49 protein-coding genes, 8 pseudogenes and 1 riboswitch (1 of these 58 running past the window's edge) are annotated in these 56014 nt (G+C 69.2%); of the genes and pseudogenes, 27 read left to right on the top strand and 30 right to left on the bottom strand.

Annotated elements, in window-relative coordinates:
• Both ACWCP0_RS33950 and ACWCP0_RS33945 read right to left on the bottom strand, forming a co-directional pair.
• On the bottom strand, positions 1 to 479 hold the 5' portion of the coding sequence (locus tag ACWCP0_RS33950) for a GntR family transcriptional regulator (RefSeq protein ID WP_451082593.1). Its footprint begins 232 nt before the window's first position; the window shows 479 of its 711 coding nt (coding positions 1–479); the start codon lies at positions 477 to 479; the stop codon falls past the left edge of the window.
• An 18-nt stretch (positions 480 to 497) separates the two neighbouring features.
• Positions 498 to 1511, bottom strand: coding sequence for an asparaginase (locus ACWCP0_RS33945; RefSeq protein ID WP_451082592.1), 1014 nt, complete (start codon positions 1509 to 1511; stop codon positions 498 to 500).
• A 108-nt stretch (positions 1512 to 1619) separates the two neighbouring features.
• Here ACWCP0_RS33945 and ACWCP0_RS33940 point away from each other — a divergent pair, with 108 nt between their 5' ends.
• Both ACWCP0_RS33940 and ACWCP0_RS33935 read left to right on the top strand, forming a co-directional pair.
• Positions 1620 to 2891, top strand: a complete 1272-nt coding sequence (locus ACWCP0_RS33940; RefSeq protein WP_451082591.1) for an MFS transporter — start codon at positions 1620 to 1622, stop codon at positions 2889 to 2891.
• Between the two features lie 76 nt (positions 2892 to 2967).
• Positions 2968 to 4386 carry a dihydroorotase gene (locus tag ACWCP0_RS33935; RefSeq protein WP_451082590.1) on the top strand — a complete coding sequence of 473 codons (1419 nt, stop codon included), beginning with the start codon at positions 2968 to 2970 and terminating at the stop codon, positions 4384 to 4386.
• A 517-nt stretch (positions 4387 to 4903) separates the two neighbouring features.
• Here ACWCP0_RS33935 and ACWCP0_RS33930 read toward each other — a convergent pair.
• Complete coding sequence (locus ACWCP0_RS33930) at positions 4904 to 5824, bottom strand: MBL fold metallo-hydrolase (RefSeq protein ID WP_451082589.1); 921 nt, start codon at positions 5822 to 5824, stop codon at positions 4904 to 4906.
• A 309-nt stretch (positions 5825 to 6133) separates the two neighbouring features.
• On the opposite strand from ACWCP0_RS33930, the gene ACWCP0_RS33925 reads away from it, so the two are divergent.
• The 3 genes from ACWCP0_RS33925 (at position 6134) to ACWCP0_RS33915 (ending at position 8419) form a co-directional block, all read left to right on the top strand.
• Complete coding sequence (locus tag ACWCP0_RS33925; RefSeq protein ID WP_451082588.1) at positions 6134 to 6325, top strand: hypothetical protein; 192 nt, start codon at positions 6134 to 6136, stop codon at positions 6323 to 6325.
• Between the two features lie 5 nt (positions 6326 to 6330).
• Entirely contained in the window at positions 6331 to 7728 is a 1398-nt protein-coding gene (locus ACWCP0_RS33920; RefSeq protein WP_451082587.1) for an amidase, read from the top strand.
• Positions 7729 to 7834: 106 nt separating this feature from the next.
• Positions 7835 to 8419, top strand: a complete 585-nt coding sequence (locus ACWCP0_RS33915; RefSeq protein ID WP_451082586.1) for a TetR/AcrR family transcriptional regulator — start codon at positions 7835 to 7837, stop codon at positions 8417 to 8419.
• A gap of 711 nt (positions 8420 to 9130) precedes the next feature.
• Here the strand turns inward: ACWCP0_RS33915 and ACWCP0_RS33910 are convergent.
• Both ACWCP0_RS33910 and ACWCP0_RS33905 read right to left on the bottom strand, forming a co-directional pair.
• On the bottom strand, positions 9131 to 9904 hold the full coding sequence (locus ACWCP0_RS33910; protein WP_451082585.1) for a creatininase family protein: 774 nt from the start codon (positions 9902 to 9904) through the stop codon (positions 9131 to 9133).
• Positions 9905 to 10255: 351 nt separating this feature from the next.
• Entirely contained in the window at positions 10256 to 11617 is a 1362-nt protein-coding gene (locus tag ACWCP0_RS33905; protein WP_451082584.1) for an MFS transporter, read from the bottom strand.
• A gap of 227 nt (positions 11618 to 11844) precedes the next feature.
• On the opposite strand from ACWCP0_RS33905, the pseudogene ACWCP0_RS33900 reads away from it, so the two are divergent.
• A pseudogene (locus ACWCP0_RS33900) lies at positions 11845 to 12236 on the top strand (transposase); the annotation flags it as partial.
• A gap of 46 nt (positions 12237 to 12282) precedes the next feature.
• Here ACWCP0_RS33900 and ACWCP0_RS33895 read toward each other — a convergent pair.
• A pseudogene (locus ACWCP0_RS33895) lies at positions 12283 to 12612 on the bottom strand (sporulation protein); the annotation flags it as partial.
• Positions 12613 to 12973: 361 nt separating this feature from the next.
• On the opposite strand from ACWCP0_RS33895, the gene ACWCP0_RS33890 reads away from it, so the two are divergent.
• On the top strand, positions 12974 to 14308 hold the full coding sequence (locus ACWCP0_RS33890) for a hemolysin family protein (RefSeq protein WP_451082583.1): 1335 nt from the start codon (positions 12974 to 12976) through the stop codon (positions 14306 to 14308).
• Complete coding sequence (locus ACWCP0_RS33885; RefSeq protein WP_451082582.1) at positions 14305 to 15330, top strand: hemolysin family protein; 1026 nt, start codon at positions 14305 to 14307, stop codon at positions 15328 to 15330. The genes ACWCP0_RS33890 and ACWCP0_RS33885 overlap by 4 nt, the downstream gene beginning before the upstream one ends.
• A gap of 315 nt (positions 15331 to 15645) precedes the next feature.
• Here the strand turns inward: ACWCP0_RS33885 and ACWCP0_RS33880 are convergent, their stop codons facing one another.
• From ACWCP0_RS33880 to ACWCP0_RS33865, 4 genes are all read right to left on the bottom strand, one after another.
• A complete protein-coding gene (locus tag ACWCP0_RS33880; RefSeq protein ID WP_451082602.1) occupies positions 15646 to 16044 on the bottom strand; it encodes a DinB/UmuC family translesion DNA polymerase in 399 nt (132 codons plus the stop codon).
• A gap of 187 nt (positions 16045 to 16231) precedes the next feature.
• A complete protein-coding gene (locus ACWCP0_RS33875) occupies positions 16232 to 16804 on the bottom strand; it encodes a hypothetical protein (protein WP_451082581.1) in 573 nt (190 codons plus the stop codon).
• Between the two features lie 11 nt (positions 16805 to 16815).
• On the bottom strand, positions 16816 to 18243 hold the full coding sequence (locus tag ACWCP0_RS33870) for a sensor histidine kinase (protein WP_451082601.1): 1428 nt from the start codon (positions 18241 to 18243) through the stop codon (positions 16816 to 16818).
• A gap of 167 nt (positions 18244 to 18410) precedes the next feature.
• Positions 18411 to 19100 (bottom strand): response regulator, encoded by a 690-nt coding sequence (locus tag ACWCP0_RS33865; protein WP_451082580.1) that lies wholly within the window; start codon positions 19098 to 19100, stop codon positions 18411 to 18413.
• A 191-nt stretch (positions 19101 to 19291) separates the two neighbouring features.
• Here ACWCP0_RS33865 and ACWCP0_RS33860 point away from each other — a divergent pair, with 191 nt between their 5' ends.
• A complete protein-coding gene (locus ACWCP0_RS33860) occupies positions 19292 to 20152 on the top strand; it encodes a DUF3152 domain-containing protein (RefSeq protein WP_451082579.1) in 861 nt (286 codons plus the stop codon).
• A gap of 276 nt (positions 20153 to 20428) precedes the next feature.
• Here the strand turns inward: ACWCP0_RS33860 and ACWCP0_RS33855 are convergent, their stop codons facing one another.
• Together ACWCP0_RS33855 and ACWCP0_RS33850 are read right to left on the bottom strand one after the other, a co-directional pair.
• The gene (locus tag ACWCP0_RS33855; protein ID WP_451082578.1) at positions 20429 to 20806 is read right to left on the bottom strand and encodes a hypothetical protein; all 378 of its coding nucleotides are present in this window, start codon (positions 20804 to 20806) and stop codon (positions 20429 to 20431) included.
• A gap of 156 nt (positions 20807 to 20962) precedes the next feature.
• Positions 20963 to 21946, bottom strand: coding sequence for an alpha/beta fold hydrolase (locus tag ACWCP0_RS33850; protein ID WP_451082577.1), 984 nt, complete (start codon positions 21944 to 21946; stop codon positions 20963 to 20965).
• 348 nt (positions 21947 to 22294) lie between these two features.
• Between ACWCP0_RS33850 and ACWCP0_RS33845 the strand changes: the two are divergent.
• A pseudogene (locus ACWCP0_RS33845) lies at positions 22295 to 22579 on the top strand (hypothetical protein); the annotation flags it as partial.
• A 107-nt stretch (positions 22580 to 22686) separates the two neighbouring features.
• Here ACWCP0_RS33845 and ACWCP0_RS33840 read toward each other — a convergent pair.
• On the bottom strand, positions 22687 to 23442 hold the full coding sequence (locus ACWCP0_RS33840) for an LLM class flavin-dependent oxidoreductase (protein ID WP_451082576.1): 756 nt from the start codon (positions 23440 to 23442) through the stop codon (positions 22687 to 22689).
• A 7-nt stretch (positions 23443 to 23449) separates the two neighbouring features.
• Here ACWCP0_RS33840 and ACWCP0_RS33835 point away from each other — a divergent pair, with 7 nt between their 5' ends.
• Both ACWCP0_RS33835 and ACWCP0_RS33830 read left to right on the top strand, forming a co-directional pair.
• A complete protein-coding gene (locus ACWCP0_RS33835; protein WP_451082575.1) occupies positions 23450 to 24220 on the top strand; it encodes a multicopper oxidase domain-containing protein in 771 nt (256 codons plus the stop codon).
• Positions 24221 to 24264: 44 nt separating this feature from the next.
• A complete protein-coding gene (locus tag ACWCP0_RS33830) occupies positions 24265 to 24840 on the top strand; it encodes a TerD family protein (RefSeq protein ID WP_451082574.1) in 576 nt (191 codons plus the stop codon).
• Between the two features lie 323 nt (positions 24841 to 25163).
• On the opposite strand, the gene ACWCP0_RS33825 is transcribed toward ACWCP0_RS33830, so the two are convergent.
• From ACWCP0_RS33825 to ACWCP0_RS33800, 6 genes and pseudogenes are all read right to left on the bottom strand, one after another.
• Positions 25164 to 25745 (bottom strand): TerD family protein, encoded by a 582-nt coding sequence (locus ACWCP0_RS33825; protein WP_451082573.1) that lies wholly within the window; start codon positions 25743 to 25745, stop codon positions 25164 to 25166.
• A 952-nt stretch (positions 25746 to 26697) separates the two neighbouring features.
• Entirely contained in the window at positions 26698 to 27273 is a 576-nt protein-coding gene (locus ACWCP0_RS33820; RefSeq protein ID WP_451082572.1) for a TerD family protein, read from the bottom strand.
• A gap of 251 nt (positions 27274 to 27524) precedes the next feature.
• The gene (locus ACWCP0_RS33815; protein ID WP_451082571.1) at positions 27525 to 28196 is read right to left on the bottom strand and encodes a hypothetical protein; all 672 of its coding nucleotides are present in this window, start codon (positions 28194 to 28196) and stop codon (positions 27525 to 27527) included.
• Positions 28197 to 28324: 128 nt separating this feature from the next.
• Positions 28325 to 28779 (bottom strand): annotated as a pseudogene (locus tag ACWCP0_RS33810) (tellurite resistance TerB family protein).
• Between the two features lie 110 nt (positions 28780 to 28889).
• Positions 28890 to 29930 carry a sporulation protein gene (locus ACWCP0_RS33805; protein ID WP_451082570.1) on the bottom strand — a complete coding sequence of 347 codons (1041 nt, stop codon included), beginning with the start codon at positions 29928 to 29930 and terminating at the stop codon, positions 28890 to 28892.
• A gap of 92 nt (positions 29931 to 30022) precedes the next feature.
• Positions 30023 to 30244 (bottom strand): hypothetical protein, encoded by a 222-nt coding sequence (locus ACWCP0_RS33800; RefSeq protein WP_451082569.1) that lies wholly within the window; start codon positions 30242 to 30244, stop codon positions 30023 to 30025.
• A gap of 445 nt (positions 30245 to 30689) precedes the next feature.
• Between ACWCP0_RS33800 and ACWCP0_RS33795 the strand changes: the two genes are divergently transcribed.
• The 4 genes from ACWCP0_RS33795 (at position 30690) to ACWCP0_RS33780 (ending at position 35601) form a co-directional block, all read left to right on the top strand.
• Positions 30690 to 32027 carry a hemolysin family protein gene (locus ACWCP0_RS33795; RefSeq protein ID WP_451082568.1) on the top strand — a complete coding sequence of 446 codons (1338 nt, stop codon included), beginning with the start codon at positions 30690 to 30692 and terminating at the stop codon, positions 32025 to 32027.
• A complete protein-coding gene (locus ACWCP0_RS33790; protein ID WP_451082567.1) occupies positions 32024 to 33040 on the top strand; it encodes a hemolysin family protein in 1017 nt (338 codons plus the stop codon). Before ACWCP0_RS33795 ends, ACWCP0_RS33790 begins: the two co-directional genes overlap by 4 nt.
• Positions 33041 to 33238: 198 nt before the next feature.
• Entirely contained in the window at positions 33239 to 34585 is a 1347-nt protein-coding gene (locus ACWCP0_RS33785) for a hemolysin family protein (protein WP_451082566.1), read from the top strand.
• Positions 34582 to 35601 (top strand): hemolysin family protein, encoded by a 1020-nt coding sequence (locus ACWCP0_RS33780; RefSeq protein WP_451082565.1) that lies wholly within the window; start codon positions 34582 to 34584, stop codon positions 35599 to 35601. The genes ACWCP0_RS33785 and ACWCP0_RS33780 overlap by 4 nt, the downstream gene beginning before the upstream one ends.
• A 35-nt stretch (positions 35602 to 35636) precedes the next feature.
• On the opposite strand, the gene ACWCP0_RS33775 is transcribed toward ACWCP0_RS33780, so the two are convergent.
• A complete protein-coding gene (locus ACWCP0_RS33775; RefSeq protein WP_451082564.1) occupies positions 35637 to 35768 on the bottom strand; it encodes a hypothetical protein in 132 nt (43 codons plus the stop codon).
• A gap of 150 nt (positions 35769 to 35918) precedes the next feature.
• Here ACWCP0_RS33775 and ACWCP0_RS33770 point away from each other — a divergent pair, with 150 nt between their 5' ends.
• Together ACWCP0_RS33770 and ACWCP0_RS33765 are read left to right on the top strand one after the other, a co-directional pair.
• A complete protein-coding gene (locus ACWCP0_RS33770) occupies positions 35919 to 36374 on the top strand; it encodes a tellurite resistance TerB family protein (protein WP_451082563.1) in 456 nt (151 codons plus the stop codon).
• Positions 36375 to 36517: 143 nt separating this feature from the next.
• Entirely contained in the window at positions 36518 to 36781 is a 264-nt protein-coding gene (locus tag ACWCP0_RS33765) for a GlsB/YeaQ/YmgE family stress response membrane protein (RefSeq protein ID WP_451082562.1), read from the top strand.
• Positions 36782 to 36879: 98 nt separating this feature from the next.
• Here the strand turns inward: ACWCP0_RS33765 and ACWCP0_RS33760 are convergent, their stop codons facing one another.
• Together ACWCP0_RS33760 and ACWCP0_RS33755 are read right to left on the bottom strand one after the other, a co-directional pair.
• Positions 36880 to 37809: a M56 family metallopeptidase gene (locus ACWCP0_RS33760; protein WP_451082561.1), complete on the bottom strand. Its 930-nt coding sequence runs from the start codon at positions 37807 to 37809 to the stop codon at positions 36880 to 36882.
• Positions 37810 to 37814: 5 nt separating this feature from the next.
• Positions 37815 to 38219: a BlaI/MecI/CopY family transcriptional regulator gene (locus ACWCP0_RS33755; protein ID WP_451082560.1), complete on the bottom strand. Its 405-nt coding sequence runs from the start codon at positions 38217 to 38219 to the stop codon at positions 37815 to 37817.
• 740 nt (positions 38220 to 38959) lie between these two features.
• On the opposite strand from ACWCP0_RS33755, the gene ACWCP0_RS33750 reads away from it, so the two are divergent.
• From ACWCP0_RS33750 to ACWCP0_RS33725, 6 genes and pseudogenes are all read left to right on the top strand, one after another.
• Complete coding sequence (locus tag ACWCP0_RS33750) at positions 38960 to 40366, top strand: LCP family protein (RefSeq protein WP_451082559.1); 1407 nt, start codon at positions 38960 to 38962, stop codon at positions 40364 to 40366.
• A gap of 302 nt (positions 40367 to 40668) precedes the next feature.
• Entirely contained in the window at positions 40669 to 41244 is a 576-nt protein-coding gene (locus ACWCP0_RS33745; protein WP_451082558.1) for a TerD family protein, read from the top strand.
• A 139-nt stretch (positions 41245 to 41383) separates the two neighbouring features.
• Positions 41384 to 42091, top strand: coding sequence for a hypothetical protein (locus tag ACWCP0_RS33740; RefSeq protein WP_451082557.1), 708 nt, complete (start codon positions 41384 to 41386; stop codon positions 42089 to 42091).
• Positions 42092 to 42375: 284 nt separating this feature from the next.
• The gene (locus ACWCP0_RS33735) at positions 42376 to 42945 is read left to right on the top strand and encodes a TerD family protein (protein WP_451082600.1); all 570 of its coding nucleotides are present in this window, start codon (positions 42376 to 42378) and stop codon (positions 42943 to 42945) included.
• A gap of 98 nt (positions 42946 to 43043) precedes the next feature.
• Positions 43044 to 43319 carry a twin-arginine translocase TatA/TatE family subunit gene (locus ACWCP0_RS33730; RefSeq protein WP_451082556.1) on the top strand — a complete coding sequence of 92 codons (276 nt, stop codon included), beginning with the start codon at positions 43044 to 43046 and terminating at the stop codon, positions 43317 to 43319.
• Between the two features lie 47 nt (positions 43320 to 43366).
• Positions 43367 to 43634, top strand: a pseudogene (locus tag ACWCP0_RS33725) (GlsB/YeaQ/YmgE family stress response membrane protein); the annotation flags it as partial.
• A gap of 87 nt (positions 43635 to 43721) precedes the next feature.
• Here ACWCP0_RS33725 and ACWCP0_RS33720 read toward each other — a convergent pair.
• A pseudogene (locus ACWCP0_RS33720) lies at positions 43722 to 43928 on the bottom strand (IS110 family transposase); the annotation flags it as partial.
• 348 nt (positions 43929 to 44276) lie between these two features.
• Here ACWCP0_RS33720 and ACWCP0_RS33715 point away from each other — a divergent pair.
• Positions 44277 to 44563, top strand: a pseudogene (locus ACWCP0_RS33715) (transposase family protein); the annotation flags it as partial.
• A 407-nt stretch (positions 44564 to 44970) separates the two neighbouring features.
• Here ACWCP0_RS33715 and ACWCP0_RS33710 read toward each other — a convergent pair.
• Positions 44971 to 45786 (bottom strand): 2-oxoglutarate and iron-dependent oxygenase domain-containing protein, encoded by an 816-nt coding sequence (locus ACWCP0_RS33710; protein ID WP_451082555.1) that lies wholly within the window; start codon positions 45784 to 45786, stop codon positions 44971 to 44973.
• Between the two features lie 613 nt (positions 45787 to 46399).
• Positions 46400 to 46578: riboswitch (M-box (ykoK) riboswitch) on the bottom strand.
• A 1089-nt stretch (positions 46579 to 47667) separates the two neighbouring features.
• On the opposite strand from ACWCP0_RS33710, the gene ACWCP0_RS33705 reads away from it, so the two are divergent.
• Complete coding sequence (locus ACWCP0_RS33705) at positions 47668 to 48522, top strand: NmrA/HSCARG family protein (RefSeq protein ID WP_451082554.1); 855 nt, start codon at positions 47668 to 47670, stop codon at positions 48520 to 48522.
• Between the two features lie 20 nt (positions 48523 to 48542).
• Here ACWCP0_RS33705 and ACWCP0_RS33700 read toward each other — a convergent pair.
• The 3 genes and pseudogenes from ACWCP0_RS33700 to ACWCP0_RS33690 form a co-directional block, all read right to left on the bottom strand.
• Positions 48543 to 48940 (bottom strand): annotated as a pseudogene (locus ACWCP0_RS33700) (helix-turn-helix domain-containing protein); the annotation flags it as partial.
• A 153-nt stretch (positions 48941 to 49093) separates the two neighbouring features.
• Positions 49094 to 49585 (bottom strand): helix-turn-helix domain-containing protein, encoded by a 492-nt coding sequence (locus ACWCP0_RS33695; RefSeq protein ID WP_451082553.1) that lies wholly within the window; start codon positions 49583 to 49585, stop codon positions 49094 to 49096.
• Between the two features lie 235 nt (positions 49586 to 49820).
• Positions 49821 to 51164 carry an MFS transporter gene (locus tag ACWCP0_RS33690; RefSeq protein ID WP_451082552.1) on the bottom strand — a complete coding sequence of 448 codons (1344 nt, stop codon included), beginning with the start codon at positions 51162 to 51164 and terminating at the stop codon, positions 49821 to 49823.
• Positions 51165 to 51231: 67 nt separating this feature from the next.
• On the opposite strand from ACWCP0_RS33690, the gene ACWCP0_RS33685 reads away from it, so the two are divergent.
• Entirely contained in the window at positions 51232 to 52107 is an 876-nt protein-coding gene (locus tag ACWCP0_RS33685) for a LysR family transcriptional regulator (RefSeq protein WP_451082551.1), read from the top strand.
• Between the two features lie 249 nt (positions 52108 to 52356).
• Here ACWCP0_RS33685 and ACWCP0_RS33680 read toward each other — a convergent pair whose 3' ends face one another.
• The 3 genes from ACWCP0_RS33680 to ACWCP0_RS33670 all read right to left on the bottom strand — a co-directional run.
• Entirely contained in the window at positions 52357 to 53214 is an 858-nt protein-coding gene (locus ACWCP0_RS33680; RefSeq protein ID WP_451082599.1) for an aldo/keto reductase, read from the bottom strand.
• A gap of 567 nt (positions 53215 to 53781) precedes the next feature.
• The gene (locus ACWCP0_RS33675; RefSeq protein ID WP_451082550.1) at positions 53782 to 54750 is read right to left on the bottom strand and encodes an aldo/keto reductase; all 969 of its coding nucleotides are present in this window, start codon (positions 54748 to 54750) and stop codon (positions 53782 to 53784) included.
• Between the two features lie 611 nt (positions 54751 to 55361).
• A partial coding sequence (locus tag ACWCP0_RS33670) for a tetratricopeptide repeat protein (RefSeq protein ID WP_451082549.1) occupies positions 55362 to 56014 on the bottom strand: 653 nt, incomplete at its 5' end.

Raw genomic sequence — 56014 nt, 5'->3', positions numbered from 1 at the left:
CCGTCGACCTCGCCGAAGACGGCGTGGAAGTCGCGGTTGAGCTCCACCCACCGGGAGATCTCGCAGGGCTCCTCCATGCGCTGCTGCAGCTCGGCGGCGCGGGCGAGCTGCTCCGGGGTGATCGCGGCGAACACGCGGCGCACCAGGAGGGGTTCGAGTGCCATGCGCAGCTCGTAGAGCTCACGGACCTCGGCCATGTCGAGGGACCGGACGAGCGCCCCCCGGTGGGGGTCGAAGACGACGAGCCCTTCCGTGGCGAGGTCCCGCAATGCCTCGCGGACCGGCGTCGTGCTCACCCCCAGCTGCTCGGCGAGCTCTGTCTGCACGAGCCGGTCGCCCCCGGCCAGGGTGCCGTCGAGCACGGCGGCGCGCAGGGCAGCGAGAGCGTACTCGTGGGCGGTGCGCTTGCGTGGCGGTGCGGCGATCTTGTCCCTCGGTGCCCGGCTTCTTCCTGCGCCACTTGTCTGATTCGGCGTCATACTCTTCCTGCCCATCTCTTATCCCGGACCTCCAGGGTGCGCGCCACGCCGGGCGAACTCCGCACGGATGCGACGGGGAGAGCTACCGAGGCGGAGCAGTGCCCACAGTAGAAGCCTCGCCTTTGCCGCGGGGAGCCACCCGGCCGGGACGGCGCCCCGGGAGATGAGGTCGGTTTCCGAGCCCGCGAAGCCATAGGTGTGTTCGGCGATGGGACCGGCACCGGTGCGCGTCGCCAGGACGACCGCCAACCGCCCGGTCGCCTTACCGACCGTCTCGGCGACCGGCGCGGGGACGTGCCCCGCTCCGAACGCGGCCAGTACGACCCCGTGGTAGCCCGCATCGGTGACCATCCCGAGCAGGTCTCCGGAATCGGCGAGGTGGGTCGTCAGCAGCGCCACGCGAGGATCGGCGTCCGCGTCGCCGACGGGCAGAGGCAGTGGCGAATGCCGTGCGGGCCGGTTGCCGTACACCGGCAGCCCTTCCACAAGCCGGCCCAGCGGGCCGAACACGGGGGAGCGGAACGCATCGGGTGCCATCGAGTCGCTCTTGACGACCCGCGCTGCCGCGTGGATCTCGTCGTTCATCACCGCGAGCACGCCCAGCTCACGCGAAGCCGGATGCGCGGCTGCGATGACCGACGCCATCAGGTTCGCGGGGCCGTCCGCGCCCGCTTGCACGGGGGAGCGCATGGCTCCGGTGACGACGAGGGGCTCTGGCCGGTCCCAGAGCAGATCGAGCAGATATGCCGTCTCCTCGAGGGTGTCGGTGCCCTGGACGAGAACGACGCCTTGGGCACCCCCGTCGACCGCTTTGCGCGCCCAGGCCAGCGCGCCGAGCACGTCGTCGTGGCCAAGTGACGCCCCGGGGAGGAGGGCCAGGGTGGTCGCCTCCAGCGAGGCGATCGCGTCGAGACCGGGGGCAGCGGTCAGCAGGTGACCGGCCTCCAGCGATGGCGTGATGCCGCTTCCCGGGCCCGAGGTCATCGTGATCGTCCCGCCGAGGGAGCCGACGGCGATCCGAGGCTGCTTCATCCCGCTCCTTCGGTTCAGAGTCTATGCATTGCAATCTACATTTTATAAAGTTCGGCGCGCCAGACGACCGAAGCATCATCAGCGTGAGTGGGAGAACCCATGGTTGGCGTGAGTGGAGAGTCCACGGTTGGCATACAGACGGACGCGGGCCCGGCAGGAGGGGCGCGCCTGACCAAGGTGGTGGCGCTCACCACGTTCGTCCTGCTCGCTGCGTCCTTCGTGATCAATGCGATGGACCGGCAGGTCCTGCCGGTGCTTCTGCCGGAGATCCGCGAGGAGTACGGTTTCACGCTCGCCCAGGGCGGCCTGCTGGCGACGGTGTTCACGCTCGGCATGGGCCTGGCGGGCGTGCCCACCGGCTACCTGCTCGACCGGCTCTCCCGCAAGGTGGTGATCCTGATCGGGATCGTCATCTACTCGGCGTTCACGATCCTCACCGCGGCGGCCGTCGGCTTCGCCGACATGTTCGCCTACCGTGCCCTGTCCGGCGTCGGTGAGGCGATGCAGACCGCGGCGCTGTTCTCGGCCGTGGGCGCGTACTTCGTCGCCAACCGTGCGCTGGCCCTCGGCGCTCTCAACTTCGCGTTCGGTCTCGGAGGTTTCCTCGGCCCGTTCCTGGGCGCCAAGCTGGGTGCCGCGTACGGCTGGCAAGTGCCGTTCTACGCGTACGGCGTGGCGGGACTGGTCTTCGTGGTGGCGATCACGCTCTTCGTCCGCAGACGGTTCACGGAGCAGGTCGAGGGCGTCGCCGACACCGGTGAGCTCCGTTCCTTCGACCACGTCTACCCCAACCTCTACAACCGCAACGTCCTGCTGCTGGGCGTGACCGCGGTGGTCGTGGTCCTCGCGATGTACGGCTATCTGGGCCTCTACCCGACGTTCCTGCAGGAGGTTCTGCACTTCACCAAGGAGGAGGCGGGCACGGCGGCCAGTATGTTCGGACTCGGCGCACTCTTCGGCCTGCCGGCGGGATACCTCGGCGACAGGGTGAACCAGAAGTGGGTGCTCATCACGGCGCTGCTCGCGGCTTGCGTCGTCGGCTACCTGATCTTCAACGGGCCGACCTCACCGGGAGCCCAGTACGCGCTGTCCGCCTGCGAGGGAGCGCTCGGCAGCGGCTTCTGCTTCGTCAACGTCTACTCCGCCACACAGCGCGCGGTCCGCCCCGAGATGATCGGCCGCGCGTCGGGCATCCTCGTGACCTGTGCCTACGTTCCCGCGTCCGTCGCGGGCTCGCTGTTCGCCGTGCTGGTGCAGAACCTCGGCTGGGGCGCGGCCGGCCTGATCCAACTGACCCTTCTGCCGCTGGTCGGCGTCGCGGCCATGCTGTTCGTCACTACGCGCCGGTTCTCCAACGCCCCTGTCCTGCCCGGCCACTGACTCGGGCAGCCCCGGCTTCACGGCCGGGGCTGCTCACACCCGCTGCGCATCCCGCCGGTCACACAGACCATTGGCGGTGCGGACCGACCGACTGGGGCATGCGCCCGAGGACCTCCACCACTTCCAGGAGCACGCCATGCCCGACGCCGACCTGCTGATCACCGGTGGAACCGTCGTCACCCCGGGCGGCGGCCGGCCCGCCAACATCGCCGCCAAGGACGGGGTGATCCGCTACATCGGCCCCGACCGGCCCTCCGCCCACCGAAGCGTCGACGCCACCGGGATGCTGCTGCTGCCCGGCGGCGTCGACACCCACGTCCACCTGATGGACCCCGGCAGCACCGACCGCGAGGACTTCCCCACGGGAACCGGCGCAGCCGCGGCCTCCGGCGTCACGACGATCATCGAGCACTCGCACGGCCAACCGGTACGGACGGTGCACGACCTGAGGAGCAAGCTCGCCCATCTGGCCGGGCGCTCCCACATCGACTTCGGGCTCGCGGCGCACGCCTGGCCCGGCCGCGCGGACGACGTGGCCGGTCTGTGGAAGGCGGGCGTGTCCTTCTTCAAGGTGTTCACCTGCACCACGCACGGTGTGCCCGGACACAGCGCGGCGGCACTCAGGACCCACCTCGAGGCCGCTGCGCTGAGCGGTGCCGTCAGCCTGCTGCACTGCGAGGACGAGTCGCTCACCAGCGCGGCGGAGGCGCTGCTGCGCGAGCAGGGACGCTGCGACAACGGACTGCTGCTCGACTGGCGGGGCCGCGACGCCGAACTCGTCGCGGCGGCAGTGGCGGCGCTGCTCGTCCGCCGCACCGGCGCCCGCGCCACCGTCGCGCACGTCAGCAACCCAGAGGTGGCGGCCTATGTCGCCGCCGAGCGCGCCCGCGGGGCGATGCTCGCGGCCGAGGCCTGCCCGCAGTACTTCCTCCTGCGCGAGGACGAGGTCCACGAGCACGGAGCGCTGCGGAAGTTCACCCCGCCGGCCAGGGCGCGTACGGCGGACGACGAGGCGCAGATGTGGCGGCTGCTGCGCGAGGGAGTGCTCACCCACATGTCCACGGACCACGCGCCCTCGACGCTCGAGCAGAAGCGCCAGGGGGACATGTGGAACGTCCACTTCGGACTTCCCGGTCTCGACAGCACGATGGCGCTGCTCCTCGACGCAGCGGCGCGAGGGCACCTTGCCTATGAGGACGTTGCCCGCGTCTACAGCGAGAACCCGGCCAGGACGTACGGGCTGTGGCCGCGCAAGGGCCGGCTCGCCGTCGGGTCGGACGCGGACCTGGTGCTCGTCGACCCTTCGGTGAAGCGCACCCTGCGCAACGCCGACGTGCTCTCCAAGGCCGGCTGGACGCCCTTCGACGGCCGTGAGGTGCTGGGCCAGGTCGCCCGCACCTACCTTCGCGGCGAACTCGTCGCGGAGTACGGCAAGCCGTTGCACGGGGCCTCCGGCCGGTTCCTGCCGGGTGCGGGAGCCTGGGGGAGGACCTGATCCTCCAGGCTCGATCGAGCGCCGCTGCCCCCTCGCCTTCGGCACACCGAGCAGTATCGCCGGCAGCTGGATCGGACCGCCACCACCGACGACTGCGTCGACCCGGCCCCGCCGCGAACGCGGCGGCAACCAGGGACACGGCCGTCCACGACGTGAGGTCACCCATGCGACGACCCGCTGACAGCCCCCTTCGGCCGTGCCGGAGCGAGGGCACCCGCACGGGTGCGGTGCTTCGGCCGTCCAGGGCGAGCGGCTGAACGGGGTTGAGGGGGCTGGGGTCGGGCGAAGGGCTCGGGATCCGCCTCCGCGGCACACATCGTGCGCCGGGGGCCACGGACCGTCGTGCTCAAGGGGAGTTCCTCAGGCGTGTGGGCAGGCCGAGGGGCCGCGATGCGGCGCACGGGCCCGGGGCTTGCCGGCGGAATCGGTGTCGCTGCTGTTCATCCGGCTGCGTCCGTGCCTGGCTGGGTTCGGTGTGTCGGCCGGGGGGACCGGCAGGCCCTTGGAGCGCGGGCTGCTATGCGGGGTGGGCGGGTACGGGGTGCAGGCGGTAGGTGGTGCGGTGGCTGCGTACGAGGCCTGCCGTGGGCGGGGGGAAGTGGCTGCCGAGCAGGAGTGTGTCGGTGTCGGCGAGGGCGGCGAGCAGGTCGCGGCGGGTCGCCTCGGCCTGGGCCGGGTCGATGTCGACGTGGCTGTGGATGTCGGGCTCGGCGAGCTGGACGGGGTGATGGATGCAGTCGCCGGTGATCAGGGCGGTTTCGCCCCGGCTGTTCAGCCGGACGGCGACCTGGCCGGGGGTGTGGCCGGGGGTGGGGAGGAGGGTGATGCCGGGCGCGATGTCCAGGCCGTCGGCGGGGACGTCGACGAGGTCGAGCAGGCCGTGGTCGTTGATGGGGTGGATGGAGTCGCGGAACATCTGCTTGCGGGCCTCCTCCATGTCCACCGATGCCCAGTAGTCCCATTCGGTGCGGCTGGCGATGTAGCGGGCGCCTGGGAAGGTGGGGATCCAGGTGCCTTCGTGGGAGCGGGTGTTCCATCCGACGTGGTCGGTGTGCAGGTGGGTGAGGACGACGATGTCGATCGTGTCGGGGGAGAAGCCGGCCTGCTCCAGGCGCGAGAGGTAGTCGGTGCGGAGTTGGTTCCAGGCGAGGTTGGCGCGGTCCTTGCCGTTGCCGATGCCGGTGTCGACGAGGATCCGCAGCCCGCCGGCCTCCAGTGCGAAGGTGTGGCTGGCCAGGCGCAGGACCCGATCGGCGCCGGCGAAGTCGGGCTGCAGCCAGGCGGAGCCGGCGACGACGTCGGGTGTTGCGCCTGGCAGGAGCCAGGGACCGGTCTGCGGGGGCAGTTCCACCTCGTCGATACGGCGGACGACGATGTCTCCCACGGTCCAGGAAGGGGTGGGGCTCTGCAGTGCGGGGGCTGTGTTCTGCGAGGTCATGAGATCTCTTTCCGGGAGCGGGCTGCGGTGGGGGAGCGCAGGAGCGGGGAGCCGTTCCTGCGGTGCGGACAACCTCGTCGTTAACGCTCAGATGTTGCGTTAACGATACCCCGCTCTCGCTACTAAGGCAAAGATTGTGCGTTAATGCCACTCGCGGCGAGCTTCGGCGCCTTAAGGCTCAATGTTTGCGTTAGTGCTCCGGGTCGCCTACCGTGGTACTAACGCGAATATTTAGCTCTTGGGTTGGTTCACCGCTCTGCGGGAGCCGAGGCGGCGCGCAGGCGCCGCCGCCCGGAAAGGATTTCGACCATGTCTGTTCCCCCGCTGTCGCCCGAAGGGGCCGCGGAGTCGGCGCTGCGCGCCGGGCTGTCACTGGGCAGCGACCGGCACGCCGTGGTGGCCGGGACGGCCCACCACATCCTCACCGTCATCAGCCGCCTGCGGGACCTCGACCTCGCGGAGATCCCCCCGGCCACCGCCTACCGCGTCCAGGGCCGGTGAATGTCATGAATCCCTATGAGCTGTCCCTGACCCAGGCGTCGGCGGCCATCGCCGAGGGGAGCCTGTCGCCGGTGGAACTGACCGAGTCGGTCCTGGCCCGCATCGACGCGGTCGATGCGGACGTCAACGCCTATGTCACCGTGGCCGCCGAGGCGGCGCGGGCCCAGGCCGCCGAAGCCGAGCAGGAGATCGCCGCAGGTCGCCGTCGCGGTCCGCTGCACGGCATTCCCATGGCGCTGAAGGACCTCATCGACACCGCGGGCATGGCCACCACGTCCAGCTCCGCCGTCCGCGCCGGTCGCGTGCCCGCCGGGGACAGTGTGGTGGCCACGCGGCTGAAGGAAGCCGGCGCCGTCCTGGTGGGCAAGGCCCACACCCATGAGTTCGCCTACGGCCTGACCACCCCGCAGACCCGCAACCCCTGGCAACTGGACCATGTGCCCGGCGGCTCCAGCGGCGGTTCGGCCGCCGCGGTGGCGGCGGGTGCGGCGACGTTCTCCCTGGGGACCGACACCGGCGGCTCCATCCGTGTCCCCTCCGCGCTGACCGGCGTGGTCGGACTCAAGCCCACCTACGGCCTGGTTCCCCGGCACGGGGTCGCCTCGCTGTCCTGGTCCCTGGACCACGTCGGCCCCATCGCCCGGACCGTGAAGGACGCCGGCCTCGTCCTGGACGCGCTCGCCGGCCACCACCCCGGTGACCCCGCCAGCCTCGACCACCCCTACGAGGCACACGTCTCCCGCCCGGGAGCGGGCCTGGAGGGCCTGCGCGTCGGCGTCCCCGTCAACTACTACTTCGACCACGTGGACCCGCAGGTGGAAGCCGCGGTACGCCAGGCCCTGGAAATCCTCGCGGACCTCGGCGCACGCCTGGTGGACGTGGAGATACCGATGAGCGAGTACATCCAGGCCACCCAGTGGGGGCTGATGGTCCCGGAGGCGACCGCCTACCACGAGCAGCACCTGCACACCACGCCCGAGCTCTACGGCCCGGACGTGCGGGTCCTGCTCGAAGCGGGCGCCCTGGTCCCCGCCACCGACTACCTGCGCGCCCAGCGCACCCGTACCCTCATGCGCGAGGAGTGGAACCGCCTCCTGCACGAGGTCGACGTCATCGCCGCTCCCACGGTCCCGGCCACTGCGGCCAGGGGCGGCCAGGAGACCTTCCGGTGGGCGGACGGAACCGTCGAAACCGTCTCCGACGCCTACGTGCGCCTCGCGGCTCCCGCCAACATCACCGGGCTGCCCGCCCTGTCCCTGCCCGCCGGCTTCGACTCGGCAGGTCTGCCCATCGGCCTGCAGCTGATCGGCCGCCCGTTCGGCGAGGCCACCGTGCTGCACGTCGCCGAGGCCTACGAGCAGGTCCGCGGCCCCGCTCCGCTCGCGGGCCGCCTGCCGGTCTGAGGTGGGACCGGACCGGGCGGTCCCGCGTACGGGCAAGCCCCGCCGCCGCAAGGCGAGCGGGGCAGCCCCATTTCTTGAAGCGAATGTTTAGCGTTAAGGTAGCGGTATGAGCTCACAGCCCCGACCCCGTCCAGGCGGGCGAAGCGCCCGCGTCCAGCAGTCGGTCCACCAGGCCGTCCGCGACCTGGAATCGGAACTCGGGCGCGCAGCGCTGACCGTTCCGCTCGTCGCCAAACGGGCCGGGGTCACCCCCTCGACGATCTATCGCCGATGGGGCGACATGCAGGAACTCCTCTCCGATGTGGCCGTGGAGCGGCTCCGCCCGGAAACGACCCCGGCCGACCTGGGAAGCCTGCGCGCCGACCTGGAAGCCTGGGCCGTGCAGTTCCTGGAGGAGATGTCCTCGACGGCAGGCCGCGCGTACATCCGCGACGCACTCGCCGGCGACCCGGACGGCAGCAACGCGGGCCAGTGCTCCGCCTACGCCTTCGAACATGCCGAGGCCATCCTCACCCGCGCACGCGAACGCGACGAGCCGGTGCCCGCCGTCGACGTGGTCATCGACCACGTGGTGGCGCCGATGATGTATCGCATCCTCTTCCGTCCCGGCCTGCTGGACGCCGACTACGCCCGCACGCTGGTGGACACAGCCCTGACACGGCTGATGCCCGTGCGCCACAGCGCCGCGTGAGGTTGTGACGCCGTGTGCGGCGCTCCGGTCGGCCCGCTCGGAATCCGGCGTGGACTGCTCCGGCCGCCGAGAGGCGGGGACGTGCAGCCGTCTCAAACCGATGGTGCTGCAGGCGAGTTGGAGCAGGCCCTGGTGGGGTCGGCGCCCATCTTGTCGCGCCTGCACAGGCGTTTGAGTCGGTGCAGCCGGGCGAAAGCGGGCTCGATGACCGGGAGGTTTTGCCCGGGCCGGAGCCGTGCGGGGTGCCGCGGCGGATGATCCCGGGAGTGATCCCCCGGGCGCGGAGGACGCGGCGGTCCTTGCCGAGTCGCAGCCCGGTCCGCGAACGCCGCCGGGGGCAGCCGACTGCAATGAGGGCCGTTCGCGGCGGCCGCGCGCCGTCCGGGCCGGCCTCGTTGGGGGCTGCCCAGGCCTGGGGCTCGTTCCGCAACGGCCGTCCGCAGCCGGGACCTTCGGCTTCCGCACACTCCGGCCGAGCCCAGGGAGCAGCCTTCCCGGGGCCGGCAGCCTTGTCGTCGTTCATCGGCTGGGACCTGACCCGACCGCTGCCCGCTAGCGGACAGGTGCGTCTGCGGCAATGGACGCGTATGGGTTCGCCCGAGTCGTCGACGGCTGGAACACGGACTCCCGGGCGGCTGAACGGCCGGAGTCGGCTCGCTCAGCGGGGCGCGGGTGACTGCACCCGCGGTACGCACGCAGTCTGGCGCGAAGTCATTCGCTGCCGTCCTCCGCCCAGATGGTGTTGCTCTTGAGCAGGGTGGAGATCTCCTGGGCGCATGCGTCGAGGATCGTCTTTCCCTTGGCCGCGCTGGCTCCGCGCGCGTCCCCGGCGACCCCGGAGGGGGAGACGGTCATGAAGGACCGGGAGACATGGACGGGATCGGTGTCCTGCGACTGGAGTCTGATCTCCGGTCCGACCGCTGTCTTCAGCTCTTGCTCGCGTACGAGCTCGGGTGCGATCTCCATGATCATGGAAGTCTCGCCTTCGCAGGCGTGCATGAGCCAGTCCTGGGTCTCCAGGGTGCGCTGGATGCTGCCCCAGCCGGCGGTGAAGTAGCTGGTCACGGCGATGTCCGCGGAAAGCTCTTCCGTAAGGTCGTTGACCAGGGCATTCAGGCCCGTGACGTTTCCCCCGTGTCCGTTCACGATCAGGATCTTGGAGAAGCCCGATCTGATGATGGAACGGCACAGATCGTGCAGCAGTGCCCGCAGAGTGCTCAAGGAGAGGGTGAACGTGCCCCCGAAAGCCATGTGGTGCTCGGCGAGTCCGGCCCAGATCGAGGGAGCGACCACCACGGGCCGGGTGTCGAGGGTGAGCCGTGCGGCGCGCAGGCACACCTCGCCGGCGAGGAAGTCGTCCACCCCGGTGGGCAGGTGGGGGCCGTGCTGCTCGGTCGATCCGATGGGCAGGAGAACGACGGCGTCAGCGGATGCCAGGTTGCGGAGTTCCGGGGCCGTCATGCGGTTCCAGGCAACTTCGGTCATGAGGGAGAGGCCTTCTTTCTCGAGGCTGAGGTTTGGCTGTGGCGGAGGGGCCGTACCGACGTACGCATGCTGGATGCGGCGTCGCGGGTGTCGCGCCGTTCCGGTGTCGACCGGGGGCATGCAGTCCGTTCACCTTCAGGGCGAAGCTGTGGCCGGCCAGATGCCGGATTCCGCGATCGTCGGCGAAGGAAGGGGTCCCGGCCGGGGCGCTTGAGCGACCACGTCGGGGGTGGCGCCGGTCAGAGCCGGTCTGCGGTAGGAGTTCGATCTCGTTCGGTGCGGTGTACGGCAAGGTCGCCCACGGTCAGGCCGTCGTGGGGTCACCGGAGTTGCGCGAGGGCTGAGGGAGAGTCATCGAGATTGCCCTTGGGAACCGGCGGGGGACGGGCAGGTGGCAAGAGCGGGCGTCAGGCAGGTGAGCGACGCAAGCCGTACGGAAGTGGTCGTGGTACCGGCGGTCCCTGGGCGGGGGAGCACGACCGCCGTGCTCCGGCGGGTCTGCATGCGCCCGGCCCTCAGGATCACCGCCAGAGCGGTCGTGCCCACGGCGGCCACCGCGCCGCCGAAGAGCAGTGTGGTGGTCAGCAGTCCGTAGCGCACGGTGAGCAGGCCGGCGAGTACGGCCGGCAGGCTCATGGCGAGATAGCTCAGTACGTAGTAGGCGGCCAGCGTGCTCGCGCGGTCTGCTTTGGTGACGCGGGGCAGAACGGTGTGCAGCGCTCCCTGGGACACCGCGCCGAAGCCGACACCGGCCAGGGACGTACCCACGAACAGCGCGGTCAGGCTGTTCACCTGCACGCTGAGCAGGATCAGGCCGACACCGGGGATGACCGCGCCGGCTCCGAGCGACAGGGGCGCAGTGGTGGCCGGCAGGCGGCGGACGGCCCATACGGACAGGACCGCGCTCGCGGTCAGCGTGAAGAAGATGAGGCCGCCGATGGCCTGCGGGGCGTTTGGGTCTATCAGCCGGGCGAGGCCTGGGCCCAGGGAGGAGGAGAATCCGCCGAGCGACCAGACGGCCACCACACTCGGGGCCGCGATGAGCATCGCCTGTCGCGCGGATGCGGGCACCCTTACCGCGGGACGCAGCGAGCGCAGTGCTCCTGGCCTGCGCCTGGCTGTCTCGGAGGTCAAGGTCAGAGCGAGAGACTGCAGCACGAACACACCCAGCAGTGTCAGATGCGCTGTTGGGCCGGGCGCCGGCACGAACTGGACCAGGAAAGTCGAGCCGAGGACGCCGATGGCCATACCGGCCATGGGGGCGACACTGTTGGTGAGGGCGGCCCTGCCGGCCCGCCCCGGATGCTCCAGTTCCATCAGCGCCGCGCCTACGGCGCTGGTGGCCATGCCGGTCGCGAGTCCTTGCAGTACGCGTGCGAGGAGCAATTGTCCGACCCCGCCGGCGGTGGCGATCAGCGCCATGGCCGAAGCCTCGACGGCGAGCGCGCCGACCAGCACCGGGCGGCGGCCGACATGGTCCGAGAGAGATCCGGTCATCAGCAGGGCCAGCAGCATGGCCATGGAATACGCGCTGAAGACGACCGTGAGGGTCAGAGAGGAGAAGCCCCACTGGTCCTGGTAGAGCGCATACAGGGGAGTGGGGGCGCTCGATGCGGCCAGCAGGGCGACCAGAATCGAGGCATCAAGTGCGAACGATGAGCGCCTGGCCAGTCGCGTACGGGGCTTGAGAGCTCCCGGGGCGGCGCGGTCCATGACTTCCTTCCATGAAGCTAAAGCAGTTTCTTTGCTTTAAGTCAGCGTATCCCCTGCGGACACTAAAAGCAAAGTATCCGCTTTAAGGCGTGGACGGGGCTGACGGGCCCGCTCGGCCGGTGGAAGGCAGGACGCACGTACACCACCGCAGATCTCGCCCCGGAGTCGGCCCGTTTGCCTCTGGGGGTCTGCCTTTGGGGCGCCGACCGTCCAAGATCGCCAAGCTTCTCAAGCACGTCTGCACGGCGCCGACCGAGGAGGCCCCCTGGACCGGTTCGCGGAGTTCGCTGACGCCTGGGGCCGGAAGTATCCGGTGATCGTGAAACTGTGGGAGAACGCGTGGGAGGAGTTCACTCCGTTCCCGCGGTTCGACACGGAGATCCGCCGGATCGTCTGCACCACCAATGCGATCGAGTCGGTCAACGCCCGCATCCGGCGAGCGGTCAAGGCCCGCGGTCACTTCCCGAATGAGCAGGCCGCGTTGAAGTGCTTCTACATGGCGATCATGTCGCTCGACCCCACCGGCAAGGGCCAGGCCCGCTTGACGATGCGCTGGAAGACCGCGCTGAACGCCTTCGGCCTCACCGTCGACGGACGGCTCCCAGGGGCCCGTCAGTAACCATCAACCACCCCAGTTGCACCGCTCGCTCGTTTGACAGACCCCCCTGGCAGCGCAGCTCGATCACGGGTGTCTCCCACGGCAGCGTCGCCGCGAATGGGGCGGCCTGCTGCTCGTCCTCGGCGAGGCGGAAGCCGCCGCCGACGGTGAACCGGTCGAAGACGACGGCACCTTCGTGCTCGCCGTCGCGCGTCTCCGCCTCAACGCGGGCGAGGAGTTCCAGACTGATGTGCTCGATGTCGAAGGCGGCATCGCCGCCCTTGAGGCGGACCTCGCCGGTGAGGTTGCCCCCGGGCTGCACGGCTCCCGGGGCAAGGGCCGTATTCACGGCCGGGCCGCCGACGCCGGGCGAACCGAGCAGTCGTTTGAACGCCATCGGAGCGTTCGCTCCTTCGTTGCTGCGTGCGGAAACACCCGGGAACACCCCGGATGGCCCTGGCGTTATCTACAGACATGTAGAAGCATAAGGGCAGTGCGTCCCTTGCGGGCGGCCGACGCGGAAGGCTGGGCGGCAAAGTCCCAAAGACCTCGCGCAGGACCGGCCATAGGGGGCCGGTCGGCTACTTTGCCTACCCTTTACCATGGTTTCGCGGACACTGTTCCGCCACGAACCAGCCAACACGGACCGCAGCGTCCGTCGAGTCATGAAGGAGCAGCAGACCCACAATGGGTGAACCTCCCAGTCCCAGCCGTGCCGCATCCCGCCCGCTCACCGTTGAGGGATCGGGGGTGGCACGGTGACCGAACTCTTGTTGCTGCTCCTCGCTTTCGCGCTGACGCTGGCGTGTGCCGTGTTCGTCGCGGCCGAGTTCTCGCTGACCACGGTCGAGCGCAGTGAGCTGGAACGCGCCGCCGAGGCCGGTGAGCGCGGCGCCGAGGGCGCGCTGAAGGCCGCGAAGCGCCTGACGTTCCAGCTGTCCGGTGCCCAGTTGGGCATCACCGTGACGTCGCTGGTTATCGGCATGCTCGCCGAGCCGTCCGTGGCGGCCCTGCTGCGCGGTCCGCTCGAAGCCGTGGGTCTTCCCGCAGGGGCTGTGTCGTCGGTGGCCACGATCCTCGGCGTTGTGCTCTCCACCGTGGTGCTGATGGTGGTCGGCGAGCTGGTCCCCAAGAACTGGGCGATCTCCCGGCCGCTGGCCGTGGCCAAGGTCGTCGCCGGTCCCCAGCGCGGCTTCACCGCCGCGTTCGCACCGCTGATCCGGCACCTGAACAACACCGCCAACCGCCTGGTTCACCGATTCGGCCTGGAACCCCAGGAGGAGCTGGCCTCGGCCCGCACGCCCGAGGAGCTCGTCGCGCTCGTGCAGCACTCGGCAAGCCAGGGCGCGATCGAGGCGGACTCGGCCGAGCTGTTTGTCCGCACCCTGCACCTGGGCGAGCTGACCGCGGAGAACGTGATGTCGCCCCGCATCGACGTCCGGGCCCTCGAGGTCCACGCCACCGCCGCGGACGCCGCGAACCTTACGCTGGCCACCGGCCTTTCCCGGTTCCCCGTCTACCGCGACACCCTCGACGAGGTGATCGGCACCATCCACATCCGCGACGTCCTCGCCCTGGACGAGGACAAGCGCCCCCTCACCCCGGTCGCCGACCTCTCCACCGATCCGCTGCTGGTGCCGCACTCCCTGCCCGTGGACAAGCTTCTGGGACGGCTGCGCAAGGCCCGCACCATGGCCATCGTCATCGACGAATACGGCGGCACCGCGGGAGTCGTCACGGTCGAGGACATCGTCGAGGAAGTCGTCGGCGAGGTCCGTGACGAGCACGACCCGCACGAGATACCCGACCTGATCGCCGTCGAGCCGTCACCGGACGGCCGTGCCGTGTGGGAGGCCGACGGCAGCGTCCGCCTCGACGAGCTCGAACAGCTCGGCTTCACCGCCCCCGAGGGCCCCTACGAGACGCTGGCCGGCCTGATCGCCACCTATCTGGAGCGCATCCCGACCGTGGCCGACCGCCTCGACGTCGACGGCTGGCAGTTGGCCGTGCTCCATGTCGAGCACCACCGGGCGGACCGTGTCCGCATCACCGCTGCCGTCACCGCCATGGAGAGCGTGGAGGCGACCCGATGACCACCCTGCAGCTTCTGATCGGTGCCTTCACCCTGGTCACCAACGCGTTCTTCGTGGGCGCGGAGTTCGCGCTGATCTCCGTGCGCCGCAGTCAGATCGAACCGGCCGCGCTCAAGGGCGACCGCCGGGCGAAGATCACACTGTGGGGCATCGAGCACCTGTCCGCGATGATGGCCACGGCCCAGCTCGGCATCACCGTCTCATCGCTGGTGCTCGGCGCGGTCGCGGAACCGGCCATCGCGCACCTGCTGGAGCCGCCGTTCCACGCGATCGGCGTGCCCGACGCGCTGATCCACCCCATCGCGTTCGTCATCGCCCTGACCCTGGCCACGTACCTGCACATGCTGGTCGGCGAGATGGTCCCGAAGAACATTGCGCTCGCCGCCCCGGCCCCGACCGCGCTGCTCCTCGGCCCGCCGCTGGTCGCCCTCACCCGCGCCCTGCGGCCCGTGATCTTCGGGATCAACGCGTTCGCCAACGCCCTGCTGCGGCTGATGAAGGTCGAACCGAAGGACGAGGTCGCCTCCGTCTTCACCGACGACGAACTCGCCCGGCTGGTCAAGGACTCCAGCGCCGCCGGCCTGCTCGACCCCGAGGACGGCGAACGGCTCCAGGACGCGCTCGAACTGGGCACCCGCCCGGTCGGCGAAGTGATGGTGCCGCTGGACAAGGTCGTCACCGTCGGCCACGACATCACCCCGCAGGGCCTGGAACGGGCTGCCGCCGCCAACGGCTTCTCCCGCCTCCCGGTCGTCGGCCCCGGCGAGGAGATCCTGGGCTACCTCCACATCAAGGACGCCCTCGGCGCCGCCGACCGCACCCGCCCCTTCGCGCGCGCGGCCCTGCACCCGATCACCAAGGTCGCCATCGACACCCCGCTGGACGACACGATGACCGCCATGCGCGCGGCAGGCACCCACCTCGCCGCCGTCACCGGCAACAAGGGCACCGTCATAGGCTTCGTCACCATGGAAGACGTCCTGGAGGAACTCGTCGGACCCACACCCGACACCGTGGCCTGACACGCCGGCAGCCGACCAGTGGCCGGCACCCGACCCGGGTACCGGCCACTGACCTAGCCACCGGCGCGGGCGCGCCCGCACACCGCGGCGACGAGGCGCGGCCCGTGTCCGGCGTTCTGTTACGGGGCGTTTCCATCAGTACTTGACGAAACCCTCAGTCGCGCGTCGGGCTGCCGGGGCGGGCGACGGTCGTGCCTTTGATGACCTGTGGCGCTTCTGCGTTCGCGGCGTCGCCGCCATCGGCGGACTTCATCGCCGCTTCTCGCTCTTGAGAACCCATGAGCCATGCCAGCGCCCTCTCCACGTCCCGCGCCGCTACCGACGAAGGCGGCAGCCGGACCCACCGTGCCCGGCCCGTAGCGCACGTTCAGAGCGTCGATGACCGGCTCCACGTGCAGCCGCCTCGCGGCCGAGATCCAGCGTCAGCTGAGTGGGTGCCAGCGCAGCATCAACGGCCTCGGCGACGAGGGCAATCCTCCGCATCCGGGCACGCTGCAGCCCGAGTACGTCGAGGACGGCGTATACCACCTGACGCAGCTCGTCAGTGTGCGCCGAGCTCGTCCGCAGCCTCCGGGTCTTGGCGAGGTCCCGCTGGTCGGCCGTGCGCACCACGACGGTGACCGATCGCGCGGCCTGCCGGCGGGACCGGAGGAGGGCGCCGAGCTCGGTGATCGGACGCAAAGCTGTGGCGCGGGCCTCCCAACCATCGAGCACGTCCGCGGGGAAGTCGGCCCGGACGCTCACCGACTCCGCTGCTCGGCCCGCCACGACTGCGCGGTGATCGATCCCGCGGGAACGTTCATGCGGCGCGCGCCCGGACCGTCCCAGGATCCGCAGAACGGTGGCCGCGTGTAGTTCAGCGAGCTGCCCGATGGATTCCGGGGCCGTGCCTGGGCTCCTCCTATGGCTGCAGGGGGTCGGGACACGAGGCGTCCGACTGTGTCATCGTCCATCCGTGCCCGAGCACCTGGATACTCGTGTGTGGGGAGCGTTGCGCATTGACGGGAGGAGCCGCAGGGGCGCCGTCCCGATTCGCGTCCGCGGGCTGCGCGGCGGGCGGCAGAGCCACGTGAGCCACCGTGCACGCCAACTGCCGCATGGCCAGGTGGCTGAGGGGAGGGACATCTTTGGGGAGCTGGATGGAGAAGGTGTGGTCGCTGCCGATCGCCACGTCCGGTGCATCCGTCAGGCGGGGCAGCTCCGTGGTGGCCGTCACGGCCTCGCTTGTCGTCGGTCCGCCGAACAGCTGGCCCACGACGGTCCCGAGGTCCGCAGTATCGCCGATCTTGCGGGGATAAGCCGTCAGATCACCGTCGTCCAGGAAATAGAGGGAGACGACGACCGGCACCGAGGGCTTCGGACTGGGGGAGAACATGCCGCTCGCCGGTTCGCCGGCCTGGATGACGTCGGACGGGGGGACTCCGCACGACGTCAGCGTGAGCGCGGCCGCGAGCCCGACCAGCAGCGCCGTCACGCGCGAGCCCTTCACCGGGCACCCGCGGTGGAGTCGTGGTCGGCGGCTGCGATGTCGCGGTGCAGGGGGAGTTCGACCGTGAACGCCGTTCCGCCCTCGGAAAGGTTGGCGGCGCTGATGCGTCCTCCGTGCAGGTGCACGTTCTCCGCAGTGATGGCCAGGCCCAGTCCGCTGCTCTCGCTTCTGGTCCGTGTGGTGCTCGCCTTGTAGAAGCGCTCGAAGATGTGTGGCAAGGCTTCCTTGGCGATGCCCGGTCCGTTGTCGGTCACCTCGATGACGGCCCACGCCACGTCCGCTCGCTCCGATCTCACGCTCATGGTCAGCCGCACCGGCGGCGCCCCGTGCCGCAGCGCGTTGCCGACCAGATTGGCCATCACCACGTCGAGCCGGCGCGGGTCCACGCGCGTGCGGAGCACGCCCGGTCGGGGCAGGTGGGTCTCCACTTGGCTCTGCCACCCCCGAGCGGCGAGGGTGTGCTGTACGAACTCGGCCAGGTCGATCTCGTCCAGGCTGAGTTCGGCCGCGCCCGCGTCGAAGCGGGAGATTTCCATCAGGTCGTTCACCAGCCCGCTCAGCCGACTGGTTCCCTCACTGATGAGCCGCAACGCCTCGCCGGTATCCCGGTTCAAGTGCAGCGCGTTCTCGTCCAGCACGTCGGTGACCGCTGACATCGCCGCCAGCGGCGTCCGCAGTTCGTGGGAGACGTCCGCGACGAAGCGGCGCGCCTGGGCCTCCAGGCGGCGCAACTCCGCGACCGAAAGCTCCAGGGCTGCCGCCGTGTGGTTGAAGGACCTCGAGAGGTCGGCCAGTTCGTCGGAACCGTTGACGACCAGCCGGACGTCGAGGTGCCCCTCGGCCATCCGACGTGTCGCCCGGCGCAACGCCCGTACGGGACGGAGTACGCCGCTCGCGGCCAGCAGCGCCAGGACGACGGCGAGGCCCAGTGCCACCAGGGTGGCGTGCTCGATGGCGCTGACCATCGCTTCGACATAGGCCTGTTCGGTGTTCTGCGGCACCACCAGGTACATCACCATCCCCGAGAGCCTGGACTCCGTGCCGTTGCCGCTGTTGTACGTGACCGGCATTCCGACGACGAGGTAGGGATGCCCGTCGGCGTTCACCCGCTGGAACACCGCGACGCGTTTGGTGTCCACGGACCGGCGCAGTTCCGGGCTGAGCTTGTCGAAGTCGGCACTCGGCGCGTAGGCGCGGAGGCTGCCGTACGTGGCCAGTACCCGCCGCCCTTGTGACTGGTTGGCCTGGAGTACCTGGTTCACCGCCTTCTGCAAGTGGCTCTGGCTCGGCGCCGGGGGAATGTCGACAACCACGGCGTCGACGCTGGTCCGGAACTGCCGGATGACGGAGTCCTGGCTCTGCTGCAGCACCCCCGTGCGCGCCTCCCGGAAGGCGACGGCTCCGGTGCTCAGGGCACTGGCCATGGCCACCAGGACGAAGGCCACCACCAGGCGGGAGCGCAGGCCCCGCAGCGGAAGCGGGACCTTCGCCAGGACCGACTGATAGAACCTCGCCGGCCTGGGGCCCTGCCCGGCTGCGACGGCCTCGCGCTTGCGTACGTGCTTGCGTGCCCGTACGGATCTCTGGCCGCTCACGGGGAACCGAAGCGGTAACCGAAGCCGCGTACGGTCTGGATGTACCGGGGATCCCCGCCCAGCTCACCGAGCTTGCCGCGCAATCGCTTCACACAGGCGTCCACGAGCCGTATGTCGCCGTAGTAGCTGTGCTCCCAGACCGCTTCCAGCAGCTGCTGGCGGCTGAACACCTGTCCGGGCGAGGCCGACAGGGTCAGCAGCAGCCGAAGCTCGGAGGGGGCGAGCGCGACGGGTTCACCACGGTGTGTCACCACGAGCCCGGCCCGGTCGATGACCAGCTCGCCGTGCGACTCCGCCCTGGGCCGGACGGCGTCGGAGACCGACGCGTCCTGCCTGCGCAGTACGGCCCGTATTCGCGCGTCGAGCACCCGGGCCTGCACGGGCTTGACCACGTAGTCGTCCGCGCCGGCTTCCAGCCCCACGACCACGTCGATGTCGTCGCCCTTGGCGGTCACCATGATGATCGGCACCTGGTCGCGGTCCCTGATCCGCCGGCATACGTCGAGGCCGGATATGCCCGGCAGCATGAGGTCGAGTACGACGACGTCCGGATGGAAGGGGTGGAGCTGTTCCAATCCCTCTTCACCCGTTCCGGCGGCGAAGACGTCATGCCCCTGGTGTCGCAGCCCCAGCTGGACGGCCTTACGGACATCTGGGTCGTCTTCGACAATAAGGACTCGTGGCACTTCGACAGTGTAAGCAGATCGCGTTCGGTCGCCGGCCTGCGAAAGAGCCCCTCTCGGGAGCTGTTACAGAAGGGTCACATCGGCGTGCCGCCGGGCGGGCAACCCCGTTGGCCGGCCGAGCGACCGCTCGTTATCGGTTCGTGATTGTTCGAACTCATGGCGATCATCTGAAATGACCAGTTTGAGTTGCCATGCATTCAGCGCGACAGCGGGAATACGCATCGACCACTGGCAACGCCGTGGCCTCCCACCGCGGTGGCCGTCACCGGTCCTCGCACCGCCGGGGCCGGAGGTACCTGGTCGGCACGCTGGTGGCCGCGGGCCTGCTCGGCTCCGCTGCGTTCTTCCTGGACGGTGGGCGAAGCGACGCGTCGAGCGGTGCGCCGCACCCGCGGAGCGTGGCACCCATCACCCCCACTCCGACGCCCACGCCCACTCCGACGCCCACCCCTACCCCGACGCCCACCGAGATCGACGTCCCCTCGACGGGCGCCGGCACGTTCGTCACCGCGCAGGCCAGTGGCGCGAAGGTCGGTCACGGTCCGCGTCCACTCCGGTACGTGGTGAAGGTCGAGACCGGCCTCGACATCTCGCCGACCCAAGCGGCGGACGAGATCGCCGACATACTCGCCGCCCCCCGGGGCTGGACCCACAACCCGGCCTACTCGTTCCAGTTGGTGAGCGCGGGACAGCCCCACGACCTCACGGTGAAGATCGCGACACCGGGGACGGCGGACGCCCTGTGCTGGGCGGGCATCCAGCAGAACACCGAAGGTGAATACAACTGCGAGGTCCCCGGTGGGGTGGTGGTGAACCTCAAGCGCTGGGTCAAGGGCTCGCCCACCTTCGACGGTCCGATCCATGACTACCGGGCGCTGATCATCAACCACGAGATGGGGCACTTCCTGGGCTACACGCACACGACCTGCGCGGGCCCCGGCCAACTGGCCCCCGTGATGATGCAGCAGATCAAGGGCCTGCACGGATGCATCGCCAACGCCTGGCCCTACGACAAGAACGGTCACTTCGTCACCGGGCCGCACGTGCAGTGAACCGGCGACGACCAGCCCTCCCAGCGGTTGCGGAAGGCAGCTTGAACGGGCTGTGACCACCTGGTGGTTCACGCCGGGCCCAAAACCGGCTGTTACAGCTTGGTCATCGTCCGAGCCAGCGGCTATCACCTGCGGACGCCAATTTCGAACTCAGTGACGGCACCCCGTGGTCGTGAAGGCCATCAGACGCTCACGGTGCCGTGTTCCCGGTGCGCCGGTGCTGTCGGCGTGGGCAGAGCCCACGACGCCCACGATTCCGCGGCTTCCCCTGGCCTGTTACGCAACACCCACCCTCTCGATTGAATGGAAGAGCATGTCTGGATCCCGCACTGTTCGGAAACCGGCCGTTGCGGTGAGTCTGCTGCCGCTGCTGGCGGCCTGCGGCACGGCATCTCGCTCGGCGGACGGCGGGCAGTCCTCGGCCGGCGGCGGGAAGTCCTCGGCCGGGTCGTCGGGGCAACTCGACGTTCCCGCGGACGCCGGCGCGGATCTCAAGTAGCAGTAGCTCTCGCAGAACGCGATCGCGGCCTGCATGAAGAAGCAGGGGTTCATCAACACCCCCGTAGCCCCCGAGGATCCCGCGGCCTCCTGGGCCACCGACGGGGCGGACAACAAGCTGACCAAGAAGTACCTGCAGAAGTACGGCTTCGGCATCTACGCCGGCATCGTCTACCTCAACGATCCCCAGGCACCGGGCAGCAAGGCGTCCCAGCAGAACTCGACCGACACGGCCAACGCGGACTACGTACGACCCTCGTGGAACGATTGGTTGACCTCAGATGGGCCGGCCGCCGCAGCCCCCTTCCCGCGTCAGTGCGTGCGGCGTCGCAGCCGGCGGCCGAGGAGAACGGCCGCAGAGCCGGCGGCCAGAGATGCGCCCGCGATGCTGCCGAGGGTGATCGCCTCCGTGCTGCGCCCCGAGGTGCCGGTGTTCGCGAGCGTCGGGCGAGCAGGATCGGTGGCCGCGGCGGTGGCGGCCTGGAAGATCAGGTCGGCGACGGCGTCGGGGCGGGCGATGAGGGACACGTGGCAGGTGTCGATCTCCATGGTGTGGGAACGGGCGCGCTTGGCCTCGAAGCGTTCCTGCTCCGGGTTGATGGTCATGTCCTGCCGGCCGATGAGGGCCCAGGACGGGATGTCTTTCCACGCCGCGACCTTGGCCTTCTCCGAGAACGCGGTGGTGGCCGCGGGCCGCTGGGTGACTGCCAGCAGGTTCGCCTCGCTGTCCGGCAGGCAGGCGGCGAAGACCGGGTGCACCTTGTCGGGCTTGAGGTACAGGTCGGTTCCGCTGACGTCGCCCGCCTGGTAGGGCACGGACGTGGTGGCGGTGCCGAGGGCGCTGGGGAAGCGGGCGGACAACGACATGCCGCTCTCGCCTACGTCCGGCATCAGCGCCGAGACGTACACCAGGGACTTGACCTGGGGATTGCCGGCTGCGGCCGTACTGATCACGGCTCCGCCGTAGGAATGGCCGGCCAGCACGATGGGGCCCTTGATGCTCTTGAGCACGGAGGCGATGTAGGCGGAGTCGCTGTACAGCCCGCGCAGCGGATTGGCAGGGGCCATGACCCTGTAGCCGCGACGCTCAAGCCGCTCGATCACCCCGTTCCAGCTGGAGCCATCGGCGAAGGCGCCGTGCACCAGCACGATGGTGGGCTTCGCGCCGCCTGTGCCACCGTCCGCGACTGCCGAGGCAGCCGTGACCGTGCACAAGGCGGCGACGGCGCCCGCCGCCGCCGCGACGTGGAGGCGCCGTATGCGGCGTCGTATGCCATGAACCGCAGATGCCGTCATGCCGTTCTCGCTTCCTCTTGAGGACTTGGACACCTCAGCGTTCACGCGTCGGTGCCGTCGAGCCCGCTCATCCGGTGCAATCGGGTGAAACCGGCGCGGCATCGGGGTGACAGCGAGCACGCTGCGCTGGTCGAGGCATCGACAGCCGCAGGAAGCGCCCGCTCGCAGTGATGACGCAGCATGGCGCGGAGACAAGAGCCCGCACCAAATGGGTGACCCCGCGCCAAATGGGTGACCCTCCACTGGGGGAGCCTCGGCGGACCGCAGTGACGCGCGCTCCACGCCCTTTCCCGAAGTTGCGCCGATGCGCCGCCGAGAGACGATGGGAGACGGTCGGGGTCATCCGCGATGACCGGATCCCTAGGCAGGAGGCGTATCGTGACCACTTCTCCGTCCTTCTCGACTCCAGTCCTGGAACCCGCGGCCAGGGAGCTGGCCGATGCCACTTCGCAGCACCCGCGCATTTACGAGGTCCCACCGGAGAACGGCCGCGAGATCCTTGATGATCTGCAGGCGGGGGAGGGCGTGGCCAAGCCCGCCGTGAGCGAGGAGTGGGTGAGAGTAGACGCAGGAGAGTACGGCCACGTCCGCGCCCGTATCGGGTCGGCTGCCGGACGGCATGGCCACTTCCCGCGGCGAGGCCGATGTGCTGCGGGGCCGGGGGCCCGCGAAACTGGACGTAAGTCGTTGAGGTGGAGGGTGTGGAGCGCATGGTCGACGCCGACTGACGCTCGTCGCGGCTACCTGAGCCAGGGCTTGTGCTCCCCGAAGATCACCCCAAGCTCTGGCATGACCTCCGAGGCCAGCCGCTCGGCGTGTTCGGCCGTTTCGAACAGCGGCGTGAACAAGATGAGTTCCGCGCCGGCAGCGACGACCTCACGCACCTGGCGAGGACAGTCTCCAGGGGTTCCCGCGATCGCGGCAGCCTCGGTCTCGGCTGACTGTTGCATGTAGAGCGCGGCCAGCTCGGCGTTGATCCGGTCGCGGGCCCGCTGGGCGTCGTCGTCCACCGCGATGTAGACACGCTTGGCGATCGCGAAGTCAGTTGCCCGCCTGCCGGACTCGGCCAGTGCCTGCCGCACGATCTGGACCTGCTCAGCGAACTTCGGGGTCGTGGCCGCCCCTCCACCGAAGAAGCCGCTGGACAGGCCGGAGTTCACGGCGCGTCGCAGCGCGGTGCGCCCGCTCCCGCCGAACCATACCGGAGGACAGGGCTTCTGGAACGGTTTCGGTTCCATGGTGGCGTCAGTCAACTGCCAGAATTCGCCGGAGAAGTCGACGCGGGAATCGCGCCACAGGCGGGTCATCACCTCGATGCCCTCGTAGAAGCGGGCGACGTAACGCTCCGGGTCGACGCGGAAAGCTGCGAAGGCCTTGACGAGCCACTGGCCCCGTACGAGCTGCGTATGGGTGAGCCCGGCGGCGTCCAGCCCGACCAGCTGCGCGCCAAGGCCGACCGCCCGTCGCCACCGCGCCCCGCAGCTGGTCGACCACAACTGCCACGTGCACGACGTCCAATTCCGCGTGCTGGAGGGCAACGGTGGGCAGCCGCCGCCCGAGCTGCGCGGCCCCAAGGAGACGGTGTACGTCCCCGATGGCAACGAGGTGAAGCTGGCGCTGCGCTTCGACGGCCCTGCCGACCCGCATACGCCTTACCTGTACCACTGTCACCCGCTCAGGCAGGAAGACCGCGGGATGATGGGGCGGTTCGTGGTCGTGGAATCCGGCCAGAAGCCGGGACAGGCGCCCGGCGTCAACGGCAGCCACGACCACCACGGATCCCTGACCAGGTGCCGCGGTCAGATCCCACACGCCTCCCCTCTGTATGCCTCCCGATGCCGTTCAACCGTTCTTGGGGCGCAATCCAGCGGGCGCGTCGGCGCCGCCACGGAATTCAACCCGCTGAAATCCGGGTGGGAATCGACGGACGACGATCCGCTTGGGCTTTCGCAAAGACCAGTCCAGGTTCAGTCCATCACGCAGCGGAAGACTCGCCGCACCGGCGCCGTCGTCAGCGCCGCCGTCACGAGTCCTCCACCCACCTGCTGTGGCTCCAATCGTTTCACGCACCGCATGAGGCAGAAACAACTTGCTCTCAACGGCGTTCTGATCGAAGTACCCGTTGCACAGATGGACGAGTACAGGTCCTGCTCGCGACGCACGACACCGTTCACGCCGCTCAATACCGCCGAGAAAATCTACAGTGCTGTAGATTCTTGTTGCGGGCGTTGCCAACCCCTGGAGGGAAAGTTTCGCCTCTGCGGGCTGCGGTGAATATCGCGCACCTATCGAACAACCTGAGCTAGGAGGTACGCCCCATGGCCGTGAACCTATCCAAAGGCAGCAACTTCTCCCTCACGCGTTCCGAGCCCGGCATCGCCAGTGTCGTGGTCGGCCTCGGCTGGACCGTGAACACCGGCCCTGGTGACATTGACCTGGACGCGAGCGCACTCCTATTGGGTGCGGACGGCCGGGTCCTGTCGGACAACCACTTCGTCTTCTTCAACAACCCGACCACGCCCGAGAAATCCGTCCGCCACACCGGCGACAACAAAACCGGCGCCGGAGAAGGCGATGACGAGCAGCTCGCCGTCGACTTCAACTTGCTCCCCGCGCAGACGGAGTCGGTCGTGTTCGTGGTATCGATCCACAACGAGGGCGGGTCATCGGTCAATAACTTCGGCAGGGTGCGCGACGCATACATCCGAGTTGTGCACCAGGCGACCGGACTGGAAATGTGCCGTTTTGAACTGGCCGAGGACGCGCACGACCAGGCCGCAATGGTTTTCGGTCAACTCTACCGGCGTGACGGAGAATGGAAGTTCCGTGCAATCGGCCAGGGCTACGCGACAGGTCTCGCCGGAATCGCCAAGGAATACGGTGTCAGCGTTTAGCTCCCAGACGCTGATGCCAATCCCCGCCTCGCGCCCTGGCCAGCTGCCCGCCCGTCCGCCATGCGGATGTGACCATGTCGATCCCGCGGCGTGATGACTGCCCTGTGCAGGCGCCGGCCGGCGGCTGCCCCCGCGACCTTCCAGGCGCGCGAGAGGCCGCCAGCCGGTCGTTCCTGTCTCTCCACAGCGCAGCACTGTGGAGAGTCAGGACAGGGGCCGCCTCAGCCGTTCGCCGGCCGGACCGTCGCGCAGCCGGCGGTGAAGGTGGTCTCGGCTGCCCCCTGGCGTGCCTGGACCGCGCAGCGGGTTGCCCCGCTGCCGGACTACAGGTGGGGTGCGATGGCGGGCATGAGGTCCTGGAAGGTGCGACCGCCGGCGGGGGCGCCGATGGCTGCCATCTGCCAGCCGTTGCCGGAGCGGTGGACCTTGGCCATGATCTGTGCGGTGGCATTGCCGCCGCCGGTGAGGGTGTAGCGGGCGAGTTCTTGTCCGGTTGTGTCGTCGATCAGGCGGCAGAAGGCGTTGCTCACTTCGGCAAAGGTCTGGCCGGTGAAGGAGCTGACCGTGAAGACGACCTGATCGATGCCGAGGGGGACGTGTGGGAGGTCGACGATGATCGATTCGTCGTCACCACCCTGGCCGGCACCGCCGGTGAGGTTGTCTCCGGTGTGGCGAACGGAGCCGTCGGTACTGACCAGGTGCTGGAAGTAGACGACGTCGACCGGCTGTTTGTCGGCGTAGAGCACAGCGGAGGCGTCCAGGTCGATCTCGCGGGCGGTGAGCTTGGCGAGGAATCCCTTGCGGGGGGCGGCTTGCCAGCCCAGTCCCATTCGGACGACGCTCAGCGTGCCCCCGTCGGACTTGCTGAGGCTGATCTGCTGGCCCTTGGTCAGGTTGACGGACATGTACTGCCTCTTTCGTAGCGGTTGACGGGCGGCCTGCGTGCCCAGAGCCCGAGGGCGGCAGGTTGGCCGAGCGGCACCATGGGCTGTTGACGGGCGCGGGTAGACGGTCCGCGGCTGAGGTCCGCCTGGCACCCGGGCTGCTGCGCACTGGGATGGATCGCTGTCCCGGCAGCAACTGCATGGTTGGCGTAGACCGATCGGGGCGTTTCGGTGCGCGGAGGGAACCGGGCCGTCCACCCTGGGGCAATAGTGGCGATTTGTGAGGATCTCGTCCGTGAGTGCAGTGGCCACCGCCGTACGTATGGTGCACGGGTGTGCGCTGGCGGCATGCGTGGCCTTGCTGATTCTGCTCGGTGAGGGAGTCGACAGGGCGGGAGCGCGGACGACGGAGGGCCGCCCCGCCATCGCGATGTCCCAGGCTACGGGCGAGCAACCGTCGGATGCGGCTGAGGAACAACGGGCACCGGGGTCGACCAGCCGACGGCAGCAGCGCAGGGCGGCGGCACACGTCGGCCGCGCGGTGCGTGACGCCGGGCGGCCGAGCCGCATCTGCGAGGTATGCGGGGTTGAGGGACATCCCATTCCTGCCGGGCGCGTGGTGCGTTGCGTGGTCTTGCGCTGCTGAGTGTCGGCGGCAGGGGTCATGCCGACCTGCCCCGTGCCGTCCACCAGCCATCCCACCGCTCACCACCTCTCGGAGATGCACCATGCCCATCGACCCCTACACAGCCGTGAACGCTCTCGTGCGCGCCGAAGTCGCCCGTTGCTGCGCAGATGCGGCGTCGCAGCAAGGCCACCAGGTCCTCGAAGCCCAGGGCGAGCCCGCTGAGGCGCTCGTGGAACCGGGCCGCGCGGTCGTGGAATAGAACCGGCGGCCGACCGCGGCGGGGCCTCCACGCCGACGTCGGCCTGAGGGGTGGCCCCCCGGGTCGAACCGGGGGGGCCATCGGTCTCAGACGGCGACGCCGAAGTCGCCGGCGATCCCGGCCAGGCCCGAGGCGTAACCCTGGCCGACCGCACGGAACTTCCACTCCGCGCCGCTGCGGTACAGCTCGCCGAAGACCATCGCGGTCTCGGTGGCGGCGTCCTCGCTCAGGTCGTAGCGGGCGATCTCGGAGCCGCCGGCCTGGTTGACCACGCGGATGAAGGCACCTCGGACCTGGCCGAAGCTGTGGCCGCGGCTCTCGGCGTCGTGGATCGAGACCGGGAAGACGATTTTGACGATGTCGGCAGGGACCGCAGCCAGGTCGACCTTGATGACCTCGTCGTCGCCTTCGCCTTCGCCGGTGAGGTTGTCACCGGTGTGCTCGACCGACCCGTCCGGGCTCTTGAGGTTGTTGTAGAAGACGAAGTGCTGGCCGGAGGGGGCCTTGCCCGATTCGTTGACCAGCAAGGCACTGGCGTCCAGGTCGTAGTCGGTGCCCGTGGTCGTGCGGACGTCCCAGCCCAGGCCGACCAGCACGGCGGTCAGGCCCGGGGCCTCCTTGCTGAGCGAGACGTTGCCGCCTTTGGTGAGGCTCACACTCATGCCGCATCCCTTTCCATGTCCGAGAGCCGGGCGCAGACGCCCGGTCCGCTGGATGACAGAACCAAAAATCTACAGCAATGTAGAAGCAATTCGGGGTTCCTCGCGATGGTGCGTCGTTTTCCGGCCGGATTGGCGGATGCCAGAGTTTGTGCCGTTTGGTGTTCACCGGCAGGCGTCCTCCACGAGCGTGACGATCTTGTTGGGCTCCTCGTTCGGACGCACGTTCCTCGCGCCGTTCGGGATCAGTGGGTCTACTCCGGGCCGTCGGCGAGCCGCCGGCCCGAGACGGCGTGGGGGCAGGCATACGTCGTGGCTTTCTGCCGCCACGACGTACGGCATGGCGCACAGGCCAGTGGCATCCGCAGGGGCATCGGAGCCAAGCCGCTGTGGCTGGACGGAGTCACCAAGGCCATCCATTCGGGGCGATCCGGCGCCGCCATGTAAGACAGCAGCGGTTCGGCGCGCGGGAGTTTCGGGCAGGCGAGCGAGGGTGTGGCGGTGGCCAGAACCACCAGGTTGACGGTGAGTCGCGCACGGCGGCCGAGAGCAGCACCCGGCCCGAGAGCTTCGGTGAGTCGCAGGCCAGGGTGACGGCACCGCTGGGTGTGGCCGATCGTCACGCCGGAGGGTGCTGCACAGCCGAGGGCCAGTCGTCGCCCCCGGCCGCGGCAGCCCCGCTGACTCTGCGGTCGGCTGCGGGCCTTGAAGTGTCCGAGGGAAACCATGCCTGCGGCGGCCAATGCGGCCGGGATGAGCCGTTCGATCCAGTCGGCGTCCTTGCTGTCCGCCACCCCCAGGCCCGCGGCGATGCCGGTACCGACGATGGCGGCGACTATGCCGACGGCGATCGTCCACCGCACGCCTCTGCGCTGCCGACCGGGCACCACCAGATGCCCCGGCGTGTCGATGACGCTCCCGAACACGATCGCTCTGATGATCCCGGAGATCTCCCTCCGCCTGCCCCTCTCGGCACATCCCGTTTGACGCGTGACACTCACGGGCTGTCCGGGTGAAGACCTCCCGCGGCGGGTCCTCGCCCGGGTCGTGGGACCTACAGGTCGAATGCGTGGGGCGGAAGGTCGAGGCGTAGGAGGCTCCGCGGACGATGGCCTGTTCGGTCTCGTCGAAGTTGCCGTCTGCGCTGCCGATGATGATGCCGATCTGGATGGCGGCGCGGGCCTCGGCGGGCTTCTTCTTCGCCTTGGTGATCTCCTGGAGGGTGCTGGCCCCGCCGAAGTCGAAGTCGGCGGTCAGCGTGTTGAGACAGCCGTCGAAGCGATGCTGGAGGTCGTGGGCGGGAAAGTTCTGCAGCACCTCGTTGGTGGCGATGAGACGGGCGACCCGGCGGCGCTCGGAGCCGTCGATGGTGCCGTCGGCGGCGGCGACCAGGGCACGCATCGCCATGCCGGCGTCGCGGGACGCGCCGCTCTTGAGGTCGCCTTTCTTCGCCGTCGGCTGGGCCTGCATCGACTGGCCGGATTCCGTAATGCGATCCCACAAAGCCATGCCAAGTCCGTATGTCATGTCCTTGAGGGTTGCCCGGGCCGTAAGGGGGCCGGCCCGGGCCGGCTCCATTTCTACAGCACTGTAGAATCTGGCGGCGGGAAAGCGCGCCGTTACGCCTCTTCGTCCCCGCCGTCCTCCTCATCGCCTTCGAATGCGTCGCCGATCTCGTCGACGACTTCGGCGGCGACCATGCCGCCGACGACGCCGACTGCGAGTCCCGCCGCGCCCGCGGCGACGACGGTGCCCATGCCGGGCCCGGAGCCGTGGTGACCGCCGCCGTGGTGGTGGTCACCGCCGCCGTGATGGTCCTTGTGGGCGTGGCTGCCGTACGGGTCGTGGTGTCCGTGAGAGCTGTGGGTGCTGTGGCTGTCGTGGGAAGCGTGGTGCTCGACGAGCTGGCGGATCCAGGATCCGACCACGGCGTTCCAGTCGCGATGGCCCGCGCCGTCGTGGCTGACGACGTGCCGGTCGAGGGCATCGTGGCCCTCGGAGAAGAGGCCGCCACGCTTGTCTGCCTCCAGCACCACCTCCATGCCGCCGGGGTTTGCCAGGAAGGTCAATTCGATCTCGTTGACCGTGTGCGCGTACTCGGGCGGCGGGGTGAGCTCGATCTCCTGGTAGAAGGGCAACTGCTGGCCGGTGCCACCGATGCGGCCCAGCTCGAGGTCGGCGGACTTGAATCCGTAGCCCAGCTGCCCGAGGGCCTCGAGGATGGCTTCCTGGACGGGCAGCGGGCGCACGTAGAGCGGGTCGAGATCGCCCTTGTCCTTGGCGCCGTCCACCGCGAGTTCGGTGCGCACGCCGAGCACGACACCCAGGCTCTGCCCGTGCAGCTCGGTGATCGGGGCTTCCCAGGGCAGCGTCACGCTGAACGGGATGCTGCGCTGCTCGCCCTCGGTGAGGTGGAAACCGCCGCCGACGGTGAACCGGCCGAAGGCGACGGCGCCTTCGTGCTCCCCGTCATGCGTCTCGGCCTCGACGCGGGCGACGAGTTCGAGGGTGATGTGCTCGATGTCGAAGCCGACATCGCCGCCCTTGAGATGGACATGCCCGGTCAGGGGCCGGCCGGGCAACGCGGTGCCCTGATCGAGGGCCGTGTCCACGGTGGGGCCGCCCACGCCGAGCGAGCCGAGAAGCCGTTTGAACACCATCGCGGCGTTCACTCCTTCACGTGTACGTGTGGTTCTTCAGCCGTCGGCCGGAAGGCCCCGAACGGGACGGTCCACCGGCCGGCGGGAGATGGTTACTTGGCGGAGATGTCCAGCGCAGCCAGGGCCTGTGCCCAGCGCGCGTACTTCAGGTCGGCCAGTTCGGCGACCGTCTTGACGCCGAACGCCTCCTGAAGGAGCTCGCCGTCCCGGTCCGAGACGCCTTTCAGCGCCGACACCGGCGCGGCGAGTATCTCGGGCAGGCTCCTGTCCGCCCATGCTTTGTCCAGCACCTCGTCCAGGTCGATCGAAGCCACGACAGCCCTCCCAGCGCAATGACAATGGGTGGTGCAGGCGACGCACCGGACGGGTGGCCGCGCCCGATGGCTGACGCTCTGCTCACTGACGCGCCCTCCTTGCCGGCTGCGGTCGCCTGCAAGGCGGCCGGGAACATCCGGGCCGCCTCTCGCGTTTTCTACATGCATGTAGAAGTATAGAGGTCGGACCCCCGTGCGGGCGACATCCAGGCCACTCGCCAGGGAACGTCCGAAAAGCACTGCGAGGGCGGTCCATCCAGCCCACCGAGGAGTCTTTGCCGACCCTTTACCATGGGACCGAGGCACTGCCTCACCGAGACCGCTCAGGATCCGCCCGATCCGACAAGTCGAGAAGGAGTGAGCGACCCGTAATGGGTGAGCCTCCCAGTACCAGCCGTGTCGCTGCCTGCCCGCGCCAGCTGAGCGAGGGATCGGGGGTGGCACGGTGATCGAAGTCCTGCTGCTGCTTCTGGCCCTGGCACTGACCCTGGCCTGCGCGGTGTTCGTCGCGGCCGAGTTTTCCCTGACCACCGTCGAGCGTGGCGCGCTGGAGCAGGCCGTCGAGGCCGGGGAGCGAGGAGCCGAAGGCGCGCTCAGGGCAGTTCGTCGGCTCACCTTCCAGCTGTCCGGTGCCCAGCTCGGCATCACCGTCACCTCGCTGGTGATCGGCATGCTCGCCGAGCCGTCCCTCGCGACGCTGCTGCGTGGCCCACTCCAAGCCATCGGCCTGGGCCCGGCCGCCTCCTCCGTCGCCACCGTGCTGGGGGTCGCCGTCTCCACGGTCGTCCTGATGGTCGTCGGCGAACTGGTGCCGAAGAACTGGGCGATCTCCCGTCCGCTGGCCGTCGCCAAGGTCGTGGCCGGTCCTCAGAGGGGCTTCACCGCCGCTTTCGGTCCGTTCATCCGGCATCTCAACTCCACGGCGAACCGGTTCGTCCGCCGCTTCGGGCTGGAGCCCACCGAGGAGCTGGCCTCCGTCCGCACCCCCGCGGAGCTGGTCTCCCTTGTCCGGCACTCGGCCGCCGAGGGCGCCATCGAGGCGGACTCCGCCGAACTCTTCGTACGGACGCTGCACTTGGCCGAGCTGACCGCCGAGAACGTGATGACCCCGCGGGTCGACGTCCGCGCGCTGGAAGCGCACGCCACCGCGGCCGACGCCGCGAACCTGACGTACGCCACCGGACTCTCCCGCTTCCCCGTCTACCGTGACAGCCTGGACGAGGTCATCGGCACGGTCCACATCCGCGATGTCCTCGCCATCGACCCGGACAAGCGGGCCGCAACCCCCGTCACCGAGCTGGCGACCGACCCGCTGCTGGTGCCCGACACCCTGACCGCGGACCGCCTCCTGGAGCGGCTGCGCGCACATCGCACGATGGCCGTGATCATCGACGAGTACGGCGGCACCGCCGGAGTGGCGACCGTGGAGGACATCGTCGAGGAAGTCGTCGGCGAGGTCCGCGACGAGCACGACCCCGCCGAAGCCCCCGACCTGCTGCCCGCCCCGCCGACCCCTGACGGCCGCGCCACCTGGGAGGCGGACGGCAGCGTACGCATCGACGAGCTCGCCCGGATAGGACTGATCGCCCCCGAAGGCCCCTACGAGACCGTGGCCGGACTGATCGCGACCAGCCTGGCGCGCATCCCTGACGAAGGCGACACGGTCGTCGTCGACGGCTGGTGTCTGGACGTCCTCGACGTCGAGCACCACCGGGCCGACCGCGTCCACATCACCGAACCCGCACGAGTACCGGGGCGGCAGCGCCACGAGGTGGCCCGATGACTGCCATCCAGCTCGCCGTCGGCTTCCTCACCCTGCTGACCAACGCCTTCTTCGTCGGCGCCGAGTTCTCATTGATCTCCGTACGCCGAAGCCAGATCGAGCCGTACGCCCGCCAGGGCCACACGCGCGCCCGCATGACCCTGTGGGGCCTGGAGCACATCTCCCAGATGATGGCCACCGCCCAGCTCGGCATCACCGCGTCCTCACTGGTGCTCGGCGCGGTCGCCGAACCCGCCATCGCCCATCTTCTGGAGCCGGCGTTCCAGGCGGCCCGTGTCCCGCACGCCCTGGTGCATCCGATCGCCTTCGTCATCGCGCTCACCGCTGCGACATACGCGCACATGCTTATCGGCGAGATGGTACCGAAGAACCTCGCGCTCGCCGCACCGGTGAGGACGGCCCTGCTGCTCGGCCCGCCGCTGGTCGCCCTCACCCGCGCCCTGCGTCCGGTCGTCTTCGGCATCAACGCCTGCGCCAACGCACTGCTGCGGTTGCTGAAGGTCGAGCCGAAGGACGAGGTTGCCTCCGTCTTCACCGACGACGAGCTCGCCCGAATGGTCCGCGACACCAGCGCCGCCGGGCTCCTGTCGCCCGCGGACAGCGAGCGGCTGCGCGACGCCCTGGAGCTCGGCACCCGCCCGGTCGGCGAGATCCTCGTCCCGGCGCAGCAGATGATCACGGTCGACCACCGGGTCACCCCGGCCCAGCTTGAGCGCACCGCCGCCGTTGCCGGGTTCTCCCGCTTCCCGGTCACCGGCCCCACGGGTGCCGTCCTGGGCTATCTCCACATCAAGGACACCCTCGGTGTCACCGACCGGGACAAGCCGTTCCCGCGTACGTCACTTCACGCGGTGACCAGGGTCCGTATCGACACGCCACTGGACGACACCCTCACCGCCCTGCGCGCCGCCGGCGGCCACCTCGCGGCGGTCACCGGCGACGGGGCCACGGTCCTCGGCTTCGTCACCATGGAGGACGTCCTCGAGGAGCTGGTCGGCCCGGCCGCCACCTGACAGGCCCTGTGCGGGCCGCCTGACAGCTGCCTGTGCCGCATCTCGCCGATACTCGGGCCAGGTATGCCTCTGACCCTCACCCTGAGAAGGAGCACCCATCTTGTCCGCCAGACCGACGGACCCCTCCATGCCGCAGCGCAGTCTCCGACCGCCTCGCCGGCCTGCACGTGATCACGGTATGCGGCGGGGTGGTGCTCGATGAACGCCGCACTGGGCCTGCTGGCCGTCCTCGTCCTGACCGCCGGGACCGGCTACTTCGTCGCCCAGGAGTTCGCCTACGTCGCTGCCGACCGTCTCGCCCTCGCTCGTGAGGCCGACGCGGGCGACAAGCGTGCCGCCCGTGCCGTGCAGGTCCTCGGACGGCTCTCCTTCATGCTGTCCGGCGCCCAGCTGGGCATCACCGTCACCGGTCTGGTCGTCGGTTTCCTCGCCGAGCCGTCCGTCTCCGCGCTGCTCAAGCCCGCGCTGGACGGCCTCGGCCTGTCCGACGGCGCGGTAACGGCCATCTCGGTCGTCCTCGCCTTCGTGCTGGCCACGGTCCTGCAGATGGTGCTGGGCGAGCTGGCGCCCAAGAACCTGGCGCTGGCCGTCCCCGAACGCCTCGCCAAGTCCCTCGCGTCCTCCACGCTCATCTATCTGAAGATCGTCGGCCCGGTGGTGCACATCTTCGACGGCGCCGCGAACAAGCTGCTCCGCAAGGTCGGCATCGAACCGGTCGAGGAACTGCACCACGGCGCCACCCTCGAGGAACTCAGCCACCTGATCGGCGAATCCCACGAGCAGGGCCAGCTGCCCGCCGACACCGCCGAGCTCCTCGACCACGCCCTGGAGTTCTCCGAGCGCACGCTGGACGAGGTGATGGTGCCGCGCGCTGACGCCGTGTTCGTACGCAAGGACGCGACCCTCGCCGAGGCCGTCGAGCTGATCGCCAAGCACGGTCACTCCAACTACCCCGTCTTCGGCGACCACCCGGACGACATCACCGGTGTCCTCGGCGTACGGGACCTGATGCACCTGCCCGCCGCCCGCTTCGAGCACGCCACCGCGAGCGAGGCGGCCCGCCACCCCCTGCTGCTGCCCGACACGCTCCCGCTGCCCCAGGCGGTGGCGCAGATGCGTGAGCGGGACGACGAGTTCGCGGTCGTCCTGGACGAGCACGGCGGCGTCGCCGGCATCGTCACGTACGAGGACATCGCCGAGGAGCTGGTCGGCGACATCGCGGATGAGACCGACACGGTCGTCAATCTCGCGGTCGCCGACGGGAGCGGCTGGCTGGTCGACGCCGGCCGCCGCCTCGACGAGGTCGAGGACGCCACTGGTATCGGCCTGCCCGAGGAGGACGACTACGACACCGTGGCCGGCCTGATCATCGACCGCCTCGGACGATTCCCGGCGATCGGGGACCGCCTCACCGTGGACCTGCCGGACAACAGCCGGGCGGACATCGAGGTTCTGAACCTCGACCGCCATGTCCCCGAGCGCGTACGCATCGAGCGCCTCACCAACCAGCAGGATCAGGCCCAGGAGCAGGAGCCGCAGGCATGAGCTTCCCGATGGCACTCTTCGTCACCGTTCTGCTGCTGATCGGCAGCGGCTTCTTCGTCGCCGCCGAATTCGCCCTGGTCGCCGCCAAACGGCACCGCATGGAGAAGGCCGCCGCCGAGGGGCAGCGCGGCGCCAAGGCCGCACTCGCCGGAATGCGCGAGCTGTCCCTGATGCTCGCCGGCGCCCAGCTCGGCATCACCATCTGCACGCTGGGCCTGGGCTCGATCTCCAAGCCCGCCATCTCCCACCAGGTCGACCCGCTCCTGGAGAAGCTGGGCCTGCCCGCCGGACTCAGCTACGGCATCGCCTTCGCCCTCGCCATGATCATCGTCGTCTTTCTGCACATGGTGGTCGGTGAGATGGCGCCCAAGTCCTGGGCCATCGCTCACCCGGAACGCTCGGCGATGCTCCTCACCCCGCCCTTCCGTGCGCTCGTCAAGGGCGTACGGCCGCTGATCTGGCTCCTCAACAAGGTCAGCAACGCGCTGGTACGCCTGTGCCGCGTGCAGCCTCGCGACGAGCTGACCGCCGTGCACAACCGCGAGCAGCTCACCCACCTGGTCGAGGAATCCGAGCGCCTCGGCCTGATCAACACGACCGATTCCGACCTGATCACCCGCTCCCTGACCGAACCGCAGACCCCGGTCGCCGACTTCCAGATTCCGGCGCGGGACATCGTGACCGTCCCCGCCGACGCGGACGCCGACACGATTCTTGCCCGGGCCACCGCAGCCGACCGCTCCCGCCTCCTCGTCCGTGACGGCGAGCGGGTCCTCGGCTCGGTCCACGCCCGCGACGCTCTGGTCGCCCGCACCCGCGGCAGCGTCCTGAGCGCCCGCGACCTCGCTCGCCCCGTCCCTGAGCTGGCCTCAGGCGACACCGTCTCGCATGCGGTCGAGCAGCTGCGCCAGCGCCGCGCCTCACTCGCCGTCGTGCGCGACGGCAGCGGAAGGGTCACCGGGCTGGTCAGCCTCGACGACCTCATCGTCCGGCTCATGGGACCGCAGGCGGTGTGATCCCGGCACGCACGCTGACCACCAGAGGACGGTGCTCACGGTGCGCGGCCGCGCTCGCAGGAGGAGAGAGCCGTCTCATCGGTCTTCTCCTCGTCGCGGTCGCGCGGCTCGCCCTCCAGCAGCCAGTCGGCAAAGACATCCCGCCGACCGGACGGCGGCGGCTTCACCCCGCGGTCCGCGGATCCGGCGGCTGCCGCATGGCGGTGAAGGGTGAGGCTGCCTTGCCGACCCTGGTAGTTTCTACATCAATGTAGAAGGAGTGGTGGTCGGACCGTCTTCCTTTCGGCCTGGACCGCCCTGACACACACGGAGTTGGCATGGCCCTGTGGGATCGCATCAAGGAATCCGCATCGACGATGCAGACCCAGCTCATGGCGAAGAAGAACGACCTCAAGAGCGGGGCGTTCCGAGACGCCAGCATGGCGATGTGCGCGCTTGTGGCCGCCGCCGACGGCACCATCGATCCGTCCGAGCGGCGCAAGGTGGCCCAGCTCATCGCGAGCAATGAGGTGCTGCAGAACTTCCCGGCAGACGACCTCCAGCGCCGCTTCGACGACAACTGCAACAAGCTGTCCGCAGACTTCGACTTCGGCAAGGTCAGCGTCCTGCAAGAGGTGGCCAAGGCGAAGAAGAAGCCGGCCGAGGCGCGGGCCGTGATCCAGATCGGCATCGTCATCGGCGGTGCCGACGGCGACTTCGACAAGGACGAGCAGGCGGTTGTTCGCGAAGCCTGTTACGCGCTCGAGCTGCCGCCGCACGAGTTCGACCTGTAGACCATCCCGCGGGGCGAGGGCCTGCCGTCTCATCACGGCAGGTCTCGCCCTGCAGGCTTACGCCCCGGGCCCCTTGTGATGGGCATGGACGGGTTCGGCGATGGGCATCCGCTCCGCACAACAGGTACCGAGAGGAATCAGGCATGGAGATATCTGGCATCATCAGCGCGATCGTGATCGGCATCATCATCGGCGTACTGGGACGGCTGGTCCTGCCAGGCCGTCAGCGCATCGGCATCCTGTGGACGATGGGCGTCGGCATTGCCGCGGCCTTTGTCGGTACCGGCATCGCCGCAGCCCTCGGGGTCGCGGACACCAAAGGCATCGACTGGATCGAATGGGCCATCCAGATCGCCCTCGCCGCTGCGGGCGTGGCTGCCCTCGAACGCTTCAAAGCCCGCCGCTGATCAAGGCGCAGGCCACCCGCGAACCGCAAGCGCGCCCGAGGGCACGAGTGATGCCTGCCTGAGCCGGCCCGCAGCACGATTGCACGTCCCCGTGATCTCTAGAGCGGTGTCGACGCCTTCAGGATGAAGAACAGGGTGAGGGCCGAGTTGGCCGAGGACAGCGCCGAGACCGCAGTGCCCGCAGCGGCTCCCCAGGCGGCCAGGCCCACCGCGGTGAAGATCGGCGGCCAGATGCGTGCGGCGGGGGCCGGCCCGAGCAGGGCGGCCACCCGTCGTGGCACCGGCCCTGCGGCCGCGAATCCCGCCAGTGTCGCGATGGGTGCTCCGCGGGAGATCAGCGCGGCCTTGCCGACGGCCCGTGCCACGATGCGGCGGCTGCCGACGGCGTCGGCAGCGTCCTCGTCCGCCCATCGCTCGGCCGTGAAGCACACGGCGGTACGCAGCGGCCGAAGGAACGGGTTCGCACGTGCCGCGAGCTGCACGGCCAGCAGAAACCGGTGGTGCCGGGCACTCAGGTGGGCGCGCTCGTGAGCGAACAGGGCCCGCCTCTCGGCTGCACTCAGCGCGTCCAGCATCCCGGTAGTGACCACGACCCGGTCCTGCCTGCCCGGGAGTGCATAGGCGTACGGCGTCTCGTCGGGGAGCACCGCCACGGGTGCGGCTGGCAGTCCTACCAGGGCGCGCCCGGCACGGTGGCGTACCCGGTGGTGCCGCCAGGCCGCTCTCGTACACGCGGTGATCACCGCGATCAGAGCGGGGATGGCGGCCCTGCCCGCGACCTCGTCGAAAGGCACCGCCTCGCGCACTTCCGGGTCCGACCAGCCGTCCGGCAGCGGGTTGCCCGGCAGTTGCGCGGTGCCGACCACCATCAGCAGGGCCAGGCTCAGCGTGCTGCACACCGCGAGCACGGCAGCGACGGTGGTCAGCAGCCAGGTGGCGGCGCGCGGGTGGAGGTGCTGTTCGGCCAGGCGTGCGATCGGCCATGCCGTTAAGGGCAGTACCAGCGGCAGGAAGACGAAGACCCCCATACCTGTCAGTCTTCCCCTTCACCTGTCGTCTGGGCCAGCAGGTCCCGCAGCAGCCGCTCATCGCCCGGCGAGAGGGCGGTGACGAAGCTGGTCAGGACGGCATCCCGGTCCGCCTCGGCGTCCAGGACCTTCCGCATGCGCAGCGCCGCGAGTCCGGCCTCGTCGGCGACCGGGGTCCATTGGAAGGACCGCCCGGCCCGCTCCCGGGCGACCGCGCCCTTGGTGTGCAGGCGGGTCAGGATGGTCATCACGGTGGTGTAGGCGAGGTCGCTGCCAAGGCGGTCCTGGACCCAGGCGGCGGTGACCGGCCCGGGGGCCTGGCCCAGCGCCGTGAGCACCTGCGCCTCCAGTTCGCCCTGGCCTCGTCGGCGGGGATGCTGGTCGGTGCCGCCCTTGTTCTGGTCCGTCATGCCCGTCAACCTCCCGCCTCCTGGCCCGCTGCTGATGCGGGGTGGTTCATCGTACTGAATCGTCGTGTGGGCGTCGTCCGCTGTCACCGCGGTGTTGACGTCGCTGACGTGGTCGCAGGCCAACCGCCGTCGGGGTAGAGCGCCGTCAGCGGCCCGGACTGCTGCCTGTGTCACGCGGTCCGTCGCGGCCGAGCCGGATCCGCGGCGAGTGCTCCTCATCCGGCGACAGCTCGGCGACGAACCGGCTCAGCACGGCCTAACTCTCCCCATCCAGCACCCGGTGCATCCGCAGTGCGGCCAGTCCCGCCCGGTCGACGACGGCACTGCACCCATATGAGCGGGCCCAAGCGGTGACGGACCACGGCCTGCTTGACCTGCACCCTGCCCAGCGTGGTCATCACCGTGGTGCAGGCGAGCGCGGGGCCGCTCTCCTCACGCACCCAGCTTGCCATGACCGGCCCGTACGCCCGTCCTGGCGCGGCGAGCACGCTCGCCTCCAGCTCGCCCGGGCCTCTGCGGGCGGGCGGACTCAGAGGAGGCTCGTCCCGGTTGTTGTCCACCTGCCTGTCCTCTCCGTCGCGCGGATGGGGCGCTGTCGCACAGGTCACGATGCCCCTGCGTTCCATCATCTTCTACGTCGTTGTAGATTCTTGGCTCCGTCGTCACGGAACCGGGGGCCCGGGCGAGATCAGGACCAGGGAGTACGGCCCGTCGGGCCGGGCCGCGGAGGGTACAGACAAGTGGACAGGCAGCCTGGCGCATCCCGCGCCCGCCGCGGACGAGATGCCCGCGCCCAGGGGCATCGCAGCAACAAGGCCCGGCTGACCCGGCGCGGCCGGATCCTGGCCTGGACCGGCGGTGCGCTCGCCGTACTGGTTCTCGGCGCGGGCGGGGCCGGCGCGTGGCTGTACCAGCAGCTGGACGGCAATATCCAGGCCACGGCCGTCGACAACAAGATCGGCGGGGACCGTCCGGTCAACCTCAGCCCCGGCGCGAAGAACATCCTGGTGGTCGGCTCGGACAGCCGCGACGGCGCGAATGCCGAGTACGGCAAAGACCTGGACACGATGCAGTCGGACACCCTGATGGTGCTCCACATCGCCGCGAACGGGAAATGGGCGACCGTGGTCTCTCTGCCTCGTGACTCATGGGTGCAGATACCCGCCTGCGATCGCGGTGACGGCACGCAGTCCGCCCCGCACCACTTCAAGATCAATGCGGCGTTCGCCATCGGCGGCGCCAAGGGCGATGTCGGCGGTGCGGCCGCCTGCACCATCAAGACCATCGAGCACAACACCGGACTGCGTATCGACCATTTCGTGTCGGTCGACTTCCAGGGCTTCAAGGTCATGGTCAACGCCCTGGGCGGCATCGAGGTCTGCCCCGAGACGGCGATCCATGACAGGAAGGCGCGCCTGAGCTTGGAGGCCGGCTGCCAGACGGTCAGGGACGAGGAGGCCCTCGGCTATGTCCGCACCCGCTACAGCGTCGGTGACGGCTCCGACATCGGCCGGATAGGCCGCCAGCAGGAATTCATGCAGGCCCTGGCCGCGAAGGCCCAGCAGAAGCTGACCAGCCCCGGCAGCCTGTACGACTTCCTCGATGCGGTGACCACGTCACTCACCACCGACCCGGCCCTGGCCGGTATCAAGCCCTTGTACGGCATCGCGTCCAGCCTCCAGGCAATCCCCAGGGACCGGTTCACCCTTCTCACCGTCCCCAACTACCCGCGCGAGCTGGACGTCCCGACCGACAAGGCCAACATCTCCTGGCAATACCCACAGGCCCAGACACTGTTCACGGCCCTGGCCAAGGACCAGGAAGTCGACAAGGATCAGCTGACCGCGGACGAACCGGTCCCGGCGCGCACGATCAGAGTGCAGGTCCTCAACGGCACCGGCACGCCCGGCCAGGCCGCCCGGGCCGCCGAAAAGTTGCGTACGGCCGGCTACACGGTCATGAGCACCGGCAACGCCCCCCAGACCGCCGCGACGACCACTGTGACCTACCCGCCCGGCCTCGAGCAACGCGCCGCAGCTCTGGCCGCCCGCCTGAAAACCCCCGCCACCCCGCAAGCCGACCCGAACGCCGAGCCGGGCGCGGTCACGCTCACCGTCGGGCCCGGCTACTCCGGCCTGCGCGGGTGACTCCTCCGCCTGACCGAAGGGTCTCGTCCTGCGATGCCTCAACGGTCTCAAGGCGCCCCGGCCTCGCGGTCAACCCGTGGGCCGCCACAGCGGCCTCCGGGGCGTGCCAGGACGAGACATGCGGTGGCTCGATGACCCGTCGGCGCGGCGGGCTACCGATCGGCCGCCCAGGCAGCGCAGGGGGTAGCCCGCCTGCCTGCGCAAGCAGCACCCAGAGATTTCTACAGTGCTGTAGATTTGAGGTTCTGTCACTCGGTGTGCCGGGCACGCACGCCCGGCCCTCGGAAGGAAAGGGATGCGACATGGGTGTGAGCCTCGCCAAGGGCGGCAATGTCTCGCTGAGCAAGGAGGCGCCGGGCCTGACCGCCGTCCTGGTCGGCCTGGGCTGGGACGTCCGTACCACCACCGGCACCGACTACGACCTCGACGCCAGCGCCCTGCTGATAGGCGACTCCGGCAAAGTCACCTCCGACAAGCACTTCGTCTTCTACAACAACCTGAAGAGCCCGGACGGCTCGGTGGAGCACACCGGCGACAACCTCACCGGTGAGGGCGAGGGCGACGACGAGACCATCAAGGTCGATCTCGCGGCTGTACCCGCGGACATCACGAAGATTGTGTTCCCGGTTTCGATCCACGATGCCGAGAGCCGCGGCCACAGCTTCGGCCAGGTCCGAGGTGCCTTCATCCGCGTGGTCAACCAGGCCGGTGGCGCCGAACTCGCCCGCTACGACCTGTCCGAGGACGCCGCCACCGAGACGGCCATGGTCTTCGGCGAGCTCTACCGCCACGGCGCGGAATGGAAGTTCCGCGCCGTCGGCCAGGGCTACGCCTCGGGCCTGGCCGGCATCGCCGCCGACTTCGGCGTGAGCGTCTGACCCAACAGACGCCCGAGGGCGGGCCGGGCCTTGCGGCCCGCCCGCCCGCAGCCCGATCGCCGCCACCGTTCCCGCCGCCAAGCATCCACGCGACGCAAGGACACCGGCGCCCGCCCCAACACACGATCGCGGAATCTTTATGAACGAACCTGCCCGCCTTGAGGCTGTGGACCAAGCCGACTTCGAGCAGGCGCTGCGTCAGGCGCTTGACACTCCCGACATTCACGCGGCCCTGCACCGTCCCGCCGCGCCGGTCACCGCTGAACAGATGCACGCCCGGGCGCTCGCTGCATCCGACGCCATCGCAGCCGAAGCCTCGGCCGAGTACACCGCCCTCCTTGATCTGCGGGCCGCCGCCCAGACCTCGGCACCCACGACCCGGCCCGACGGCGGACGCGGACTGCTGGCGGCCCTGGCCGTGCTCACACCTCTCGTGTCCGCCACGGCAGCGGCGGTGTTCCTCCTCCTCGGCCACGTCTTCTGGCTGGCCGGCACCCAACAACCGCTTGCCGACACGCTGATCCATGTCGGCTGGACGGCCGCAGGCGTTGCCGCCCTCGCGATACTCGTCGCAGCCGCTGCCCTGCTGATCACCGCCGCGCGGCACCGCACCCCATCGCGCAGCCCGCGGACGGAGATTCCCGCCCTCACCCAGGCCCACGAGGCGTGGCGCCGCGCCCTGCTGAAGCGCGGCCTGATTCCCTTTCTGCGCAGGGAGTTGCATCTCCCCGCTCCCCAGGTGCCTCCACCCGCCCTTCCTGCTCAGCGGGGTGCCCGCTTCGGCGACAGCGGCCCCGACTTCTCGGGTCCGGACTTCACGGGCCCCGCCTCCCCGTCGCAGGACTGAACACCCCTTCCGTGGGTTGCGGGAGCCTGTTACCTGGCCGCAGCGGGGGCACCGCAGAGTGACCGGCGACCGGAGCCCGCGACACGCGCGCGGCTGCCTCCACCGGAGGCCAACAAGTGCGACCTTTGCGCTCACCGGCCTGCCTGACAGCGCACTGACGTGTCGAAGCGTGCCCACTGCCACCCGCTTCTACAGTGCTGTAGATTTGGGCGCGCCACCCCAATGCGGCACTGGGCCGCCACACGCGGCCCCCGAGTACCAGGAGGAAACCCGTGGGAGTCACGCTGACCAAGGGCCAGCAGATCAGCCTAGAGAAGAATGGCGGGGGCGCGCCCAGCGTCGTACGCATGGGGCTGGGCTGGCAGGCCGCACCGCGCAAGGGCTTCCTCGCCAAACTGACCGCCCGCGAGATCGACCTCGACGCCTCCGCCGTGCTCTTCGCCGGCCAGGAGCCGGTGGACGTGGTGTTCTTCCAGCACCTGGTCAGCAAGGACGGCTCGGTCCGCCACACCGGAGACAACCTCGTCGGCGGCGCCGGCCAAGGAGGGGACGACGAGTCGATCCTGGCGGACCTGGTGCGTCTGCCCGCGCACGTCGACCAGATCGTCTTCACCGTCAACTCCTTCGCAGGGCAGACCTTCGCCGAGGTACAGAACGCGTTCTGCCGCCTTATCGACGAGAACACCGGCCAGGAGCTGGCCCGATACACCCTCTCCGGCGGAGGCTCCTACACCGCCCAGATCATGGCCAAAGTCCACCGCTCCGGCGGCAGCTGGAACATGTCCGCCATTGGGGAACCGGCCAACGGCCGCACCTTCCAGGACCTGATGCCCGCCATCGCTCCCCACCTCTAGCCTGTCCGTCCGCAGGCGGCGCCTCAATCAGGTGACGCTCGCCGACCGAGAAGCGAGTGACCGCGCCGCCCCGCCACCACCAGGGAGTAGACAACACCATGTTCGGCCTCAGCGAGATAGCCATCCTCCTCACCGTCGGCATCCTGATATTCGGCGCGAAGAAACTCCCCGAACTCGCGCGCTCCATGGGCAAGTCCGCACGCATCCTCAAGAGCGAAGCGCGAGCGATGAAGACCGACGCCCCCGCCCCCGCAGCAGCCGGCGAACCGGCACCGCCCACGGGAGGAGCCCCTCGCGTCATCCAGGCCGCCTCTGGCGAAGTGACCAACCTCCGCCCCGCCCCCCAACCGCACACCGACAGGACGCGGCACTGATCCGCCCGGCCGCCTCAACGGCCACGGCCCCGCAAGAAAGCAGCATCATCACGGGAATCATCAGCTGGGATCATCCTCGGACTCCTGGCCGGAGCAATAGCCGAGCTCCGCCTGCCGGGACGCGACCCCGGCGGCCTCATTGGCACCACCCTCATCGGCATTGCCGGCGCCCTCACCGGCGGCCGGCTCTCCGCGAAGCTCCTCGACCGGCCCGTACAGACAGAGTTCTTCGACCTCGCCACCTGGGGCGCGACCATCGGCGGCTTCCTCGTCCTGCTGATCGCCCACCGCCTCCTCTTCAGCAACTCTTGCGACCGACCTGACGACAAAGCAGGGCAGCGACTGCAGAGGAGAGCCCGGCGAGTTCAACGGTTCCGGTCAGGGGGCGGCAGCTGCACATCGTCCGCGGGGCGCGGGTTGGTCGACGACCACGAGCACGGTTTTGTGCTTGGCCTTGAGCTTGTCGAACAGCTCGCACAGCTTGGGCTCGCTGTTGGGCAGGCGTTTGTCGAATGCCTTCTTCCCGGCCGGGGTGACGGCGATGGCGTGGTGTTCGCCTTTACCGACGTCCAGGCCGAGGAAGACGACGATGTCACTGGTGTCGATCACACGCGTCCTTCGGTCGAACCCTCCCGGCCTCGCCCATGGCACCAGCTGCCGGCATCGACATGACGAAGAGCCTCCCAAGCCCCTTGGCGGGCCGGTGGTCCGGCCTCTATCAGCGGTCTGACAGTGCCTCCGGATCCGGTGACACCACCCCAGGCCATGCGATCAACAGGGGGGAACGTCATGCCGAGCCCGGAGGCCGGGAAAACCCCATTGCGGGGCCACGAAGACGGAAATGGGGCTCCCCTGTCGCTTCCGTGGGTCGCTGACCAGGGCCGATGAACACAACACGCCATACCCCGGCTACGTTTCGACGCGCGACAGCACGAAACGGAAGAACCTGGGTACGGCGTGCGCTTTGCAAGAACATGGACTCGGCTCCTCGGTGTCGCAAAGACCGTGGTCGAGGCAGTCGAGGTCGAGGAGTCCGAGGCTGGTGAGGATGGCCTGGGGAACCTGCTGATCGTGGTGCATGCCCGTCCGGCCCCCGGGGCCGGCGGGGACGGTGCGGGACCTGCGAGCGCCGGTGCGCCAGGTACGACAACGGCGAGGGGCGGCGACGGTGGCGGGCCCTGGACCTGGGCACGCTCCAGGCGGTGATCGAGGCGGACGCGCCGCAGGTGTCGTGCCCGGAGCACCAGTAGCTCTGCGTCCTTGCCGCCTGCCAGCGCGACAGTACGACCGGGAAGGACAGCGGTTTCCGCGTCACCTGATACACCAGCGAGACAATCACGCGCGGCATCGTCCCAGGTGGCTACGAGTACCACCAGAGCCCTCCGACCTGCAGCGACGCTTTACTGAACGGCACAGGTTCGTGTCCCTCGGTGCACGGGTCTCGCCTCGGGCTTCCTCCAGACCCCACCTCACGATGACGCCCTTGCCTCCAGCTCGGGGTCAGCACCACCTCTTCCCCCAGGGGACTCACACCCCCAAGCAATCGCCCATGGTGCACAACGCGGATGGCCTGACCGGCCTGATCAGGCCATCCGCTGACTTCCTTTCGGCCGCCGGGTCTGCGCGGCGGCCGAAGCGGCGCGGGGAGCGGTCAGAGGGCCGGGACGTCCGGGAGTCCGAACATCGAGGGGTTGCTGCGGATCTTCTCGCGCAGGTCCATCGGTGTCGTGTCCGGCTCGGTGGTCCAGGCGTAGATCGGCTCGGCGAGCTCCGGGTTGACGAAGTACATCAGGGCGGTGCGGTTGGTCAGGTGCAGGTTGCGCACCTGGTGGTAGAGCGCCGGGATCCGGCCGCCGGTCAGGTCGGCGAAGACCGAGCCCGGCATCAGGAGCACCTCGTCGTTCGCGGTCTGCATCGGGCAGGCCTCGCCGTTCAGCCACAGTTCCAGGCCGGGTGCGGTGGTGTGAATCACAGTGACCAGGTGGCCGTCCTCGTGCTTGTCCTGCAGCAGGTCGCGGTCGGAGTCCGCCACCGCGTTGTTGTTGAACTGCAGGTAGGAGGCCGCCTCGAACGGCGGCGCCTTGTGACCGCCGAGCTGTGCGGCCACCTCGCCGACGGTGCCCGCGACGATCGCGGACAGGTACGCGCGCCAGGCCAGCAGTGCCTCGGTCAACTCCGCTATCTCGGCGGAGTTCGGGATCAGGTCGAGCCGGTCGTGCCAGAGGGTGAAGCAGTCGTTGAGGTCCGGGCGCTCCGCGCTGACCGAGAACTCGCGGCCCAGCGGGCGGTAGCCGAAGTTGAAGTCCGCGGCGGCGTAGCGCTCCTTCTCGCCGACCGGTCGGTCGAAGAACTGCCGGCTCTCGCCGAGTACTCGGTGCAACAGGCGTTCTCCGCCGTCGGGGAGGGTGATCCGGGCGTAGCCGTCGCGCAGCAGATCGCCGGCAGCTTGCGTGGCAGTGGTGAGCATGGTGCTTCTCTTCTGTATCTGGGTGCCTGAGCGGGCATCGGGGAATCGACGGAACGTCACTGGGGCAGCCACCGGCCGGCCGAGGCCTGCGGATCGCGGCAAGCCCGTGCCGTCACGGCGGTGAATCGGCGAGCACTCGCACGGCGGGCCATGGCGACGGAGGCAACGGCAGCCCCGCACGGCGCCATGGGCAGGGGTGAGGGCACGCCCGGGGCAGTGCGCGTCGGGTGAGACGACCGTGGCGGGTCGGCGGTCGCGATCCGGCAGCCCGCGCGCACGTCGAAGGACAACCCGTGACGGCAGAGAGACGACACAGGCGAGGGCATGCGGACAGGCCAGCCAGACTCGTTGAACTGCCGCTCGCAGGAAGGACTCCGAACGGAACCCAGCTGGGCTTTGCCACAGTGAAGTTGGACTTATGGCACCGCTACGGGCTCAGGTGCGGGAGACAGCCTGAGCGATAGCGGGTCGGGTACTCGAACTACTGCCGGGACTCATCCCGACTACCTCCTCTCGTGACCTCGCACCTCGGTGCGCTCGTCCGCGCGGACGACGGCATCGCCGCCCGCCCCAGGGCAGCACGGAGTCCTTCCCGGACCACGGCCGCACTTGGCCGACACCCTCCACGTAGGAGTTTCAGCACTGCGCTGCGTATCCCCACCCGTCCTGGGCGGGAAGCCACTTGGGGTCACCCCTCAATCCGAGGAGACCTGTCCTGAACCTGGGCGTCTCTCGACGTCGTCGGGTCAGTGGCTTGTAGTCGCGCAGACGCCTCACCGAAAGAGGTGTCGCGCCGAACAGTATGCAGCAGGCTCGAAGCGCCCTGTCAACTACGCCATCTACTGCGCACCGGTGGCACCCCACGGCCAGTGACCTGCGCGTATGGGTGTCGTCAAAGACAAGCGGAATTTCATCATTCTCGTGTCAACGCCGGCGGGAGCAGCGGATGCGGGGCTGTACTCGAACGGTGCGGGGACGGCTTCCCCCGCCCAGTGCCCAGGAGAGGCAGCGATCGGCGATGACAGCATCAGAGTTCACCACGGTCACACGTCAGGGCAAGGACGCGCCCCACGCTCCCGAGACGGAAAGCGGCGAGCGCCGCTCCCGCGACTCGGAGTCCGGCACCGAGGAGCACAACCGCATGGCGGCTGTGCACCGCCACGTCGCCATGGACTATCCCGAGTGGCCCTCCGGGCCGCAGAGCCCGGAGATCCTGTGCCGCTCGAAAAGTGGCTCCCCCTGTCGCTTCCGTGGGTCGTTGAGCAGGGGTGATGAACGCAACACGCCGTATCACAGGTACGTTTCGGCTTGCGAAAGAACGAAACGGAAGAACCTGGATACGGCGTGCGATCCTCAAGGATATGGACTCGGCTGCTCGGTGTCGAAAAGACCGTGATCGAGGGGGTGGAGGTCGAGGACGGTAGCGATCCGTTGATCGTGGTGCACGCCCGGCCCGCGCGTGGGCGCAAGCACCGGTGCGGGATCTGCGAGCGGATGAGCGCGCTGCCACACCCCATCGTGAAGGTCAGCGCGATCAGCACTGCCGGGGTCGTGAGGTCCGCCCGGTGAGAACGATCAGCACTGCGCTCAGGACCGTCATCACCACCGAAGCGTGATCAGCAGGGCGCGCCTGTCCAGCACGTCGGCGAGCACCCTCGGAGGGAGCGACAAGAAGAGCACTGGAAGTGAGTAGCCTTCGCCCCTACGCTGCCTCAGCGACTGCCACCAGGCACCTCGACAACCGGAACCGGTTGCAGTCCGTCTCGCCCGTTTGTGCCGGCCGCCCCCACCAGTCGGCTCGCCCGTTCGGACGGTGAGGGTGGCCGTACCTGGACGCTGCCGTGACCATGAGCAGGAACGGCCCCATTGCGAGGAGAACTCATGACGATCGCGGTGCTGGGTGCGACAGGCGGGCAGGGCGGCGCCGTGGTCGAAGCGCTTCTCAAGGCGGGACACCAGGTGCGGGCGGTGGTACGCAACCCCGCGGCGGCCAGGGTCCGCCCGCTGATCGCTGCGGGCGTCGATGTGGTGCCGGGCGAGATGACCGATGCCGGCTCACTTGCCGCGGCATTCCGGGGCGCGACCGCCGCTTACGCACTCACCACACCCTTCCAGGACGGCCTGGAAGCGGAGATCGCCCAGGGCACAGCAATCATCGAGGCGGCCGCACGCTCATCCCTGCCGCACCTGGTCATGGCGTCCGTCGCGAGCGCCGACCGCCATACGGGCATTCCGCACTTCGAGACCAAGGCCCGTATCGAGCAGGCCCTCACCGAGACGGACCTGCCGGCCACAGTTGTCGCGCCGACCTATTTCTATGACAACGCCCTTGGCGCACTCCAGGAGGTCGCCGCCGGTGAGATCACCATGGCGCTCCCGGCGGACACGCCGCTCCAGCAGGTCTCCCGGCTCGACCTCGGCCGCGTTGTGGCCGCGATCGTCGCGGACCCGGGTCGATGGATCGGTCGCCGCATCGAAATCGCTGGGGACGACCCCACCCCCGCGCAGATGGCACGAGCCGTGGGTGACGCAGCGGGTGGCCCCGTGACCTTCCGCAGCATCCCCTTGGAACTGGTGCGGCAGACCAGTCCCGACATGGCCGCGATGTTCACCTACCTGACGGAGAGCGGCTACCACGTCGACCTCGCGGCCCTGCGTACCGACTTCCCCGGCATCTCCTGGTTGTCGTTCGCCGATTGGGCCGAGCAGCAGACCTGGCCGGTGCCACGCCGCTGAACCTCGGCACGTCCGTACTGCATCATCGGCAGCACGGGCCGGGACCGGTCCAGGGCCTGGATCTGCGACTTCTCATCCACACAGAACACCAGGGCCCGCTCGGGACGGTCCAGGTAGAGGCCCACGACATCGTGGACCTTGTCGACGAAGTACGGATCGATCGACAGGTTGAAGGTTTCCGACTGGTGCGGTTGCAGGCCGAATGCCCGCCAGATCCGCGACACGGACGACCGTGAAAGGCCCATCTCTTTCGTCATGCCCCGTGTCGACCAGTGTGTTGCGTTCGTCGGAGTGGATTCCAGCGTCTTGGTGACCGCCGCGGCCACCTGGTCGTCGGTCACGGTCCTGGGCCCGCCGCGACGTGGCATGCCAGACCGGCGATCCGGTACTGCACGAACCGGGCCCGCCATCGGCCCACCGCATGAGGTGTGGAACCGAGTTGGGCAGGCCCGCGGACGCCGCGAACTCGCCGGTGACCTTGCCCCGGCCCACGCCGGCCTCGTTGTCCCAGACCAGTAGTTTCGGGACCCCGCCCCACTCGGACAGCAGCCGCCAGTGCCCGTCGATCAGATCACCGGTCCGCTTCGACGGCAGCATCCGCGCGGCGATCAACCGCGAGTGACCGGACACCATCACCAGCACCGGCGGGCGGCCGCTCGCCCATAGCCCGGAGGATGTCCGCTTCGGGGAACCACCGGTCGCACTGGGCCAGCTCGCCGGGCCGATAGACCGTGCGCGAGACCGGATCGACCGGAACATAGGCCGGCCGGAGCTCGCGGACCCTCTCCTTGAGGATCGTCATCCCGCGGTCCCAGGCGATCCGCTCGGCGATCACCGTCGCGGGCATCGTCGGCGTCTCCCGCAAAAGCTCACGGATCTGCACCTCCACCGCGTCCACCACCGAGCCCTTGGGCGGCCGCTCGTACTTCGGCGGCCGGTCCGCCGCCAGCGCACGCTTGACCGTGTTCTTCGAGATGCCCAGATGACGCGCGATCACCCGGATCGGCATCTGCTCGGCCCGGTGCAGCCGGCGGATCTCTGCCCAGTCCTCCACGAGGATCACCTTCCCTCCCGACCTTGATCACCAAGGCCAGAGTCAGACGAAGATCACCAAGTGGGTCACTCTTGATGCGGACCCGTCCCGGCCCCAGAGCGACAGCTCCGGAGCCGTTGTGCCTGCAGCCAGTGCGTGAAGGGTCCGGGCGTTTCCGCCAAGGACGGCTGCTGCCTCGTGGTCCTGTTGCCGAGGGTGGCGGATGGGGGTCCGCCCGGCGGCTCACTGCGGTTCGATCAACTGCTCATCGACGGGCGAACCGGCGCGCCAGGAGGCCCGCCAGGACCGCGACAAGGGCGGCGAAGACCAGCACGGCATCGCGGACCGGCAATGTCTGCGCGGCCAGTCCCAGACCGAGCACCGGGACAGACAGGCCCAGATAGGCGGCGAGGAACAGCCCGGTGAGTGTCTCTCCGCGTCGCTCGGGCGGAGCCAGCGACAGCACCCTGCTGACGCTGCCCTTGAAGGCTGTACCGGCAGCCGCACCGCAGACCACACCACCGATGAGGAACAACGAGAGTTCGCCGATCCAGACCGCGGCAGTCAGTACGACCATGCCGAACGCGAGAAGCCCCAGGCCTGCGACGAGCTGGGCTCGGGTGCTCAGGTGAGCCAGCAGGATCTGCGCAAGCGCCGCCGAACCGAAGACAAGGAAGGCCGCGAGTCCGGTAACGGTGGGGGAGGCAACATGCAGGTCTTCGAGGACGACCGGTGCCAGCGAGGTGAACAGCCCGAAGACCGCGAAGATGATCAGAGCCGCGCCGGCCGCGGCGAAGAATGCGGGGCGGGCACGGTCGGGGACGCTGACACGCTGGGGGCGGTAGCGCGGCCGCGGCTCGGGCCGCTGGACGGTTTCCGGAGCCAGCATCACGGCCGGCACGCCGAGAACCAGCAGGCCGAGGAAGATCAAGTAGAGCGTGTGCAGGGGGGCTGCGGTGTGTTCGGCAAGGAACCCGGAGACGAGTGTTCCCAGTCCCAGCCCACCGAGATTGGCGGCCGTGGCCACCGCATTGGCGCGGATGGGAGAGGCATCCGGCCGGGCCTGCCGGTGGAGGTCGCCCAGGTAGGCGGTGGCCGTAGCCGTCACTAGCCCCACACTCAGCCCCGACAGCAGACGCGCGACGAGCAGGGCGGGTACGGAAGACCAGCTCGCGAAGACCACCGCGGAGGCGATGCTGAGCACCATCGCCGGAAGCAGCACCGCTCTGCGCCCGTACCAGTCCGACAGATGTCCGGCCAGGAAGAGTGCCGTCAGCACGCCGACGGCGTAGGTGGCGAAGATGACCGTGACGACGAACGGTCCGAACCCGTCGGCCCGCTGATACAGCGGGTAGAGCGGGGTGGGCACGGTGGAGAAGGCCATGGTCAGGGTGAATGCCGCGGCGACGAGCCAGAAACCCACGTGATGACGGGTGGCCGAGTGACGCCGTGCGACGCTTCCCCGGCCCCGGGTTGTCTCCGCATTCGTGGCCCGAGCCGCGGCTGTCCTGGTGGTGAGCAGGGGCATGACCGACACATCCTTCGACGAATCCAGGATTTTTTGCTCCGTGACCGGGACAACGCCTGCCGGTAGCCCACCCTTCCGCACTTCGAGCGATAATCAAGGAAGACTGTTATCTCCATAGGAGATGGACCTAGCGTCGGGAGCGGTACTCATGGACCTGCGGCAGATGGAAGTTGTCGTCACCGTCGCCGAGGAGGGCGGCTTCACGGCTGCGGCCCAGCGGCTGCACGTGGTCCAGTCCGCGGTGTCGAGCACGGTGCGGGCACTGGAGGGAGAACTGGGCACTCGGCTGTTCGACCGCACCACCCACCGAGTGGCACTGACACCGGCCGGTGAGGCGTTCGTACCGGCCGCGCGTGCAGCGTTGCGGGCTGCGGAACAGGCGCGGTCGGCGGTGGATGCCGTGCAAGGGCAGCTGCGGGGGACAGTGACGGTCGGCACGATGCAAGGCCTCTGGGCCGGCCTCCACCACGCTTTGGCCGCGTTGAGGGCCGAGCACCCCGGCGTGGTGGTCCGGCTCCGGCAGGCAGCGGTGGCCGACATCCGTCAGGCGCTGCGCGAGGGCACGGTGGATCTGGCTGTGGTCGCCCTCGACCGCCAGCAGCAGCGGGCGCTGGTCACCCGGCTGCTCGCCCGCGAGGAGATGGTGCTGGTGGCCTCTCCCCGGCGGGATCTCACGCAAACGGCAGCAGGAGCGGAGCGGAAGATCGCACTCGATGAGGCGGCCCGGCTGCCCATGGTGGACTTCGCCCCCGGTTGGGCGATCCGCCATGCGGTCGACCGTGCCTTCCGCGCCGCGCTCGTCGAGCGCGACACGACGTTCGAGGTCAACGACATCATCGCAGCGGCTGAACTCGTCCGCCATGATCTGGGCGTCTGCATCCTGCCCGAGTCGATCGCCGCTCGCTTCCCCGACCTGGTCGTGCGCCGGATCGAACGCCACGCACCGCACTGGAATGTCATGGTCGTGCGGCCCCGGGGCGAGGCGCCCCCGGCAGTCGCCGCTCTGCTGCGGCACATCACCTGACCGTCACGGACGCCCCGACGCAGTGGAGGGCAGCGGGCCATCGACCAGTCGATGTGACTGAGCGGTGGTGTGTCGGCCAACGTCGGCGCGGCCCGCACACTCGTCGCCCGCCCCACCACCTTCACCCCCACAATGATGTCCACCCGTGTGCGGGACGCCGTCACGCCGCCACCCCCGAGTCCACGGCGGGCGCGCAGCGTCTCGGGATTCCCTCGATCCTGGCGCGGATGCGGCCGTCGGCGCCCCAGATCAGGAAGCGTCGAGCAACGCCAACTGCTCGGCGGGGATACGCAGTTCGGCGGCTGCAGCCGAACTGCGAGCGGTCTCGGGACGGCTGGAGCCGGGGATGGGAATCACGACGGGCGAGAGAGCGAGCATCCACGCGAGACACACTTGCTGCGGCATCGCATGAAGCTGCTGGGCCGCATAGGTGAACGCGAGATGGCGCGCGCCGAGGCGCCGCGCACGGGAAATGCCGCCGAGCGGGCTCCAAGGAAGGAAGGCGATCCCCAGTTCATCGCACAGGTCGAGTTCGGAACGGCTGGCGCGGCACCCGGGTGAGAACTGGTTCTGCACGCTTGCCAGCCTGCCGCCGAGGACGTCCTGAGCGGTGCGGATCTGCTCCGGACCGGCATTGGAGATGCCCGCCGCGACGATCTTTCCCTCGTCGAGGAGTTCGGCAAGCGCTCCGACCGACTCGGCGTAGGGAACCTTCGGGTCCGGGCGGTGGAACTGGTAGAGGCCGATCGCTTCCACGCCCAGCCGGGTCAGGGACTGCTCGCAGGCGCGTTTGATGTGCTCGGGCCTTCCGTCGAGCGTCCAGGAACCGTCTCCCGGCCGCAGATGGCCGCCCTTGGTGGCGACGAGCACGTCGGACACCCGGCCGTAGGAGGAAAGGGCCTTTGCGATCAGCGTCTCGTTGTGGCCGGTCTCGTCGGCGTGGACGTGATACGCGTCGGCGGTGTCGATGAGCGTCGTACCGGCATCGAGAGCGGCGTGGACCGTCGCGATGGCGCGGTCCGGGTCGGGTCGCCCTTCGACGGACAAGGGCATGGCGCCGAGTCCCACGGCACTCACCTCGAACGGTCCGATGCGGCGGGTTTGCACGGTAAATTGCTCCCTTTCTTTGAAACATTCGGGTATCTCGACATCTGGATTGCTTCGTGGCCCGTGGCTGAGGAACGGCACATCACCCGCGCCGCCCAAGCGCTGCTGATGCCTTGGTCGAGGCGGTGGCGCTGCTCGACGAGGCCCGCGGCCCCCTCGCCGCCAAGGACGCTGAGGCTGCCTCATGGGAGCCCCCGGCCGATGATGTCGCCACCGGACAACTCGCCCCGGTGTTCATCGCGTTGAGCGGTCAATTCGCGGTGTCGGTGCGGGCTCCTGCCCCTGCCGACGGAACCAGTGGCCTTGTTGTGCTACCGGCCCCTCGGGTGTACACGGCGTGCGGGACGTCCTCGGCACGGGCCGGAAATGCCTCTCGTGCCTCAGCACCTCGTGCATCGGCCCCCAGCAGGCACTTTGCGCGGCGTGCGCACGGTCCAGGACGCCGGTGCCCTGCGGGCCGGTGCCGGATCCGGAGCTATGGCAGCGGCCGCGCGCTGACTGTTCGGCATGGTGCCCGGCCGCGATGCCGTCCCGAGTCAGAGACCGCCGCGTCCCTCCTACCCGAGGTCACACGACTCCCTCGGGCGTCGCGCCCTCGATGGCAACGGCGTCGGCCGTGAGGTCATCGATCCGCGAAAGGTCCTCAGCGCTCAGCTCCACGTCGGCAGCTGCGGCACTGGCCCTGATGTTGCCAATGCTACGTGCACCCACGATGGCCACGTGCACGCCTGGCCGGGCGAGCACCCACGCGATCGCCAGCTGGCTGACCGTCAGCCCGCGTTCCTCGGCGTACTCCGCCAGCAGCCGTACGACCGCCAGGTTCCGCTTCAGGGTGTCACCGGTGAACGCAGTGGCCTGGCTTCGCCAGTCGCTTTCCTCGAAGGTGGTGTTCTCGTCGAACCGGCCGGTGAGCAGACCGCTGGCGAGTGGGCTGTACGCCAGAACGCCGACGTTGCGCTCGATCGCATAAGGCAGGACTTCGGCCTCGATGCCGCGTCGGAAGAGGTGGTACGGGGGCTGCAAGGTGTCCACCGGGCGTACCGCGGCGAACTCGGCCATCTGCTTGACGTCGTAGTTGGACACGCCGGCAAAGCGGATCTTGCCTTCGTCGGCGAGCTCCTGCAGCACGCCTGCCGTTTCCACGGCGGGAACCTTCGAGTCCGGCCAGTGCACCTGGTAAAGGTCGATGGTCTCGACTCCCAGGCTGCGCAGGCTCTGCTCCACGCCCTGACGCAGGTACGCCGCGGACGCGTCCCGCCCTCCCCCCGGCAGGAGGCCGCCCTTGGTGGCGATCACCACGCTGTCCCTGTCCCCGGTGATCTCCTTACGCAGGGCTTTGCCCAGGACGTGCTCCGAAGCGCCGAAACCGTAGGCCTGAGCGGTGTCGAAGAAGTTGATGCCGAGCTCACGGGCTTCCCGGATGGCGCCGATGGCCTGGTCCTCGTCGAACGTCCCCCACTGCCCGCCCAGCTGCCAGGTGCCGAAAGCGATGCGGGAAACGCGAAGCCCGGTCGAACCGAGAGAGACCCATTTCATGTCGTGCTGCTCCTCGTAATGCGGTGTCGTTGTGACGTCCATGCTCACGCGACGGCCACTGTGCGGTCCAACAGAAGAAAACGAACACGGCAATCACCAGGGCTTCTTAATCCGCGGAAACGCTGCGGTGCCCGAGGCGGACCGCCGCCTCCGCCTGGGCGGTGTGCTCGAGCGCAGTGCACCTGACCCTGCTCTGCCACGGCCCTCTCTCACCAGCGCTACAGGCACGCCTCGACGCCGTCTCCACACACCACACCGACAAGCCCCCTCTCCACCGCCTCAGCGCGACCACCACCAGCCCTCCGTGGTGGCAAGGCGCGGCGTCTTCCCACCCCGGGCCGATGAACCCCGCCTGCACCTGCCAGCTCCCGCGCGCCGACACAGCACCTCACCTCGAAAACCAGCATCACCGGACACCCGCATGCTTCCCCCGCCCAGCCACCAGGCCCTGCGTACCGCAGCCCGCCGCATCCGCGCCAACGTGTCCGTGGCGTGACCTGGCCATCCGATTCGCCAGATGGGCCGGCATTTGCCAGGCATCACATACCCTGATCGCCGCCCTCATATGGCTTTCGTGATCGGCAGGACACGCCCGCCGCCGGAAGCGGACCTCAGCGGATTCGACTACGGGGAGGGGCAGTGACCACGACGGCCGTCTGACGGACCCGTCGCTCGGGTCCACTCAGCGCGGCCTGATGCTCTCGGCACTCGGTGAGAAGGTTTCCGAACACGGCGGGCCGCGCTGCCGCCAGGGTCTCAAGCATGCCGATGGCGCGGGTGATTGAGGTCAGCGCCTCCTCCCGCCGGCCCAGCTCGTTCTGCCTGACGGCGCGGTTGCTCAGTGACACCGCGAGGTCGGGCAGAAAGGCATCCGGGTGCGCCGTCGCCAACCGTTCGCGGATCGCCACTGCGCGGCCGATCGCCGCGAGGGCTTCCTCTCTCCTCCCGAGCTGTGCCAGGCGGTTGGACTGGTTGTTCAGCGACACCGCAAGGTTTGGTAGGAACACCTCAGGGCGCGCGGCCGCCAGCTCCTCGCGGATCTCCACGGCACGCGTACTCGCCGCCAGAGCTTCCTCCCACCGGCCCACTCCGGCCAGATCCGCAGACAAATTGTTCAATGACACCGCAAAGTCCGGTAGGAACACCTCGGGGCGCGCGGCCGCCAACTTCTCGCGGATCTCCACGGCACGCGTACTCGCCGCCAGAGCTTCCTCCCACCGGCCCACTCCGGCCAGATCCGCAGACAAATTGTTCAATGACACCG

This window comes from Streptomyces sp. NPDC001970, from assembly GCF_053594115.1.
This window is presented reverse-complemented; position numbering and strand designations above follow the sequence as displayed.

Excerpts from the sequence above, each read along its gene's own strand:
- ACWCP0_RS33820 (WP_451082572.1), bottom strand. The coding sequence starts at position 27,273 with ATGAGTGTGAGCCTCACCAAAGGCGGCAACGTCTCGCTCAGCAAGGAG.
- ACWCP0_RS33780 (WP_451082565.1), top strand. The coding sequence starts at position 34,582 with ATGAGCTTCCCGATGGCACTCTTCGTCACCGTTCTGCTGCTGATCGGC.
- ACWCP0_RS33730 (WP_451082556.1), top strand. The coding sequence starts at position 43,044 with ATGTTCGGCCTCAGCGAGATAGCCATCCTCCTCACCGTCGGCATCCTG.
- ACWCP0_RS33905 (WP_451082584.1), bottom strand. The coding sequence starts at position 11,617 with ATGGACCGCGCCGCCCCGGGAGCTCTCAAGCCCCGTACGCGACTGGCC.
- ACWCP0_RS33945 (WP_451082592.1), bottom strand. The coding sequence starts at position 1,511 with ATGAAGCAGCCTCGGATCGCCGTCGGCTCCCTCGGCGGGACGATCACG.
- ACWCP0_RS33760 (WP_451082561.1), bottom strand. The coding sequence starts at position 37,809 with ATGGGGGTCTTCGTCTTCCTGCCGCTGGTACTGCCCTTAACGGCATGG.
- ACWCP0_RS33770 (WP_451082563.1), top strand. The coding sequence starts at position 35,919 with ATGGCCCTGTGGGATCGCATCAAGGAATCCGCATCGACGATGCAGACC.
- ACWCP0_RS33805 (WP_451082570.1), bottom strand. The coding sequence starts at position 29,930 with ATGGTGTTCAAACGGCTTCTCGGCTCGCTCGGCGTGGGCGGCCCCACC.
- ACWCP0_RS33705 (WP_451082554.1), top strand. The coding sequence starts at position 47,668 with ATGACGATCGCGGTGCTGGGTGCGACAGGCGGGCAGGGCGGCGCCGTG.
- ACWCP0_RS33855 (WP_451082578.1), bottom strand. The coding sequence starts at position 20,806 with ATGCCGAAGCCGTACTTCTGCAGGTACTTCTTGGTCAGCTTGTTGTCC.
- ACWCP0_RS33870 (WP_451082601.1), bottom strand. The coding sequence starts at position 18,243 with ATGGCCAGTGCCCTGAGCACCGGAGCCGTCGCCTTCCGGGAGGCGCGC.
- ACWCP0_RS33825 (WP_451082573.1), bottom strand. The coding sequence starts at position 25,745 with ATGTCCGTCAACCTGACCAAGGGCCAGCAGATCAGCCTCAGCAAGTCC.
- ACWCP0_RS33745 (WP_451082558.1), top strand. The coding sequence starts at position 40,669 with ATGGGTGTGAGCCTCGCCAAGGGCGGCAATGTCTCGCTGAGCAAGGAG.
- ACWCP0_RS33790 (WP_451082567.1), top strand. The coding sequence starts at position 32,024 with ATGACTGCCATCCAGCTCGCCGTCGGCTTCCTCACCCTGCTGACCAAC.
- ACWCP0_RS33930 (WP_451082589.1), bottom strand. The coding sequence starts at position 5,824 with ATGACCTCGCAGAACACAGCCCCCGCACTGCAGAGCCCCACCCCTTCC.
- ACWCP0_RS33740 (WP_451082557.1), top strand. The coding sequence starts at position 41,384 with ATGAACGAACCTGCCCGCCTTGAGGCTGTGGACCAAGCCGACTTCGAG.
- ACWCP0_RS33925 (WP_451082588.1), top strand. The coding sequence starts at position 6,134 with ATGTCTGTTCCCCCGCTGTCGCCCGAAGGGGCCGCGGAGTCGGCGCTG.
- ACWCP0_RS33710 (WP_451082555.1), bottom strand. The coding sequence starts at position 45,786 with ATGCTCACCACTGCCACGCAAGCTGCCGGCGATCTGCTGCGCGACGGC.
- ACWCP0_RS33910 (WP_451082585.1), bottom strand. The coding sequence starts at position 9,904 with ATGACCGAAGTTGCCTGGAACCGCATGACGGCCCCGGAACTCCGCAAC.
- ACWCP0_RS33860 (WP_451082579.1), top strand. The coding sequence starts at position 19,292 with ATGCATTCAGCGCGACAGCGGGAATACGCATCGACCACTGGCAACGCC.
- ACWCP0_RS33850 (WP_451082577.1), bottom strand. The coding sequence starts at position 21,946 with ATGACGGCATCTGCGGTTCATGGCATACGACGCCGCATACGGCGCCTC.
- ACWCP0_RS33765 (WP_451082562.1), top strand. The coding sequence starts at position 36,518 with ATGGAGATATCTGGCATCATCAGCGCGATCGTGATCGGCATCATCATC.
- ACWCP0_RS33830 (WP_451082574.1), top strand. The coding sequence starts at position 24,265 with ATGGCCGTGAACCTATCCAAAGGCAGCAACTTCTCCCTCACGCGTTCC.
- ACWCP0_RS33920 (WP_451082587.1), top strand. The coding sequence starts at position 6,331 with ATGAATCCCTATGAGCTGTCCCTGACCCAGGCGTCGGCGGCCATCGCC.
- ACWCP0_RS33915 (WP_451082586.1), top strand. The coding sequence starts at position 7,835 with ATGAGCTCACAGCCCCGACCCCGTCCAGGCGGGCGAAGCGCCCGCGTC.
- ACWCP0_RS33675 (WP_451082550.1), bottom strand. The coding sequence starts at position 54,750 with ATGAAATGGGTCTCTCTCGGTTCGACCGGGCTTCGCGTTTCCCGCATC.
- ACWCP0_RS33785 (WP_451082566.1), top strand. The coding sequence starts at position 33,239 with ATGAACGCCGCACTGGGCCTGCTGGCCGTCCTCGTCCTGACCGCCGGG.
- ACWCP0_RS33885 (WP_451082582.1), top strand. The coding sequence starts at position 14,305 with ATGACCACCCTGCAGCTTCTGATCGGTGCCTTCACCCTGGTCACCAAC.
- ACWCP0_RS33755 (WP_451082560.1), bottom strand. The coding sequence starts at position 38,219 with ATGACGGACCAGAACAAGGGCGGCACCGACCAGCATCCCCGCCGACGA.
- ACWCP0_RS33685 (WP_451082551.1), top strand. The coding sequence starts at position 51,232 with ATGGACCTGCGGCAGATGGAAGTTGTCGTCACCGTCGCCGAGGAGGGC.